This window comes from Shinella pollutisoli (assembly GCF_024609765.1).
Taxonomy (GTDB): domain Bacteria; phylum Pseudomonadota; class Alphaproteobacteria; order Rhizobiales; family Rhizobiaceae; genus Shinella; species Shinella pollutisoli.
Genome location: NZ_JANFDG010000035.1, coordinates 1 through 51,386, shown reverse-complemented (window position 1 = coordinate 51,386; position 51,386 = coordinate 1). Strand labels below are relative to the sequence as shown.

The 51,386-nt window shown below is 61.2% G+C and carries 74 protein-coding genes, 1 tRNA gene and 1 pseudogene (1 of these 76 running past the window's edge); 22 read left to right on the top strand and 54 right to left on the bottom strand.

The window, feature by feature from the left end:
- Together NNZ72_RS22525 and NNZ72_RS22520 are read right to left on the bottom strand one after the other, a co-directional pair.
- Positions 1-79 carry part of the coding region annotated (locus NNZ72_RS22525; protein WP_257317927.1) for a phage tail fiber protein on the bottom strand (this coding region is incomplete at its 3' end). Its footprint begins 238 nt before the window's first position, so 79 of the 317 annotated nt are shown.
- Positions 80-91: 12 nt separating this feature from the next.
- A complete protein-coding gene (locus NNZ72_RS22520) occupies positions 92-4,663 on the bottom strand; it encodes a tape measure protein (protein ID WP_257317926.1) in 4,572 nt (1,523 codons plus the stop codon).
- Between the two features lie 57 nt (positions 4,664-4,720).
- Here NNZ72_RS22520 and NNZ72_RS22515 point away from each other — a divergent pair, with 57 nt between their 5' ends.
- Positions 4,721-5,116, top strand: coding sequence for a hypothetical protein (locus NNZ72_RS22515; RefSeq protein WP_257317925.1), 396 nt, complete (start codon positions 4,721-4,723; stop codon positions 5,114-5,116).
- A 130-nt stretch (positions 5,117-5,246) separates the two neighbouring features.
- Here NNZ72_RS22515 and NNZ72_RS22510 read toward each other — a convergent pair whose 3' ends face one another.
- From NNZ72_RS22510 to NNZ72_RS22420, 19 genes are all read right to left on the bottom strand, one after another.
- Positions 5,247-5,687 carry a DUF2513 domain-containing protein gene (locus NNZ72_RS22510; protein ID WP_257317924.1) on the bottom strand — a complete coding sequence of 147 codons (441 nt, stop codon included), beginning with the start codon at positions 5,685-5,687 and terminating at the stop codon, positions 5,247-5,249.
- Positions 5,684-6,064, bottom strand: a complete 381-nt coding sequence (locus NNZ72_RS22505) for a phage tail assembly chaperone (RefSeq protein WP_442800903.1) — start codon at positions 6,062-6,064, stop codon at positions 5,684-5,686. The genes NNZ72_RS22510 and NNZ72_RS22505 overlap by 4 nt, the downstream gene beginning before the upstream one ends.
- A gap of 8 nt (positions 6,065-6,072) precedes the next feature.
- Positions 6,073-6,477: a hypothetical protein gene (locus NNZ72_RS22500; protein ID WP_257317922.1), complete on the bottom strand. Its 405-nt coding sequence runs from the start codon at positions 6,475-6,477 to the stop codon at positions 6,073-6,075.
- A gap of 88 nt (positions 6,478-6,565) precedes the next feature.
- Positions 6,566-7,078 carry an iron ABC transporter substrate-binding protein gene (locus NNZ72_RS22495; protein WP_257317921.1) on the bottom strand — a complete coding sequence of 171 codons (513 nt, stop codon included), beginning with the start codon at positions 7,076-7,078 and terminating at the stop codon, positions 6,566-6,568.
- A gap of 87 nt (positions 7,079-7,165) precedes the next feature.
- Positions 7,166-7,555, bottom strand: a complete 390-nt coding sequence (locus NNZ72_RS22490) for a phage tail terminator-like protein (protein ID WP_257317920.1) — start codon at positions 7,553-7,555, stop codon at positions 7,166-7,168.
- Between the two features lie 34 nt (positions 7,556-7,589).
- Entirely contained in the window at positions 7,590-8,045 is a 456-nt protein-coding gene (locus NNZ72_RS22485; protein WP_257317919.1) for an HK97 gp10 family phage protein, read from the bottom strand.
- Positions 8,045-9,151: a head morphogenesis protein gene (locus NNZ72_RS22480; RefSeq protein WP_257317918.1), complete on the bottom strand. Its 1,107-nt coding sequence runs from the start codon at positions 9,149-9,151 to the stop codon at positions 8,045-8,047. The genes NNZ72_RS22485 and NNZ72_RS22480 overlap by 1 nt, the downstream gene beginning before the upstream one ends.
- Positions 9,152-9,299: 148 nt before the next feature.
- A complete protein-coding gene (locus NNZ72_RS22475) occupies positions 9,300-9,704 on the bottom strand; it encodes a hypothetical protein (protein WP_257317917.1) in 405 nt (134 codons plus the stop codon).
- Positions 9,704-10,126, bottom strand: a complete 423-nt coding sequence (locus NNZ72_RS22470; RefSeq protein WP_257317916.1) for a DnaT-like ssDNA-binding protein — start codon at positions 10,124-10,126, stop codon at positions 9,704-9,706. The genes NNZ72_RS22475 and NNZ72_RS22470 overlap by 1 nt, the downstream gene beginning before the upstream one ends.
- A 3-nt stretch (positions 10,127-10,129) precedes the next feature.
- Positions 10,130-10,558: an Ntn hydrolase family protein gene (locus NNZ72_RS22465; protein ID WP_257317915.1), complete on the bottom strand. Its 429-nt coding sequence runs from the start codon at positions 10,556-10,558 to the stop codon at positions 10,130-10,132.
- Positions 10,555-11,214: a hypothetical protein gene (locus NNZ72_RS22460; protein ID WP_257317914.1), complete on the bottom strand. Its 660-nt coding sequence runs from the start codon at positions 11,212-11,214 to the stop codon at positions 10,555-10,557. Before NNZ72_RS22460 ends, NNZ72_RS22465 begins: the two co-directional genes overlap by 4 nt.
- Positions 11,215-11,284: 70 nt before the next feature.
- Positions 11,285-12,253, bottom strand: a complete 969-nt coding sequence (locus NNZ72_RS22455) for a major capsid protein (protein WP_257317913.1) — start codon at positions 12,251-12,253, stop codon at positions 11,285-11,287.
- Between the two features lie 10 nt (positions 12,254-12,263).
- Entirely contained in the window at positions 12,264-13,049 is a 786-nt protein-coding gene (locus NNZ72_RS22450) for a hypothetical protein (protein ID WP_257317912.1), read from the bottom strand.
- Positions 13,050-13,133: 84 nt separating this feature from the next.
- Positions 13,134-13,706, bottom strand: a complete 573-nt coding sequence (locus tag NNZ72_RS22445; protein ID WP_257317911.1) for a hypothetical protein — start codon at positions 13,704-13,706, stop codon at positions 13,134-13,136.
- A complete protein-coding gene (locus tag NNZ72_RS22440) occupies positions 13,688-14,260 on the bottom strand; it encodes a class I SAM-dependent methyltransferase (RefSeq protein WP_257317910.1) in 573 nt (190 codons plus the stop codon). Before NNZ72_RS22440 ends, NNZ72_RS22445 begins: the two co-directional genes overlap by 19 nt.
- The gene (locus NNZ72_RS22435) at positions 14,251-14,919 is read right to left on the bottom strand and encodes a hypothetical protein (RefSeq protein ID WP_257317909.1); all 669 of its coding nucleotides are present in this window, start codon (positions 14,917-14,919) and stop codon (positions 14,251-14,253) included. The genes NNZ72_RS22440 and NNZ72_RS22435 overlap by 10 nt, the downstream gene beginning before the upstream one ends.
- Positions 14,916-16,448, bottom strand: coding sequence for a DUF4055 domain-containing protein (locus tag NNZ72_RS22430; RefSeq protein ID WP_257317908.1), 1,533 nt, complete (start codon positions 16,446-16,448; stop codon positions 14,916-14,918). The genes NNZ72_RS22435 and NNZ72_RS22430 overlap by 4 nt, the downstream gene beginning before the upstream one ends.
- Positions 16,448-17,875, bottom strand: coding sequence for a phage terminase large subunit (terL, locus tag NNZ72_RS22425; RefSeq protein ID WP_133036998.1), 1,428 nt, complete (start codon positions 17,873-17,875; stop codon positions 16,448-16,450). The genes NNZ72_RS22430 and terL overlap by 1 nt, the downstream gene beginning before the upstream one ends.
- A complete protein-coding gene (locus NNZ72_RS22420; RefSeq protein WP_133036997.1) occupies positions 17,862-18,326 on the bottom strand; it encodes a DUF2280 domain-containing protein in 465 nt (154 codons plus the stop codon). The genes terL and NNZ72_RS22420 overlap by 14 nt, the downstream gene beginning before the upstream one ends.
- A gap of 34 nt (positions 18,327-18,360) precedes the next feature.
- On the opposite strand from NNZ72_RS22420, the gene NNZ72_RS22415 reads away from it, so the two are divergent.
- Entirely contained in the window at positions 18,361-18,606 is a 246-nt protein-coding gene (locus NNZ72_RS22415; RefSeq protein ID WP_133036996.1) for a hypothetical protein, read from the top strand.
- Here the strand turns inward: NNZ72_RS22415 and NNZ72_RS22410 are convergent.
- Positions 18,603-19,226 carry a putative metallopeptidase gene (locus NNZ72_RS22410; RefSeq protein ID WP_257317907.1) on the bottom strand — a complete coding sequence of 208 codons (624 nt, stop codon included), beginning with the start codon at positions 19,224-19,226 and terminating at the stop codon, positions 18,603-18,605. The genes NNZ72_RS22415 and NNZ72_RS22410 overlap by 4 nt on opposite strands.
- A 125-nt stretch (positions 19,227-19,351) precedes the next feature.
- Between NNZ72_RS22410 and NNZ72_RS22405 the strand changes: the two genes are divergently transcribed.
- The gene (locus NNZ72_RS22405) at positions 19,352-19,873 is read left to right on the top strand and encodes a hypothetical protein (RefSeq protein ID WP_257317906.1); all 522 of its coding nucleotides are present in this window, start codon (positions 19,352-19,354) and stop codon (positions 19,871-19,873) included.
- A 425-nt stretch (positions 19,874-20,298) separates the two neighbouring features.
- On the opposite strand, the gene NNZ72_RS22400 is transcribed toward NNZ72_RS22405, so the two are convergent.
- The 25 genes from NNZ72_RS22400 to NNZ72_RS22285 all read right to left on the bottom strand — a co-directional run bounded on the left by NNZ72_RS22400 (position 20,299) and on the right by NNZ72_RS22285 (position 32,728).
- The gene (locus NNZ72_RS22400; RefSeq protein WP_257317905.1) at positions 20,299-20,589 is read right to left on the bottom strand and encodes a hypothetical protein; all 291 of its coding nucleotides are present in this window, start codon (positions 20,587-20,589) and stop codon (positions 20,299-20,301) included.
- Positions 20,590-20,831: 242 nt separating this feature from the next.
- Positions 20,832-20,906: transfer RNA gene (locus NNZ72_RS22395), tRNA-Met, on the bottom strand.
- 268 nt (positions 20,907-21,174) lie between these two features.
- Entirely contained in the window at positions 21,175-21,780 is a 606-nt protein-coding gene (locus NNZ72_RS22390; RefSeq protein ID WP_257317904.1) for a hypothetical protein, read from the bottom strand.
- A 29-nt stretch (positions 21,781-21,809) separates the two neighbouring features.
- Entirely contained in the window at positions 21,810-22,103 is a 294-nt protein-coding gene (locus tag NNZ72_RS22385; RefSeq protein WP_257317903.1) for a hypothetical protein, read from the bottom strand.
- A complete protein-coding gene (locus NNZ72_RS22380) occupies positions 22,100-22,462 on the bottom strand; it encodes a hypothetical protein (protein ID WP_257317902.1) in 363 nt (120 codons plus the stop codon). The genes NNZ72_RS22385 and NNZ72_RS22380 overlap by 4 nt, the downstream gene beginning before the upstream one ends.
- Positions 22,463-22,464: 2 nt before the next feature.
- Positions 22,465-22,986, bottom strand: a complete 522-nt coding sequence (locus NNZ72_RS22375; protein WP_257317901.1) for a hypothetical protein — start codon at positions 22,984-22,986, stop codon at positions 22,465-22,467.
- Complete coding sequence (locus NNZ72_RS22370) at positions 22,983-23,531, bottom strand: hypothetical protein (protein ID WP_257317900.1); 549 nt, start codon at positions 23,529-23,531, stop codon at positions 22,983-22,985. Before NNZ72_RS22370 ends, NNZ72_RS22375 begins: the two co-directional genes overlap by 4 nt.
- A 28-nt stretch (positions 23,532-23,559) precedes the next feature.
- Complete coding sequence (locus NNZ72_RS22365; RefSeq protein WP_257317899.1) at positions 23,560-24,402, bottom strand: YdaU family protein; 843 nt, start codon at positions 24,400-24,402, stop codon at positions 23,560-23,562.
- On the bottom strand, positions 24,399-25,121 hold the full coding sequence (locus NNZ72_RS22360; RefSeq protein ID WP_257317898.1) for a Rha family transcriptional regulator: 723 nt from the start codon (positions 25,119-25,121) through the stop codon (positions 24,399-24,401). Before NNZ72_RS22360 ends, NNZ72_RS22365 begins: the two co-directional genes overlap by 4 nt.
- Positions 25,118-25,516: a RusA family crossover junction endodeoxyribonuclease gene (locus NNZ72_RS22355; protein ID WP_257317897.1), complete on the bottom strand. Its 399-nt coding sequence runs from the start codon at positions 25,514-25,516 to the stop codon at positions 25,118-25,120. Before NNZ72_RS22355 ends, NNZ72_RS22360 begins: the two co-directional genes overlap by 4 nt.
- Positions 25,513-25,743: a hypothetical protein gene (locus tag NNZ72_RS22350; protein ID WP_257317896.1), complete on the bottom strand. Its 231-nt coding sequence runs from the start codon at positions 25,741-25,743 to the stop codon at positions 25,513-25,515. The genes NNZ72_RS22355 and NNZ72_RS22350 overlap by 4 nt, the downstream gene beginning before the upstream one ends.
- The gene (locus tag NNZ72_RS22345) at positions 25,740-26,714 is read right to left on the bottom strand and encodes a DNA-methyltransferase (protein ID WP_257317895.1); all 975 of its coding nucleotides are present in this window, start codon (positions 26,712-26,714) and stop codon (positions 25,740-25,742) included. Before NNZ72_RS22345 ends, NNZ72_RS22350 begins: the two co-directional genes overlap by 4 nt.
- Positions 26,711-28,096 (bottom strand): helicase-related protein, encoded by a 1,386-nt coding sequence (locus tag NNZ72_RS22340; protein WP_257317894.1) that lies wholly within the window; start codon positions 28,094-28,096, stop codon positions 26,711-26,713. The genes NNZ72_RS22345 and NNZ72_RS22340 overlap by 4 nt, the downstream gene beginning before the upstream one ends.
- Positions 28,093-28,356, bottom strand: coding sequence for a hypothetical protein (locus tag NNZ72_RS22335; protein ID WP_257317892.1), 264 nt, complete (start codon positions 28,354-28,356; stop codon positions 28,093-28,095). Before NNZ72_RS22335 ends, NNZ72_RS22340 begins: the two co-directional genes overlap by 4 nt.
- Positions 28,353-28,520, bottom strand: a complete 168-nt coding sequence (locus NNZ72_RS22330; RefSeq protein ID WP_257317930.1) for a hypothetical protein — start codon at positions 28,518-28,520, stop codon at positions 28,353-28,355. The genes NNZ72_RS22335 and NNZ72_RS22330 overlap by 4 nt, the downstream gene beginning before the upstream one ends.
- Before the next feature lie 18 nt (positions 28,521-28,538).
- Positions 28,539-28,976 (bottom strand): hypothetical protein, encoded by a 438-nt coding sequence (locus tag NNZ72_RS22325; protein WP_306766419.1) that lies wholly within the window; start codon positions 28,974-28,976, stop codon positions 28,539-28,541.
- A 350-nt stretch (positions 28,977-29,326) separates the two neighbouring features.
- Positions 29,327-29,509: a hypothetical protein gene (locus NNZ72_RS22320; protein WP_257317891.1), complete on the bottom strand. Its 183-nt coding sequence runs from the start codon at positions 29,507-29,509 to the stop codon at positions 29,327-29,329.
- Positions 29,506-29,688, bottom strand: a complete 183-nt coding sequence (locus tag NNZ72_RS22315; protein ID WP_257317890.1) for a hypothetical protein — start codon at positions 29,686-29,688, stop codon at positions 29,506-29,508. Before NNZ72_RS22315 ends, NNZ72_RS22320 begins: the two co-directional genes overlap by 4 nt.
- On the bottom strand, positions 29,685-30,017 hold the full coding sequence (locus tag NNZ72_RS22310; protein ID WP_257317889.1) for a hypothetical protein: 333 nt from the start codon (positions 30,015-30,017) through the stop codon (positions 29,685-29,687). Before NNZ72_RS22310 ends, NNZ72_RS22315 begins: the two co-directional genes overlap by 4 nt.
- Positions 30,014-31,042 (bottom strand): GapR family DNA-binding domain-containing protein, encoded by a 1,029-nt coding sequence (locus tag NNZ72_RS22305; protein WP_257317888.1) that lies wholly within the window; start codon positions 31,040-31,042, stop codon positions 30,014-30,016. Before NNZ72_RS22305 ends, NNZ72_RS22310 begins: the two co-directional genes overlap by 4 nt.
- A 3-nt stretch (positions 31,043-31,045) precedes the next feature.
- The gene (locus NNZ72_RS22300) at positions 31,046-31,339 is read right to left on the bottom strand and encodes a hypothetical protein (protein ID WP_257317887.1); all 294 of its coding nucleotides are present in this window, start codon (positions 31,337-31,339) and stop codon (positions 31,046-31,048) included.
- Positions 31,336-31,602 carry a hypothetical protein gene (locus NNZ72_RS22295; protein ID WP_257317886.1) on the bottom strand — a complete coding sequence of 89 codons (267 nt, stop codon included), beginning with the start codon at positions 31,600-31,602 and terminating at the stop codon, positions 31,336-31,338. The genes NNZ72_RS22300 and NNZ72_RS22295 overlap by 4 nt, the downstream gene beginning before the upstream one ends.
- Positions 31,599-31,814, bottom strand: coding sequence for a helix-turn-helix domain-containing protein (locus NNZ72_RS25560; RefSeq protein ID WP_371747809.1), 216 nt, complete (start codon positions 31,812-31,814; stop codon positions 31,599-31,601). Before NNZ72_RS25560 ends, NNZ72_RS22295 begins: the two co-directional genes overlap by 4 nt.
- Before the next feature lie 406 nt (positions 31,815-32,220).
- Positions 32,221-32,466 carry a hypothetical protein gene (locus tag NNZ72_RS22290; RefSeq protein WP_257317885.1) on the bottom strand — a complete coding sequence of 82 codons (246 nt, stop codon included), beginning with the start codon at positions 32,464-32,466 and terminating at the stop codon, positions 32,221-32,223.
- Between the two features lie 13 nt (positions 32,467-32,479).
- Positions 32,480-32,728: a hypothetical protein gene (locus NNZ72_RS22285; protein WP_257317884.1), complete on the bottom strand. Its 249-nt coding sequence runs from the start codon at positions 32,726-32,728 to the stop codon at positions 32,480-32,482.
- 475 nt (positions 32,729-33,203) lie between these two features.
- Here NNZ72_RS22285 and NNZ72_RS22280 point away from each other — a divergent pair, with 475 nt between their 5' ends.
- The 19 genes from NNZ72_RS22280 to NNZ72_RS22190 all read left to right on the top strand — a co-directional run bounded on the left by NNZ72_RS22280 (position 33,204) and on the right by NNZ72_RS22190 (position 42,872).
- Positions 33,204-33,824: a hypothetical protein gene (locus NNZ72_RS22280; RefSeq protein WP_257317883.1), complete on the top strand. Its 621-nt coding sequence runs from the start codon at positions 33,204-33,206 to the stop codon at positions 33,822-33,824.
- A gap of 622 nt (positions 33,825-34,446) precedes the next feature.
- A complete protein-coding gene (locus NNZ72_RS22275) occupies positions 34,447-34,836 on the top strand; it encodes a hypothetical protein (RefSeq protein ID WP_257317882.1) in 390 nt (129 codons plus the stop codon).
- 32 nt (positions 34,837-34,868) lie between these two features.
- A complete protein-coding gene (locus NNZ72_RS22270; protein WP_257317881.1) occupies positions 34,869-35,027 on the top strand; it encodes a hypothetical protein in 159 nt (52 codons plus the stop codon).
- Positions 35,027-35,548 (top strand): siphovirus Gp157 family protein, encoded by a 522-nt coding sequence (locus tag NNZ72_RS22265; protein ID WP_257317880.1) that lies wholly within the window; start codon positions 35,027-35,029, stop codon positions 35,546-35,548. The genes NNZ72_RS22270 and NNZ72_RS22265 overlap by 1 nt, the downstream gene beginning before the upstream one ends.
- Before the next feature lies 1 nt (position 35,549).
- Positions 35,550-36,476, top strand: a complete 927-nt coding sequence (gene bet / locus NNZ72_RS22260; protein WP_257317879.1) for a phage recombination protein Bet — start codon at positions 35,550-35,552, stop codon at positions 36,474-36,476.
- 2 nt (positions 36,477-36,478) lie between these two features.
- On the top strand, positions 36,479-36,994 hold the full coding sequence (locus NNZ72_RS22255; RefSeq protein ID WP_257317878.1) for a hypothetical protein: 516 nt from the start codon (positions 36,479-36,481) through the stop codon (positions 36,992-36,994).
- Positions 36,991-37,185, top strand: coding sequence for a hypothetical protein (locus tag NNZ72_RS22250; RefSeq protein WP_257317877.1), 195 nt, complete (start codon positions 36,991-36,993; stop codon positions 37,183-37,185). The genes NNZ72_RS22255 and NNZ72_RS22250 overlap by 4 nt, the downstream gene beginning before the upstream one ends.
- The gene (locus NNZ72_RS22245; RefSeq protein ID WP_257317876.1) at positions 37,185-37,610 is read left to right on the top strand and encodes a DUF968 domain-containing protein; all 426 of its coding nucleotides are present in this window, start codon (positions 37,185-37,187) and stop codon (positions 37,608-37,610) included. The genes NNZ72_RS22250 and NNZ72_RS22245 overlap by 1 nt, the downstream gene beginning before the upstream one ends.
- Positions 37,607-38,008 carry a DUF7352 domain-containing protein gene (locus NNZ72_RS22240; protein ID WP_257317875.1) on the top strand — a complete coding sequence of 134 codons (402 nt, stop codon included), beginning with the start codon at positions 37,607-37,609 and terminating at the stop codon, positions 38,006-38,008. The genes NNZ72_RS22245 and NNZ72_RS22240 overlap by 4 nt, the downstream gene beginning before the upstream one ends.
- On the top strand, positions 37,995-38,651 hold the full coding sequence (locus NNZ72_RS22235; RefSeq protein ID WP_257317874.1) for a hypothetical protein: 657 nt from the start codon (positions 37,995-37,997) through the stop codon (positions 38,649-38,651). Before NNZ72_RS22240 ends, NNZ72_RS22235 begins: the two co-directional genes overlap by 14 nt.
- Entirely contained in the window at positions 38,648-38,998 is a 351-nt protein-coding gene (locus tag NNZ72_RS22230; protein WP_257317873.1) for a hypothetical protein, read from the top strand. The genes NNZ72_RS22235 and NNZ72_RS22230 overlap by 4 nt, the downstream gene beginning before the upstream one ends.
- Positions 38,991-39,338 carry a hypothetical protein gene (locus NNZ72_RS22225; RefSeq protein WP_257317872.1) on the top strand — a complete coding sequence of 116 codons (348 nt, stop codon included), beginning with the start codon at positions 38,991-38,993 and terminating at the stop codon, positions 39,336-39,338. Before NNZ72_RS22230 ends, NNZ72_RS22225 begins: the two co-directional genes overlap by 8 nt.
- Before the next feature lie 38 nt (positions 39,339-39,376).
- Entirely contained in the window at positions 39,377-39,883 is a 507-nt protein-coding gene (locus NNZ72_RS22220) for a hypothetical protein (RefSeq protein ID WP_257317871.1), read from the top strand.
- The gene (locus tag NNZ72_RS22215; RefSeq protein ID WP_257317870.1) at positions 39,870-40,463 is read left to right on the top strand and encodes a hypothetical protein; all 594 of its coding nucleotides are present in this window, start codon (positions 39,870-39,872) and stop codon (positions 40,461-40,463) included. Before NNZ72_RS22220 ends, NNZ72_RS22215 begins: the two co-directional genes overlap by 14 nt.
- Positions 40,460-40,810, top strand: coding sequence for a hypothetical protein (locus NNZ72_RS22210; protein WP_257317869.1), 351 nt, complete (start codon positions 40,460-40,462; stop codon positions 40,808-40,810). The genes NNZ72_RS22215 and NNZ72_RS22210 overlap by 4 nt, the downstream gene beginning before the upstream one ends.
- On the top strand, positions 40,807-41,163 hold the full coding sequence (locus tag NNZ72_RS22205; protein WP_257317868.1) for a hypothetical protein: 357 nt from the start codon (positions 40,807-40,809) through the stop codon (positions 41,161-41,163). The genes NNZ72_RS22210 and NNZ72_RS22205 overlap by 4 nt, the downstream gene beginning before the upstream one ends.
- Positions 41,160-41,375, top strand: coding sequence for a hypothetical protein (locus NNZ72_RS22200; protein ID WP_257317867.1), 216 nt, complete (start codon positions 41,160-41,162; stop codon positions 41,373-41,375). Before NNZ72_RS22205 ends, NNZ72_RS22200 begins: the two co-directional genes overlap by 4 nt.
- Complete coding sequence (locus tag NNZ72_RS22195) at positions 41,372-41,689, top strand: hypothetical protein (protein ID WP_257317866.1); 318 nt, start codon at positions 41,372-41,374, stop codon at positions 41,687-41,689. Before NNZ72_RS22200 ends, NNZ72_RS22195 begins: the two co-directional genes overlap by 4 nt.
- A 166-nt stretch (positions 41,690-41,855) precedes the next feature.
- Positions 41,856-42,872: a tyrosine-type recombinase/integrase gene (locus NNZ72_RS22190; protein ID WP_257317865.1), complete on the top strand. Its 1,017-nt coding sequence runs from the start codon at positions 41,856-41,858 to the stop codon at positions 42,870-42,872.
- A 163-nt stretch (positions 42,873-43,035) separates the two neighbouring features.
- Here NNZ72_RS22190 and NNZ72_RS22185 read toward each other — a convergent pair whose 3' ends face one another.
- The 7 genes and pseudogenes from NNZ72_RS22185 to NNZ72_RS25620 all read right to left on the bottom strand — a co-directional run.
- Positions 43,036-43,875: an outer membrane protein gene (locus NNZ72_RS22185; protein WP_257317864.1), complete on the bottom strand. Its 840-nt coding sequence runs from the start codon at positions 43,873-43,875 to the stop codon at positions 43,036-43,038.
- Between the two features lie 180 nt (positions 43,876-44,055).
- Positions 44,056-44,892, bottom strand: a complete 837-nt coding sequence (locus NNZ72_RS22180) for an outer membrane protein (RefSeq protein WP_257317863.1) — start codon at positions 44,890-44,892, stop codon at positions 44,056-44,058.
- A gap of 218 nt (positions 44,893-45,110) precedes the next feature.
- Positions 45,111-46,463 carry a phosphoglucosamine mutase gene (gene glmM, locus NNZ72_RS22175; RefSeq protein WP_257317862.1) on the bottom strand — a complete coding sequence of 451 codons (1,353 nt, stop codon included), beginning with the start codon at positions 46,461-46,463 and terminating at the stop codon, positions 45,111-45,113.
- Positions 46,464-46,747: 284 nt separating this feature from the next.
- A complete protein-coding gene (gene ftsH, locus NNZ72_RS22170; RefSeq protein ID WP_257317861.1) occupies positions 46,748-48,670 on the bottom strand; it encodes an ATP-dependent zinc metalloprotease FtsH in 1,923 nt (640 codons plus the stop codon).
- A gap of 180 nt (positions 48,671-48,850) precedes the next feature.
- Entirely contained in the window at positions 48,851-50,134 is a 1,284-nt protein-coding gene (gene tilS / locus NNZ72_RS22165; RefSeq protein ID WP_257317928.1) for a tRNA lysidine(34) synthetase TilS, read from the bottom strand.
- Positions 50,131-51,120 (bottom strand): tol-pal system protein YbgF, encoded by a 990-nt coding sequence (gene ybgF / locus NNZ72_RS22160; protein WP_257317860.1) that lies wholly within the window; start codon positions 51,118-51,120, stop codon positions 50,131-50,133. The genes tilS and ybgF overlap by 4 nt, the downstream gene beginning before the upstream one ends.
- Positions 51,121-51,295: 175 nt before the next feature.
- Positions 51,296-51,386, bottom strand: a pseudogene (locus tag NNZ72_RS25620) (IS200/IS605 family transposase); the annotation flags it as partial.

Sequence of the window (51,386 nt, the reverse complement as noted above, 5' to 3'; positions counted from 1 at the left end):
GTTCGTCCGGCGGCACCCATGTCGTACGGTCGAGCATGTGGTCGGCGATGAGCTTCGCCGTGTGCAAGGTCAAGGGCATGGGAGGCTCCTGCTATCGGCCCGCGGCCGTGATGCGGCTCTTCTTGTCGCCGGAGATGCGCGTCTCGTTGGTGAGGCGGCGCAACTCACCGCGCACCTCGGCAAGCTCCTCCTTCAGCGCCTCGATCATCTTCGACTGTCCGGCCGCGAAGACCGTCGCCAGCTCGCGGAAGCCGGCGCGGTTGTCGTTGGTGACGATCTGCTGCGGGCGATAGGTTCCCGCCTGCATTGCCTCAAGCTGCGGGCGGTAGCGGGCCGTGGTCGAGGCATTGGCCACGAACTCGCGACCATGGACGACACCGGCGATCTGGTGGACGCCGAGGTCGCCGGTGTACCCGCCCGACGAGAAAGGCTTGCCGCCGGCAGCGAGATACTTCGTCACCGAGGTGGTCAGTTCCTTCGTGAGCTGCGAGACGGTGAGCAAGGTCTTGTCGACCGATGCGAGCGTGCTCACCTGCTTCGACAGGAGGGTGATCTGTTTCTCGGCCGCGGACACCTGGCTGGTGGCGCTCGTCTCGGCCTGCGCAAGCGCCGTGTTCACGCTGTTGAAGATCGCCGCATAGTCCTCGGTCGAGGCGAAGTAGCTCTTCGCCTCCTCCAGATAGGACTGGCTGATCGAGGTCAGGCGGTTCATCGCGTCGCGGTCGCCGACCATGGCGAGCCGCAGCGTCTCCTCGTACTGCCGCCGCGCCTCCGTCAGGCGGTCCTGCGGCGAGAGGACGGAGAGGTTGCTGTCGAGCCGCAGGCCGTCGCGGAACTCGCGCACGCCCTTCGCGAAGTTGCGCCAGGCGTCGAGCGCCTCGTCGAGCGCCGACTTCGCCTCGTCGATCTTCTGCCGGTTGAAATCGTCGATGAGCGCCTGGCGCTCGGCGCCGAGCGCGCGCTCGAGCGCGATCAGCGTCTGCGTCGTCGCGCCGCTCTCCTTCAGCCGCTGGCGCTCCATCTTCGCCTGCGCGTCGAAGAGCTGGAGTTGCCCCTTCAGCCCCGACGCATCGACCGTCGCCTGGAGATACCTCACCCCGAAATCCTGCTGCAGCGCGACCTGCTGCTTGTTGAATTCCTTGATCAGCCGGATACGCTCCGCGCCCGTCGCCCTGTCCAGCGCCACGAGTGCCGCGCCCGTCGCCCCGGCCTCCTTCAGCCGCTGGCGTTCGAGCTTCGCCTGCATGTCGAAGAGCTGGAGTTGCCCCTTCAGCCCCGACGTATCCGTGGTCGCCTGCGCGCGACGCAGCCGCAGATCGGAGACCGTCGAGGACCACTTCTCCGCGTTCTGGACACTCAGGTCCTTGAGAATCCCCTTGAGCAGCTTCGACGGGATATCGAGCTGGTCGGCATACCTGCGCAGCTGCTTGCCGGTCAGGCCGGACTGCATGGCGATGCTGGCGATCGACAGCGAGAACTCCCTGTTGGCGAGCGAGGCCGAGAGCCCGAGCGCTTTCGCGTCCTTCAGGCGCTCATTGTAGAGCTTCTGCGCGTCGGCCATCTCGTTGAGATAGCCCTTGCCGGAAAGCTCGTTGATCGAGCCGCGGACATCCGTGCGGTACTGGTCGCGCAGGCCGGCGACCGCCTTCACCAGCCCGTCCCTGATCGCCTTGTCCGCCTGGCTGGAGCTCATGCCGAGCTCCTTCAGCGTGTTGCGCAGGCCTGCCGCCGTGCCGCGGATGCGCTGCATCTCGGTCTCCATCGGCGACAGCTCCTTCGACCCGGCCAGCTGCGACAGCGCGTAGTCCCGCGCCGCCCGGGTCGCGACCCGCGTGCTTTCCCCGGCCCATTTGGCGTCGGCGATGAAGTTCTTCAGCTCGTCGCGCAGCCCGATGACGCTCTGCTGCGCCTGCACGAAGGGCGAGTTGGAGCCGAGGCCGGAGCGCATCGCCTCGACCGTCCCGTCGAAGGCGGAGCGGAAGTCGCTCTTCAGCGTGGCGCGGAAGCGGCTGATCGCCTCGCGGGCCTCCCGCTCCATGGCCCAGTTGCCGGCCTTCATCGCCGTGCGGCGGATCTTCATCGCCTCCGCCTCGTATGCGGCAAACTCACTGCGATAGTTGCCGGCGCCGACACCAAGACCACGGTCGAGGGTCGAGCGGACAGAGGCGGCGTTGTCCCAGAGGCTCTGCCGCGCCTCTTTCCGCTCCTTGTCCCGCCGGGACGATCCGCCGAACAGCCCGCCCAGAAGACCGCCGATCCCGCCGACGACGGCGCCGATCGGTCCGCCGGCCATGAAGCCGGACAGCGCGCCGCCGATGCCGCCCATCGCCGGGTCCTGCGCCTGGTAGCCCATGCCGAAGCCGCCGAGACCGGCCGAGAGGTTCTTCATCGCCCCTTCGGAGAGCTTGCCGCCGAAGAGCGCCCCGATCCCGTTCTGTGCTCCGGCCTCCGTGCCGGCGAACGCGCCCTTCTCGACAGCCTTCCCGACCTCACGAAGGCCTGCCCAGCGGTCGTTGTCGTTCGCCGCCGGGCCGAAGCCCTGTCCCGAGAACAGTCGGTCAAGGCCGGTTTGCAGGTTGTTCGCGCCGAGTTGGGCGAAGCCTCTCGTCAGCGTGTCGAAAAAGGCATCGGCATCCTTCATCGGCTCCGTGAACAGGTCGGACAAGGCGGAGGACAGCGTCTTGGCAAACTCCTCGCCCGCCTTTTTCTGCGCATCGAACGCTTCCTTGAGGCGCTTCGTTTCGGCCTCTGCGGCGGACATCTGCGCGGCGAGGTCCTTCAGTTCCGCGGATTGCTTCGGACTAAGATCGATCCCCGCGCTTCGGGCCTGGTTCAGAAGGTCCATCTCGTAGCGGAGACGGTTCGCGGCCTCCTCCGACATGCCGAGCACGCTGCGCTCAAGCTCCTGCTGCGCGATGAAATCGCGGGCGCCCTCGACGATGTTTTCGTAGGCCTTCGCCAGCTTCGCGGCCTTCTTGTCTACTTCGCCGATAGACGCGCCTGTTCCTTTGATTTTCGCATCGAGATCAGCGGTTGCTTCCTCGGCAGTTCGGAAGGACGACGCGATGGCTTCCCCCATGTTGCCAAGGGTGTCTTCCGACATGATTTTCTTGATGTTCTCGCCGTGCTCTTTCCATTTTTCGACGACCTTCTTGGAAGGAGCCATCTTTTCGATGACGTCGCCAACCTTGTCGAACATCGGGATACTTGTCCCAAGTACCTCATTGATTTTGCTGTGGAACCAGTTCATTCCGTCAACCATCTTCTGGATGAGTTTATTGACGGCATCGATCGCTACATTCGCAGCGGCAACGAACACGCCCTCAACGAATGCGCTAAGGTTTCCAAAGACAAACTTCACATCCTCGTAGGCAGCGCGGAACGAATTGATAATCAGGTTCACGGTGTCTTTGATGATGCCCCATGCATCGATACCGATGGCCTGCTCAATCTCATCGCGGAAGTGATAGATGGCTGTGACGGCCGCAGTGATGCCGACAACGATCAACCCCAGCGGATTTGCCATCATGGCTGCCGTGATCGCCCGGATTGCGTTGACGCCAGCGATCCCCACGGCCACAAAGGCCGAGGCAATGCTGCCAAGAATTGCCGGGCCGAAAGACGCCAGCATAGCCGCGCCTGCCGTCGTGGCGGCGACGGCGAACGTATCAATGTTGTCCGCGACAGCTTCGAAGGCTGCGCCGATTGTGTCGATAATCGAACCGAGAGGCGACAATGCCGTGGACGCCAGTGCCGCCGCCTTGATAGCGTAATCTCCGAATACCTTGATCCCGTCGGCGATCTTTACAAGAGCAGATGCAAGTGCAGCAGATGCGCCAGTTGCTTCATCAAACCGACCGACAACGCTGAGGATGGAGTTGCCGATCAGCAGCATCCCATCGCCCACGGTAGCGCTCATGCCGTCAGCCTCCTCGCGGAGCGTATCCAATTGCCCGATCAGCGATTTCGCCAGCACATCCCCGGTTATCTTGCCCTGTGTGCCCAGCGTTCGAAGCTGGTTCGTCGTGACGCCCATACCGGCCGCCAGTGCTTCGGCGACGCGTCCACCGGTCGAAATGACGGTGTTCAACTCGTCTCCCGAAAGCTTGCCCATGGCCATTGCCTTGGACAGCGCATTCATCACGGACGCGGCCCGATCCCCCTTGGCTCCGCTGATCACGAGGGCATTGTTGATCGCCTCGACAAAGTTCAGGGTCTCGTTGGTCGAGTAGCCAAGCTCCCGCATTGCCGTCGCGTTGAGCAGATAGCTGTCGGCCGTCTGCCCAAGCGATGAATACGTTCGTCGCGCCATATCATCGAGGCGCTTCATCACGGCCGCGCCATTCGCCATCGAGCCTGCGGCGATGTTCACTCGCCCCGTGATGTCGGTCCAGGTGTCGGCGTACCGGATGAAAGCAGAACCAGCGAATACCGCACCAAGAGCCGCCGCCATACGCGCCAATACTGCCATGGCCTGCCGGGCCGCCGCCATTTCGCGGTTCATGCGTTGGGTTGCAGTCTCAACCTTCCGAGACCCTTTAGCGAGGCCATCAGTAGCGCGCTCCGCGTCCTCAGCAGACTTGACGAGCCGGCCAAGCTCATCGCGCGCGCGCTCAACTTGGCTGGATTCGACTGCGAGACCAAGAGTTGCGAGATCTGTCAAGGCTTTACCTCTGAGATAGGGTCGCGTTATCGTCCTCACTTTTCAAGGGAGGATACGATGCGGTCGATTTTGGTGGCAGTATTGATGTTGGCGGGAACATTCCATGCGAATGCTGCCTGCAACGAATCGCTGTTGGAAATCACGGCTTGGAACATCCAAGCAATCGACGCCGACACGAACGAATTGTCATATTCAATTCGTTCCAACGCTGCGAAAGACATTCGGATGATTGATGGCCAACTCGGGTTTCGAGATGCTTTGGGTGGCCGGATTGGTCCGCTTCAAATTGAACGCGACACGGTTATTCCGGCCGGCGGGACGTTTACAGATAAGGGTTTGTGGGGTCGCTACACCTTCGAGAGGCTTCTCAGGCTCAAGAAAGAAGAAGTTGAGCCCTATACCTGCATTCGGGCCGTTCTCTACGAAGACGGCACCAAAGAGACTTTCGACTGACTCGACAACCTCACATTGGCTTGGTTCAATCCTTCCGAACGGGAGGGAGGAAGTCCAATGCTGGCCGAAGATGAGCTTAAACGATCTGCCGATAGAAAAGGCGCTCTTAGGAGCGCCTACCTGTATTGCCTTACCCACCGAGCCCCAGCTTCGCCTTGCCCCATGCGATCAAGGCTTCCATTGCAACGGCCTCGATGTACTTCAGCGGGACCGTCGCGAGCTTTTCAGGGCCAAGCGCATCCTTTATCTTCACCCAGACGGTTTCCTCGGTAAGGAGCGCCCCTGCAAACTCGTGGCCTTGCCACGAAAGATCGACCGCTAGAATGCGCTCGTCACCCATGAAGGGCGTGCCGTCTATGTACCCCGCCCGATAAAGCATTGACACATGGCGGTTTACGATCTTCGCGTCATAGCCGGGGATTGAAATCTCCTTCCCCTCAAGGCCTTCCTTCGCGATCACGACGCGAAAGATTTCCCGCACGAGTTCCATATCTCTCCGCATGTCCGTTCCCCTCCCCTGGACATGGTCAAGCTTCTTCATCGTGGCGAGGATTGCAACGTTCATGTTCATTTCGATCTCCTGACGACCGTCCGCTTCTTCCCGAGCCCAGCAGTAAGGTCTTTGACACCCGCGACATCGTCAGCGTCCGTAATCTCTCGGACACCCTTTTCGCCCTTACCTTTAGGTTTGGACGTTTTTAGAGCCCAGAACAGCGAGACGATCGCCTTGACTTCCCAGGGGCGCATCAACGTGTCGGTCAGGCGGCAATAGGCCTCGATCTCCTGATAGCTGATTGGGCACTCATCCATACCGACCTGTCGTGTCGCCATCAGGTCTTGGAACCAGTCCCATACGTGCCGACCGTCCCAAGGCGGGAGCGCGGCAAAGTCGTTTGACCTACCGCGCTTCGCGTACTCGACGGCATAGTCGCAGAGTTCTTCAACGATCTCCGAGGCTATGCCTTCGTAAAATTGGCCCGGTCACCGACGAACGAATCCGCCTGATCCTTCAGCCACGGAAGTCGACGGTACAGCCGCTTCGCATTCTCGAAATTGCATTCCAGCGCCTCGCCGTCGACCTTGATGCCGGACCAAGCGACGGTTGCCAGAGCAAGCGTGACGATCTTGTCTTCCTCGGACTTCTCGGCCGTGACGGATTTCGGCCGGAAGCCCTTCTTCATCACGTCATTGATGAGATCGTTCTGCCGCTTGCGCAGCTTGGCGCTATCGGCGCCCAAGAGGGTGATCGTCGTCTCCTTGCCGGCTTCATCGAGGACCGGCGCGCCAGTGCCGGGGTGCTCCACGGTCATGACGGCGCCGGTCTCGGCCAGTTCCTTCGTGTCGATCGATGCAAGATCCATTGTTCAATCCTTTCGGGGAATACGTCGGGTTGTCGGGGTGGACCGCCTTGCCCCGACGACAAGGCGGCCCTATTCACGCGCGAATGGCTTACGAAGAGATCGGCTCGGAGAGGACTTCGATAATGTCCGACGAGATGCCGATGCTGAACGTCCTGCGGACGACGTTGTCGTTCGTGCCGACGTTCTTGGCGCGAGACATGACGAGACCCAGGAAGTATTCGACCGAGTCGGTGTGGTTCTCGTCGCGGGCGTCGGCGTATTCGATGCGGAAAGCGTACAGGAAGTTGGTCTTTTCCGCGGCGATGAGAGCGATCTGGCCCTCGTCAAGCGGATCGTCGCCGACGACCAGCGCCAGCGTGCCGGCGTCTCGGGCGCCCTTCAGGTGGCGAACACGAGCGTCACCGACCGAGGTGAACGTGACGTCGGAAGCGGAGTCGCCGTGCTCGCCGAAGTCCTCGACCTCGCCGACAACCTTCCAACTGCCTTCGGCAATGGCTTCGAAATTGGCAAGTGCCGTTTCGTCAGTGGTCCAGTCGATGCTGGAGAGCGCGGTCGCCGGCCCGACGAAAATCTTGGTGCCGGATGCGGTATTGACTGCCATTTGGGGTCTCCTTTGATGGCATGAAGGGAACCCCGGCGGGTCAGCCAGGGCAGTTACCCGGTCAGCGCCGGGAATGGAATGTGGTGACTAGGCCAAGGTCTCCACGAAGACCGAGACGGGAGTGATCCAGTATGCGTCCGACCGATATGCCTGCGAGATGCTCGGTGCCCTCTGGACACGGACGGAGACACCACCGAAGGTCATCCGGTGATCGGTCGGGAAATGTTCAGCAATCTGACCGGCGAGTTCCGTGTCGACTTCCGGTGCCTGGTTGAGGCTGAGTGGCGAGAATATCGTCAACTGCAATATGCCCGGCCGGCGATGGGCTCCATTGCTCGACACGGCGCGGCGCTGGGTGACGTTCGGCATCCAGTGGACCGTGAGGTATTTTCCAGACGTTGGAGCCGAACCTTTCGGCCAGACCACCGGCAGCGCGGGCGACAGGGTAAGGGACTGGATGCGGGCCTTGATCGCCATCCAGATATTTGTCTCTATCGAGGGCATGGTCACCTCAAAGCCCGAACCGGGCTTTCACATCAGCGGCCTTCGCCGCGACAATGGATTGCCAGCGTTGGGCCACGAGTTGGACCCACGGACGAGGAGGCATGTGCTCAGTTCCATATGCAACGTATGCTCCATAGCGAGCCGTATAGCCGAGGTAGATCGTTTCCCCAATCTCGGCATTGTTGATGACGAGCTCGATCTGCCCGAAATCTGGCGTGACCGGCACGCCGGGGTTGTCGATGCTAAGCCGCGGCATTTCGCCGTTCGACGCCATGAGGGAAGCCTGAAGGAACTTGGTCCGCTTGTAGTTCGGGCTCTCCGGCGTCTCGTAGATCATCGTTTCCAGTTGGTCGCTCAACTGGATGGCAAGCTCCTGCACCGATTCCTTGAAAACCGCCTCCTGCGCTTCCTTGACGCGGAGTATCCAGTCCCCGACCTGAGCGGAGAAAGAGAGCTTTGCCATTACTGCCCCGTCCTCTGGCGATAGCGGCGGAGGGCGATATCCGTATAGTTTAGACGGTACTCAGCCCGGCAGAAACAATTGAGCGTGTGTTTCGCCGGAGCCTCAGGGTCTCGCGGATAACGCAGCTTCGTTCCATCCGGCGCGACGAACGGCTCTTCGAAGCCGACTTCCTGCCCTGCCATCTGCCGGTGCTGCCAACGTTCTGTCTGGCGCGGCGTGTGTCTCCATGTCTTTGTGATGTCCGCCGCGATGATTTTGCCTTCGTTGATCTGCTGGCGAAACGCATCGTCCCGGCTCTTATCGAGGGCGACCATGGTTTCGTGCCGCGAGAGGACACGTCCGCGAAAGTCGAGCGACCGTGCTTGGTACTGCCCCACGGCGCGGGCAACGGTATCCGCCGGCAAGCCGGCCTCTTCCCTGATTGCCTTTGCTATGGAGCGATCGAACCGCTTGTCTCGTAGCTTCCACCCCTTTTCGGGATCGATGGTGCCGTCTGCGCGCATGCCGATAATCTCGCGCATCTTGGCGATATCGCCCGCTGTCAGCGCTTCGCGGAGGGTTTCGCCGTGCTCCATTTGCTGGCGAGTTAGCCCGAGAACACCGCCTTGGCGCATCCCGGTTGTAGGATCGACCTTTCCCCGGCCGACGACGGCGCGAACCGCCGCGTTCGGACTACGGCCTTCGGCGAGGTTTTTCGTCAGCACCTCGCGGATGCCATCCTTCATATCCTGCGATATCCCGCGGACCAGATCAGCGGCATGACGACGAATTTCCTGCTCGCCGGCAAGGTTGCGGACGCCCCAGGTGAAGACGACGCGGTTGCCCTGCGGATCCATCAGGTGTGGCATGGCGTCCACCGTGGCCAGCCCGCCCGCATTGTAAGCCTGAACGATAGCAACCTCGACGCGGGAGAACATCTCAGGTTCGAGGTTCAGCGCATCGATCGCGCCGGCTACGTCGCCCTTCTCCAGAAGCTCAATGAGCCGGGCAAGGATAATGCTGGATGAGATTTTGGCCAGCGCCTCCCGCCATGCCGCGCGGATAGCCGGCTCCCAATCGGCGGCAAGCTGCTCAAGGATTTCACGCTCAGAGAGACGCTTCAGCATTTCGACGCCTCTGACTGAGCCAGCTTGCGGCTCTGTATCCTCCGGAGCCGTTTGGCCTTGCGCTTCGCGTCGGCACGCTTATCCCAAGCTCCGCCGCCGTTCTTTGCGCCGGCATGCTCCGTCTTGAGGAACCGTCTGCCGAGCGCCATTACGAGGACACCTCATCTAGCGGGCCGGCACTGCCCTGTTTCGCCTCGATCTCCCAAACCGCCCGGGCCGGGTCAGTCTTCGATGGGCCGACAATCGTATAGGTCAGGCCACGGACGATGATTTCATCGCCGAGCTGCGGCTCAACAGCCAACGTCGGCACGAGAATGCAGACTTTCTTGCTGCCGGACTGCACAAGGTCGTTGGCGAGATAGAATGCCGACCATTCCTCTTCCCATCCCATGCAGTCGAACGTTTCCACCACATCAGGAGGCACCGGCACCCACGGCGCATCTTCATCGACCTCGCCCGGCGTAATGCGGGTCAACGTCAGCTCGTAGGCCACGTCCGCGGCTTGAAGGCCGTCGGCGACCATCTCGGCGATTTCGTCGATCAGCAGGCTCATCACGCCCTCGCTGCAAATCCGACAAGCGTTCCGCTCTTCGGTGCCACCAGCCCGGCCAGCAACCCGTCTATGATCGAGAATGTCGTTTCGGCCGGCGCTCCATCGGCGAACTCGACCCGAGCCGACCCAGCGCCAACCGCCTTGATCTTCCCACCCCGCTTCAGGTCGGGCGACATGCTGCCGGGCTTGACCAATTCGCGCCGCGCCGCCTCAATGATGCTGAATTTGACCTCCTCCGGCGCATGGTCATTGTCCCATTCATCAATCCAGCGGGAATTGTAGGCCGAAGCAATGAAATCCTGGCCTCTACGAAGCGCGGCAGTCTTTGCGTCATCCGTGCCGATCCAGTTCGCCCAGGCGCGCGCAGTAGCGTAGGCGTCGGCTTCTTCCAAGGTGACCGCGAGCGTCGTGAAGGAAAGCATCGGTCATTCCTCGCACTTCATGTGGCAGACGTTCCCGCCGGTCGCATCGTCCAACAGCGCGGCAATCTCCACGGCCTTGATGGCATCCGCCCCCATGTACATGGCAGCCTGCGCCGCCGGTGAGCCGGAGCCGAACGCGGTGAACTCGCAGCTCACCTCAAATGAGCCGGACATCTCGTAGATGGTCAGAGTACCGTCTTTGGCCATGTGGATGACCCTGCCCATATCGCCGAGTTGCGGAGCAGGTTGAGCGCGATCCCCATCAAGCCAACGGACGAACTCGACAGAAATTGCGTAATCTCCTGTGACAGCGCAGACCGCACCGTCCTTCATTCTGAATAGCTTCTTCGCCGGGTGCGGCTGTTTCCAGCCATTGACCATGAAGCGACTGTCAGCGGCGAGCACGCCGTCGCGATACGCAACGGTCGTCATGCGCCGCGCTCTTCACGAGCCAGATCGCGGAGAGCCGCGAGGTCTTCCAGCGGGTCGCGCGGGTCGAAATCTACATGCATGGCCGTCAGGTCGGCCTCGATCTCGCGACGGGTGAGGCCATTCGATGCCTCTTCGTCCTGATCGGCCGGCTTGTTGAGCACGTTGAATGCCTCAATCAGCTTCTCGCGCCCGAGCTTGTGATGCGGAGCTTTGCCGGTGGCTTCCTTGATCGCGACGCGGAGTTGATCGTCGGAAAGCTGGTCGCCGCTGTCCGTGCCGATTTCGGCCTTCAGGGCGCCGCCGCGTTTCACGATCTCGCCCTCAATCACCTCATGCGCCTGCAAACTGTTGATGACGGGCGCAGAAGAGAAGGCTAACGCGAGAAGCCGCTTTTCGGGCCACGGCAGATCGCGCCAACCGTCGGGGATGGCGGTATCTGCATCCTGTGCGCCGTGAGGCGAAGTCGGACCTTGGCCATATCTTTCGACGGCAATCCCGATCGCCTCATATGCCTTGACCACTTTCGGCCAGTCCCCCACCACGATCACCTTCGACACACCGGAGGCAAGCGCCTTCTGAAAGAAGCGAGGATTGCGATAGGTCATGCCGGGCTCGAACCCCGAGCGCTGGGTGGAATAGATCACGGTTCCGGACATGAAATTCTCCTTGTCGGGAGTGCGGTAGTGGTCGATGGGCGGGGCGACCTTGGGCCGCCCCGCGACGTCATCAGGTCGACGCCGGGGTGACGTCGATCAACACACCTGCCGTGGCCTTGTCGCTGTCTGCGTACTTGCGCCAGTTCGCGGCGGTGCCAAGCTGCGTCAGGTTCGGGTTCGACGGCGCCGGCGGGGAGGCATCGTAGGCCCACGAGTAGCCCAGAAGATTGACGTTGAACGTACCTTCCGAGCGGTAGCCGATCGCGAGGTTCTCCTGGTCATCGATGTTGTAGAGGCGGAAGCCGGGCGGCTGGCTCTCCACGATTTCGACGGCGCCGGACTGGAGACCGAAGATCGTATCGGCCGGGATGCGGTCGGAGACGAGGACCGGCTTGCCCATGGTGCCGGGCGTTCCACCGTAGATCACAAGGCCGGCTTCCTCGTAGATCTTCTGATCGATCGCGTCGTCCACGAGGTCGAAGTAGACCGAAGAGTCCATGCCGAAGATCGCGATACGGTTGAACCGGTCGCCGAACTTCCGCATGCCCTTGGTCAGCACCTTCTTGTGATCCGTGGCGAAGCTGCCAGTCGCCACCATGTCGGTGTTGCCGCCGATAGCGGCTTCGAGCGAGGCAAACGCCGCCTGGACCATGTAGGCCATCGTCGCATCAGCGGCGTCCTGCCCGACCAGCATGGCGAATTCCGACACGGAACGTGCGCGGCGCTTGAAGGCTTCTTCCGTGGTCTTGTACGGACCGTACTTCCACGGGGCCTTGACGCCGACGATCTCATCGGAGCCAATGGCTTTGCCTTCGACGGAGGCAGAGGAGTTCACATTGCGGTGCTCGACTTCGCCGCCGATCTTGTAGAAGGCCTGCTTGTCGAGATCGCCTTCGATCGCCTCGGAGCGCATGACAACCGCGCCCTGAGAGTTCTGATTGAAGACGGCGAGCACGTCCTGGATGCGCTCCAGGTAAGCGGTCTGTGCCTGGCGATTATAGATCACCATGTCCGAGTTGAGGGTGGTTTCGTCTGCCATGGGGGTTCTCCTACTTCGGCAGTTTCAGGAATGCCTCCTGACCGTGCTCGGCGATGTAATTCGCCTTGTCGGCATTGGTCATTTGGCTGCGCTTCAACTGGCCGCGATCCCCGCCGCCATTGCCCGGAAGCTTCCCGCTTCCACTCTGGCCGGAAGCCTCGAAGGCTCGGCCGAAAACTTCAGAGGCCTTCATCTCGGCGATGAGGCCTTTGATATCCATGTTGTTGCCCTTGCCGTCGATCCGGACGTTGCCGTTCCTGTCGACGACCTCGACCTCAAACTTGCCGTCCTTTTCGACGGTGCGGGTGGCATTGAGGACGTGCGGCAGCAGCAGATCAACCGAGCCCTTGGCCTCGGCAATTGCCGTGGTAGCGCGCTGTTCGCGCAGCAGGCCGTCGATGGTGCCGGTCAGGCCCTTGATCCGCTCGTCTCGGCTCGACAGTTCGCCGCTATGCTTCTCCAGAAGCTGCGACTTGGCGGCCTCGAATTTCGTGTTGGCGATCTTGTCGGCTTCCTTGGCCGGATCTATTGCGGTCAGCTCCTCCAGCTTCGCCAGCGCTTCGCGGGCCTTGTCGGGATCGAGGTCTTTGAACCTCACCACTTGGCGCTCCAGCCCCTCGCGCGTCGTACGCTCCTTACCGAGCGCTGTCTTGAGGCCCGACACGTCCTCAAGGGCGAACCCGTCGACGCTTTCCACATCGAGGCGAAATTTTCCCGACGTTTCGTCCTTCACATAGAATTCACGCGCCGACTCCGGCAGGGAGTCGACCGCATCAACGATCGCTTTCAGTGCCATTTCTAATCCATCCCGGATTGATGATTGCGCGTCCCGCGCGGGGTTCGGCCCGTATGGGCCAGTGAGTGCCGGCTTCGACCGCTGCTATCCTAGCAGCCAGTCCGGCGTCGGCTTGCCGAGAAGTTCACGCGTCCACCCAGACATCGACCGGACGCTGTCTTTGATCACCGGATAGGCTTCCTGCCATCCGGCTTGCATCGTCGCGGCGCCGCCCCAGCGTCGTTGCCGCACGATATGCATGGCATCTGGTGACATAGGCACTCCGCAACACAGGGCTCTTTCGTGGCCTCGGTTGACAAGCGCTACCTTGGTGCAGAAGAGCCCAGAAGAGCCGCTGTGTGTTTGCCCCGGAAACCGATAATCGGTTTCGATGATGTCGAGCGCCTCAATTTCGCGAACAACGTTCGGCGGTTGCTTCTCCCGCCACTCCGATTTGACGTAGAGCGCAGCCGGCTTGGGGAAGCCCCGCCGGTCTCTTGCCTCCAGCCACGCTATGAGCTTCTCCGGGTGGAATGTGACGACGACGCACTCGCCGGGCCAGTTCGGGATCGTGTCGTTGCACGTTACGACCTCTGCGAACTCTCCCATAGCAAGCGCGTCCTCGACGTCCTTCCAGACGCTGAGCGCGCTCCCGACGATTAAAGCTGGACGAACCATGTGAAATTCTCGCCTGTCTCGACAGCCCTACCGCCGGCCCATTCACCCACGGCTCGGTCAACTCCAGACATATCAGCCGTCTGCAGCGGGTTGCGGTAATCGTGCCCGCACAGCCAACCGCCCTTTCGGACCTTGCTCTCCCACGCATGAATGTCGGCCTTGCAGCCCTCATAGCTGTGGTCAGCGTCGATGAAGACGAAATCCAGCGACCCGTCGTCGAATTGTGCCGCCGCGTCCACAGACGGCATATGGATGACAGTTCCACGCCTTCCGAACGAGGATACCGCCATGATGGCTGCAGCCTTATTGGCCGAACATGTCTCCGCGTCCTGCATGGCGAGGAAGTCGCGCGTCTCGCGGTAATGGTCCGGCTGCTCGTGCTCTGGCAGCCAGCTATCCACCATGATCAGTTGGAGATCATTCCGGTTTCGCAGAAGGAACGCGGATAACTGCCCCTGATAAACCCCGACTTCAACGCCGATGACGTTGCCAGTCGGAAGGCGGGAAAGGATTGCCATGCCGCGTTGATGCACGGCGCCGTGTTTTACCGCCATATTTCGGGCACCCATCCTGTTTTGATCTCGTGCGGCTTCGGCTTGCCGTGGAAGGCCACAACGGCCGCGCCGATGCACGGTGCCCCCTGGCACCGGTCAACCTTGTAGGAGGCGATCGAACGCTCGCCAGCGACCTGGTCGAAAAGCAAGATCTCCTCCCCATGGGAGAGGAGCTGGTCCTCGATAAAGGCCTGGTCACCGATCCGCTTTTCGCTCGCCAGCATGCGGTCGTATCGGCGAGCAATCCCTTTCGGGTCTGCCCTGAATGCCTCGGTGATGAAGGAGAAATCCCCGTTCCATGCCATGGCAGTCGAGCACGCATGCCCGACGCTGAAATCGTGCGCCATCGTAAACCGATGTGGAAATGATGCGATCCGGTCGAGCGACCCAACGACAATGCTGTCCAGGTCGAAATAAAGGACCCGGCCGGTTAGCCCGACAGACGGATGCCACAGGCAAATTTTGGACCACCACCCCGGCCACAACTCTGGCAGGGAAATTGCCTCAACTCCGGCCGCATCGACTTCTTGCTCCATGTCTGTCAGGCAGGCGAAACGATGAGCGGTGCTAAGATGTCGCGCCACGCCGGCGCGCAGCTTCCGCACCCAGTCCGCAGTGTAGACCCCGCCGGACTTCAAGACGCAAGCAACAGTGATCATTCCGCCGCAATCCGGGCCGGGGGTGTCATCGCCGCGGCGAGCTCGTCGTCGCCGGGGTCACCGGGCAACTCCTCTTCGAGGCGCTTGATCTCTCTGTCGGCTTCAAACTCCTGGCTGAGAACGCCGCGTTCCCGCATCTCCTCCCAGTAAGTCTGCTGGCTGAGGTCGCCATCCTGTCGCATCCCGCGCAGGATCTCAGGTGCCTTGTCGGTCCCGATGTCGATGGCGATGTTCGTATTAACGAAGACGGTGGGCTCCACGTTGATATTCAACCACATCGCCGTGAATTTGAACGCCTTTTCCAGAGCGTCCTTAAGCAGCCAAGCCCATGCCTGCACAGCGCTGGAAACCTTCTGCGACTGAAGCATGGCCGTGATCTGCGTCATGCCGGCCGTGCCAGCGGTGAGCGGTATGCGGCCTATCTCGCGCATCTGGCGCTCCAGCTTATCCACCTCATCGGAGAGGAACTTGAGGGACGCCGCGGTCGGCTCGATGTACTGCCATTGGCCGTGCTGCCCCTGGTCGTTCATCGGGGCGTAGAGGACCGACGCTGGCCCGATCGGAACGGTAACAGGCCGCTGGCCTCGTGTCCCATCGTCCTTCTCGTAGACCTCCATGGGAGGCGTGATGCCGTTGCCGGCGAGCATCGGGAACGCCGTCTGCTCCTTCGCCATCTTCAGGTTCGTTTCCGCCTGATAGTGCTCGATCTGGAGTTCCGCCACATCGTTGAGCGGCGGCAAGACACGCCACGACGAACCATCGCGCCGGCCGGTGATGAACGGAACGAGGGCAATGACGCCGATGGTGATCGGCCCTTCCTCAATCAATTGCCATGCATCGCCAGCATCGCTGCCCTTCTCCCACACCTCGTAGCGGGCTGGGGCGTAGTCGGTAACGTGGCCCGCCTCATCGGCAATGGGATCACGAACGAGAACGCGAACGCGGCTGACGGTCTCCTCGTCAATGCCGTTTTCGGCCCGGCGCACATAGGTCTCGTTCATTCGGGCGTAGACGAACTGCTCCTTGCCCGCGACCACAGCGGAATAGACCGCCAGCATATCCGTGGCGGCGATCCTGACCCAGAACGGACGCGCACCCATCTTGCGCTCATCGGCCAGCGTAGCGCCCTCTGGCAACCGCGTATGATCGACCAGCAGCCAATCAATCGCGCTGTTCACGCCGTTGAAGAAATATTGCGTCGCAAAGGCGTGAAGATGATTGCCTTGCCCGTCCACGTCCTCGACAACGGCCTTGATCGGCTCAGGCACGCTCTCATTGACCAGCCGCACCTCTTTCGTGAACGGCTTCGACGCCAGGTTCTCCACGATGTCGCGATAGATGTTCGTGAACTTCGCGTTCTCTCGACGGTACTTGTAGTTCGCGTTGCTCTCGTTCGGGAACTGCGGCAGGAACTTCGGAACCTTCCGCATCGCAGCAGCGCCATGCATGATGGTGCCTACCATCGTCCAGTACGGCACCATTGCTTGATAGTCTCCGCTGGTGGACAGCAGATCGGTATTGTCAGCCATCAGCGTGATTGCCTTCCGTATGTGCCGAAAAGGGGAGCGGCTGGCTCAAAGCTCGTGATGAGAGCGTTGAATGCGCGGCTCGTGCTGTCAGCATCATCATCGTGCTTGGCTTCCGGAAACCCTTCCAGGCTCGTGAACCAAGATTCATTCCATGGTCCTCGCAGAACGAGCACGTTTCCGGCCTCAGCCTGCGCGGAAAACGGGGAGAACCGCGTGACCTTATCCCCGGATTCAGGCGTCGCCCGCGCTGTGTAGCCCGAGAGCATCTTGACGAGGCTCGCCACCTGCGACTTGCCGGCCTGCCCCGGATCCTGCGGGAGCGAGATGTGGACTTCCTTGCCGTCTGCAGCAGCCGTATTCTTGATCAGCGTTTCCACGCCATTCGGGGAAAGCCAATCGCTTGTGCTGTGCGCTACGATGTACCTGCCATCGGCAAGCTTCCCGATCTTTGTCCCGGACGTCGCATCAGGGTCCGTTCCCTCAACCTTCGGCGTCGACGCCAAGTCCCAGCCCCGCATCCAGCGAACGACGTTTGCGGGAACGGCGTCCACAACCTGGCACCAACCACGCCGGAACAGGAGCCCCGCGGCGGGCCGGATTTTCCAGTTGCCGCCGAGAAGACGTTCCCGCTCGACCGTAGGCAGCGCCATGAGGTTCGCTAGGTAGCCGGGATCGGCCGCCATCAGCGCCTTGTTGTCGGTCAGCTTGGCCGGGACGAATGTCACCGACTTCGGCTCGATCGGCTTTTGCTCGCCGTTTTCGTCTGGCGCGGTGTAGTCGGCGAGGTCCGCCGGCGTATCGCCCCAGATGATCTTGTCGCCGATCCGCACGAACCAGCGGAGTTTGCCGGCACGCTCCGGGATAGGAAGCCCCGTTTCCTGATTGATCCACCAGGATATGAACTCCGCCACCCAGCTATCCGCATCGGGGTTGCACGTTGCCCTGACGTAGGGCCGAACACCGCACATAGAGCGGTTGCGCGACAACAGATACCAGAATTGCTTCTGGGTGAAGTGCGTCAACTCATCGAAGCAGATGAGCGGGATTTGCGAGCCCTGCCAGTTTGATACCGTCTTGTCGTGCTCGAGGTGCGCAAAGCTGACCGACGAGCCGGACGGAAATGTCCACGACAGATCTGGCGCCACCCGCGGCTTGGCGTTGAGGCAGGGGTAGAGCTTTTCGCTCTCGTCCCAAAGGCCGCCCTCATTTCTGACCTGCACCAGCGTGCGGCGGAAGAACACTGCGCCGAACTGCGGGTTGGCAATATGGCGCAGCGGCTCCATCAGGAGTGCCCACGTCTTGCCGCCACCTGCCGAGCCGCCGTAGATCGCGATATCGGCCGAAGACCCGAGGAACTGCGTCTGCGGCCCTTCCTGCGGCCTGATTACCGTCTGGGCTGCTGCCGCGCCCTTCTCATCCCCTGCCATTATCGGGCAACTGGAAGATCGTCACCGGTGATACGGGCACCGGCAAATCCTTTCCATCCTTCCCTGTCAGCTCGCGCCGGTTCGTATAACTGCCGCCTACTTCCTCCGCCGCCTGCTTGAGCAGTGACGACGCCAACACCATGTTGCCCTGCGTCTCAGCCTTGTCGACCATGCGCTGCAGAGCGCGAAGGCGAACCGCGCGGTGGCTGATACCAATGGATGCCGTATCCTCAAGAAACGTCTTGCGCGTCTCCTCGAACAGCGCACGCCATTTGGGCGCGAGGCCCGACGCCGCCTTCTTGTTCGGGTCGTGGCTCTCGACAAGCTGCCGGCTGATTTCGACGCCGAATTCCTTCTTGACTGAAGCAGCAACGATCGACGGGCTATCGAAACATGCCAGGGCTTGGACGATGTAGGTTTTCACCTCATCGGAGAGTTTCGCTTTTGCCATCTTCGTGTCAAAGTCCAGTCAAGGGAGATAAGCGATGACTATCCGGCCCGTGAAATACAGAGTGAAGCAGCCTGTCGTGGTCGATGGGCACAGGGTCAGCGATGGGGTCTACGTCGGTCAGAAAATCTCGGACACCGAGATCGAGAGACAACGGAACCGGCTGTTTTCCTACTTCCTGCACTTGGCAACCCAGAAGGCGGGCAAAGGGGCAACCGGAGTGCAACGCTTCGACCTCGATGTCACCGACCTCGTGATAAGTGGTCAGATCGACCTGGGTTAAGCCACACGCAGATTGCATGTGCCGCATGCATGCTCGATGTGGGCTCGGGCAACCTCAGGCGGCCTGCTGGCAGCATCTACGAGCTCGCGCACTCCGGCGGCATCTGCCCCGTAGCGCCGAACCACGCCGATGAACTGCTCTACGTCATGTCCACGAATGGTGAAGACCGGGCGGCCGGTCTGACTGTTGAACTTCGGGGCGCCGAAACTGTCGACGTCCTGGGCGGCGTGGTAAAGCTCGTGCTCCACCAGAGCCATGAACTCCGCATCACCGCAGGCGGCGCAATAGTTGGCATCGAGCGTGATGATGAAATCCGGCACTGAGCCGAACCATTCCCTGATCTGCTGCTCAACGCGGGCCTTTGCCCACTTGCCCATCGCGCCCTGCGGCGTTCCGGTCTCACATTGGCCTATGACGCGCTTGCCCTTGCGGGTGTTTTCGACGGCGGCCCAGAGGTAGCCGATGCGAGCCTCTGCGAGATGACCATGCTCGGGGTTGGCCACCGGCGAGGCCTCATCCAGGAACGTAACCTGCACCCATTCCGGCATGTCGAGCGCGGGGGTGAAAGGCGATCCATCCACTGCGAACACGCTCTCCGGTGGTTGTGGGCGTTCAATCATGACTTGCCTTTGGCAACGGCCTGCGCGAACTTTTCATGCCGGGCATTTTTCAAAACTGGCATTGACTAATCCTTACCTCCGCACCAAACGCTTAGGCAGTGTCCGATCACATACAGGGGGTAAGGATGGGCAAGTGGTTGTTAAGCGGAGCGGTAGGGTTGCTCGGAGCGGTTTCTAGCGCGATCAGCATATACACTTTCGTCATGCCGGCAGAGCGCGCTCAGGCCGCGCTCGATGCAAGCCGGGAAACAGAGATGCGCATCGCTGCCGGCGTCGTTGAACAGATGAAAGCTCTTGGCTTTGATCTGACAAAGGCACAAGAACACCTTTCTGGCGGAAATGCCTCAGAGGCCATAACCTCCGCGCTGGAACTCGTTGCCCTGCCCGAACAGGATGAAACTCTGAAACTCAAAACAGACGTCGCGTATCAAATCACACCGTACAAGTTGCCGTTAGGGCTTTACTTCGTGAGGGAAGACACAGCCATCGGGACCCTTGCAGGAGAAAAGACTGAGTTTCCTTTAGCAAAACCTGTGACGCTGCCCGCACCTGCGGAACGTTGCTCGCTCACCCTCATGAAGGGTGTCAATGAGGGGGCCAACAGGGGTTACGCGGAAGTCCTAATCCACTGCCGACCAGCGTCGTGATATCTCTGTCTCTACCCTCCACCGAGGATACAGAGAGAAGCATCGGGTCGACTCTCGCGGCCTAACCAGTCATTCTGCTTCCGCTTGAACCAGAGGAGTGTTGCGTCATGGCTCGGCGGATTGCGTGGCTGATTGTGATAGGTGTCTTGGCCTACGCTTGCTTCTGGATGGCGTGGAATTGGTTTTGAGAAGCCGGACCTAAGCCCGGCTCTCGTTTTGGGGATGCGGGGGTTAGGCGGTACTTCGCGCTCGACGAATGGCGCACTGGTATTGCTCGTAACACTCCCAAAGTTCTACGTGGCCGTCGTCGCCAGAGCCAAGGCGGGCGTTGAAAAGGAACTCATAGCTGTCGGCGAGTTGCTTCACGACGGCCGTCTGCCATCCTGCGCTCATGGGGCTGGTTCCTTTCTGCTGGGGTGGAGGGTTTAGGCGGCGCAAGTCACCTGGACCGCATGAGGGCAGGCGGCATTCATGCAGACAGAACCAACCTTGCAGCCGCACTTGTCCATGAACATCGGCGTCGGCGGGCTCGGGCTGTCGAAGGGCCACGCAGGCATGACGGGGTACGGCAACATGATGTCCGCGATCCGTGGCGAGACCGCCGGCCGAGCCTTCGGCTCCACCCGACCGATCCTGCAATGGCGCAGGATCTCGTTGATGTGGTTCACGAGGCGGCGGTCGCGCTCGGCGTCGTCGAGGATGACGGTCTTGCTCATGTCGCCCTCTACGCCGCTACCGGCTGCTGACCGGCGATCTTCCCAACGAGCTTGCGGAGCCATTCGCGGAAGCGTTCTGCGCTCATTGCTGCCTCCTGGAATGAGAAAGCGGCCGGTCCATGAGTAGATATGGGCCGAGCCGCACCGTAGTGCGGGCGGGATAGATGTCACCCTCTCGGCTCGGGAAGGAACGGTCGGGCACAAACCCCGACCTTCACGAATGACTATCCGCCTTCCCAAACTGGTTGCGGGAGCTGGAATTGAACCAGCCTGTTTCGGTTTATGAGACCGATCAGCTCCCAGTGCTGTTTCCCGCGAAACTGATTGCCGGGCTACCCTCCCGGCTTGGCCGCTGGCGACGGTTGCGTACCCGTCACTTCGATGGGCGGGGCGCAGCGGCTTCCCCTGGTATTCGTGCCGATATGTCCTTTGCGCACCGTCGGCTCGATGCCTCATAACGCTTGTGACACTAAGCTTCCCGGCCTTTCGGCTCTGGATACGGGGCGGAATCAAAAAAAAGCGGCCGAAGCAGTTTCCAGCCGCAAATCGCCTTTTCCCATTTCATGCGCAAAGCCGAAGGCTTTGTCAAGCCGCATCTGCCATCATTTTCCACAAAACAGCCAATCTGTTGAGGGCGAGGCGGAGATCACCGCGCAAACTCTCTACCGGCTGGTTTTCGATGACAATGGCCTCAACCGCCATCATGCCGAATGGGCCAGATTCCAAAATTGCGGTCCTGGCAGCCTTGAAGTCCGCTTCGATGTTGGCATCACGTTCCGCTCGGCTTTGTTCGAAAGGGTCACTTCCGTCGTAGCCACCTACACCGCCGAAATCTGTTGCGGAGCGCTGCCCTCTTGCTCCAATAACAGCAAGCCAGCGGCGATGAAGTTCCTGAAAGCGCTCCGCCGCATCTTTATGCATCTGCGAGAACATGTTGTCGTGCGCCTTGTCAGGATTCTTCTTCATCATCCGTAGCCATTCCTGATGCCAGCGCTCGATCACCGACCCATATTCCGGAAGTCTGGCTTCGGAGATGGTCAGTTCCGGGTTATCCCGACGACGCTTCCACGTTGCAGCCTCTAATGTGAGACGGGCTTCTAGGCCAAGGCTTTCCTTCGATCTGGACTTCTGACCGCTCGGCGTCCGCATCGCCGAGTGATCACGTTTTCTTCCTGCTTTCGCTCTTGCCATTCCTGTTCCTCGTGTTCCGCCGTTCGATTTCAGTCTGCTTGCCGCTTTTCCGTGATGGTGACGGTGATCTGCGTGTCCATCCCGTTCGTTAGCGCGGTGATGAGGCGATCCGCCGTGTCGAACGATCCTTGAGCTTTCGACCGCGCCTCGGCCATGTCGATTGCCCATGCGTAACAGCAACAACCGAAAGCAATGCAGATGAGCCGAACAGCCAGAGATGTTTCAAAGGCCAACGCCGTGAAGAAGAACCCTCCAACAAGGCACGCCAAGAACGGGTAGAGCCCACGCGCGTAATCTCGTAGATAGTGGAGCGGCTTGCTCATCCCGCCACCTCTTCGTTAAGGGCGGCGCCGATCGATGCTCGGTATCCATCAGCCAGGACTTGCACACCTGCACTGTAGGAACTGCCCATGAGCCCGCCGACCCAATCGACCTCGTAGCCAATCTTCTCTATCGCAGCGCTCATCATCGCCTCTGTCGGCTCCCGCATCGCCTCTATGGCCGCGCGGGCCTTTTCCAATGCCTGCCTGATTTCATGACCATGCGCCCACTCAGCGGTGCGGTGCGATTCTGCCTCGTCATCACCGTTTTTCAGGCAGTAGTCCCGCAGGCTTTCAAACTGAGAAAAAGCGCGTGGTTCTATTGCCCTCGCCACCTGCTCTACCTTGCTCATCTCTGCCATGGTTATGCCTCCGTGCCATTGATCATCGAAACCCTCGGCAGAGTGACGACCGATCCTGCCAGTGTCGTGTAGGGCACCCGATCAACCCATCTTCCGTTGCCGATGTATGATCTCGGCTCGGGAGACTCGGCCTGCTTCTCGACTACGAGTGCTGCGCACCGCTGCGCCGGAAACAGTTCTGGATGCTGCTTCTTGATCCGATGATACGCAGCCCCGCTGCTGATGCCGGTCGCAACCGCGATGGCATGAGCCGTCTTGCCTTCCATCCAGAGAGCGGAGGCTTTCTTCAGCCATTCCACCCGCTCCTCGTCTCGGTCCTCCGCGCCAGATCCGACCCGCGAAGGAAACCGATCACGATACATGCAGGCCATCGCCGTGACGCTTCCTCGGGAGACGCCAAACCTCTCTCCGATGCTGGCGCCGCTGTATCCCTCTGCCCACATCTGTTCGGCGATGGCGATGTGCTCCTCGGTCCATACCTTCGTACGCCTGGAAGTCTTTTTCTCGGGAATGTGGATGTTCATGCCGCGCTCCTATCGTTCAATTCCGCTGTCGCCTCGGTATCTGACACGCGCTTTTCAATCCGGCGGCGGAATTGCATCTGCTCTTCCGTCACGTTGTCCGCGTCCTTCAATGCCATGATGGATCGCCAATATTCCGCCCGGTCATCGTCCATGGGCTCGGCAAGCTCGCGGTTCTGCACCTTCTCCGCCTCGCGGGAGGAGCGGAAATTCTTGAGGAGCTGGCGGATACGGGCCTTCGTCGCCTCGTCGTGGTCCGGGGCCTTCTCAGCGGTCAGAGCCTCCCGACGAGCCTTGAGCCTCGAAAGATCATCCACGATTTCCCGCGTCTCGTGCCGGGCGAGATCGGCAAATTCCGGCGGCGTCGGGATGAACGCCTTGTTGCGGAGGTCGTATTCGCCGCGCACAAGCTTGGCGACGGCCTTGCGGACACCCGTGGCCGAAACCTTGGACAAGGCATAGGCGTAAATCTCCGGGGACTTGGAAGCGTCCATGTTGCCCGGCAGCGAGAGCCCTGCGGAGAGCAACGAGCGGATGGCTTCCGTCACATGCGTTTCCTGTGCTGGAGCCAACCGGTCAGTGAGCGCGGTAATCTCCGCGTTCAAGGTCGAGAGTGTTGCCGGTAAGTTCGTCATCGCGTTTCTCTCCGAGGATTCGGTCGCAGGCATCGAGGGCGGCCTGGTGCCGCTGCTGGTGCAGGGTCAGCGGAGGGGCTTGGGAATGGTGTCCGTTGTGCTGGCGAGCGCCGCCCCGGTCCTGATCTCGGGCAAGCCATGACACGACGAATTTCCGCATGCCGCGAACGGTCTTGCGGTTCCGCTCGTTGGCGAGGAGCCATTGCCGCATGGCCCGAAGCTGCTGCGGAACGTCGACGGCGGGGAAAGCATCTCGCCACTCGGCAACGTCGGCTTCCGTGATGCTGACGACCATGCCTTGAGTGGCAGGGAGATCGATCACCGAAGGTGACTGCGGGGCAGGAGCGGATTTTTCCGTCTCCGGGCAAACATCCGAACGAAGTGAGGATGTAGATAGGTTATCGGTTAAAGGTGGCACGCGCGTATCACTGCACATGCTCTGCACATGCTCTGCATTTGCTTCGGTCTTGCCCTTCCCATGCCTCACGGATGCGGCGGCGCGGCGCTTTTCAATGATCTCGTCTGCTTTCGACAATTCAGCGTCGATGCGCTTATGCGACCAACCGGGGCCGAAGAGCATGGCAAGAATGTCCCTGCTCTCCTCCCACTGCTCGGCGCTCAGTTTGGCAATACGGGCTATAAGGCGCTCGTTCTCAGGCAAATTACCGTTCTGCCAATAATGCATAATCATAAGCAGATAGGCGCCATGCTCGGCTGCCGTCAGATGTCCGGTGTCAGCGAGATAATCGGCAATGTGGAGCGGCATCCAGGCCCGGTTACTCATGACCTCGCCCTCATCATCTGCTTCTGTCGGCGGATGATCGATGGACGAATGAACGGAGGCTTCTTGTGACGAACAGCCGGCGCTGATGCTTCGAGCATCAGCGTTACAGCGGCGTCGACTTCCTCACGGATCGCCTTGATTTCATCGCTGTGGTCAACGACGGATAAACGCCGAAGCTCATCCTCCATCGCGTTGAAAGCGTCGATGTATTTGATTTTCCACGTCGTCGCCTCAGACCCGGTGAAGCCCATTACGACGAGAGAAAATCCATCACGCGTGAGGCGGTATGCCCGCTGCTTTCGACCTTTCGCATCGAGATAGTCAATCGGCTCAAAATTGAGCCGATCAAATTCCGCCCCGCATTCCGATCTGATTTTGTCGATGTCGCGAAGCACGTTTTTATGCGCTTTTCTGAACCGGTCAGCCAGATCATAACTGAAGCAGCATGGCTTTCCGTCCGTCAACGAGATCAGCGCGCCTTCCGGCGCACCGGAGTCATCGTTTGCGGCGACGAAACCATGCTTCGCCATATCGCGGCGAATCTGCGCCCGATCGTTGAGCGGCGCGCGCCAGTCGCTAGGCGTGGCGGCAACAACATGAAGGTGCTGATAATCCTCTCCATAAAGGACGCGGATATGCTTTCCGCCGTGCTCTATACGATACGGCACGGATGCGTTGTCGAGCTCGTTGGTAACAGCTTCGAGGCATGGGTTTGTCATGATACCCCCAGTCCGGCTACATAGATCGAGGCGATGACAGCAGGGCCTCCCAGATCGTCAGCCCACTTCGCATTCACTTCTTCGGCCAAGTGATCATCCGAGAGCACGCCGGCGGCCACCAGGGCATCGGATACGGGCTTGATAATGTTGTCGATGTCGCGGGCGCGCTTGCTGCGCCAGTCGCGCTGGACAGCGATGTAGAGCCGATACGGGCCACAGATCCGGCCGGGGCGAGCAGCAGCAATCTCCCACGCCGCAGCCTTCTTCCAGGCGGCATAGGGCTTGCTCTTGACGCTGCGCACCTTCTCGCCGTCGTAGAAATGCGACCGCATGGCGTTGGCCGACGGCGGCATGTCTGTGATGGGGATGCGGATGCAAGACGGTTTGGTGCTCATGCCAGCCCCTCCCTCTGCATCTCAGCGAGGCGAGCCTTGTTCTTCAGGTACCAGGCGCGCTTGCTTTTCTTCTCTCTCGCTTTTCGCTCCGCATACGGCATGACGCCGCGGTCGCGATCAGCACGCGCTGCCATGAGGTTGTAGGCCTTGGCCTCGGTAATTCCGCAGGCTTTGGCAATTGCCATGCTGTCACGGCCGTAGAGGGCGTAGGCTTCGCAGAAGGTCATGCCGCGCCGTCCATGGCAAAGAGGTTGACCGTCTTTTCCTCGTCCAGCTCTGCGATGTTCCGAACTGCCTGTCGGAAATAGGAAGGCTTGAGCTCGAACCCAACCCCCTTACGACCGGCAGCAACGGCCCCATAAACCTCGCTGCCGATGCCGAGAAATGGGGTTAGAACCACGTCGCCGGGATTGCTCCACAACTCGATGCAACGCTCGATCACGTCGAGTTGCAGCGGGGAAATGTGCTGCTCGTCTTTCTCATCACGACCCGCGCGATACTGTAGGGTCCTGGATTGGTTGATATCCATCCAAACCGGTGAGGCGTATCGCTGCCAAACTTCGATCGAGAACCATTTCTGCGCATCATCCGATGACTTGCCAGACGCAATGCGGCTGTCGATGCTAGTTGGCTCGTTGCCATAACCGACGTATCGATCAAACATCCCGTCGACTGGCTCAGGGTTTTCGCCGGGCTTACGGAACATCAGCATGTAGTCAGCGAGGCCCTGCCCGCTGATTGTACTGTCCTTTGTGATTTGCTTATGAAGCAGGCGGATCGATTTCGTGCGCTGCTGAGCGACGACGGGGTCCTTCCAGATGCAGACCTCAGAGTGGAAAATCCAGCCGGCATCCTCGTATGCCCGTACGATCTCACCGCGGAAGTCACGCATTCCTATATGCCCGTGCCTGATCTTCGATGTTGGAAGCTGCATGCAGTGAACTGCGTGGATGCGGCCCGGCATGGTGACGCGGAGAAGCTCCTGGATAAGAAACTGGTAGTGGGTCCAGAAACTCTGGGTGTCGTTGTTGGATATGTCGCGGTCGAAGTTGCTGAACTTATACAGCCCCTCGAACGGCGGGGAGTGAATCCCGAAGTGGATCGTGTCGCTTGGGATGCCGCGGATCAGCTCACAGCTATCGCCCTGGTAAATGGCATAGCGATCTGTCACGACCTGATCGACTGCTTTGATATTCATGCTGCTTCTCCCGTAAGCCATGCCGGAACTGTCATTGGAAGTTGAGGGTCGTAGTCAGGTCGGTCGCGGACCATGCCGCGCACTTCCTGGCTGGAAAGGTCAGCCATATGCATCACCATCGCCGCGGCCATGCGTTCGGCGTCATGATCCTTGCGGCGGATATTCGCCACGGTGGCGCCTTCCATTTCCGATGCGATGATGTGGGCATTGACGGGCTTCGTTTGCCCGAAGCGCCAAAACCTGCGGACCGCCTGATAAAGCTGCTCGTAACTGTCATTCAGGCCGACAAATCCCGTGTCTGCGCAGTGCTGCCAGTTCATGCCGAACCCTGCGAGCGATGCCTTCGTGATCAGCTTTTCGATCTTGCCTTCGCTGAAATCGATTAGGATGCGCTCTTTCTCAGCATCCTTGAGACCGCCATGCAGATTGACGGCGCCCGGTATGGCTTTCGTGAGGGCTTCGGCTTCGCTGTTGAGATTGCACCACCATACAAAAGGCCTGTCAGCCGGCGTCATCGATGCTGCGAGCTCAACGCGTTCTTCGACGCTGTCGCGACGAGCAGCGATACGCTCTTGCATCGTTCTGGCTTCCATCGGGAATAGGAGGCCGGTTTCCATGCTCGGTGCATAATCGACGCTTACCGTGTGCTGATGGTAGCGGAGCGGCGGCAGATCGTATCCGGTATTGTCGTACCCTAGATCTGAGGGCATGCGCAGCATGACGGCCCATGATGCCATCCACTTCCAGAACTCGGACTCTGCATGCCCTTTCAACCGCCATTTCTGCGTATCGCCGCCATCATGGGTGAAGAATGTTGAGAGCATGTCGGTGTAGGACATTACGCCGAGGAACTCCGCATGGTTGCCGAGCTCCATGAAATCGTTCGGGGCCGGTGTGGCAGTTGCTGCCAAGCGGAATGGTACGGAGGCGCACTCAGCAATCAGCTGGTTGCGGTACTTGCCGTCGGTGTTTTTGAGGATCGAGCTCTCATCGAGAGCGATACCGCCAAAGGCTGAAAGATCGAAGCGATCGACCTTCTGATAGTTCGTGATATCGATGGTCTCGCTAGATGGCGCTGCAACCACGGTCGCTGATATGCCGAACTTATTGCCTTCGCGGACGTGCTGATGACTGACGGCAAGCGGAGCGAGGATAAGGACCGGGCGCCGCGTCTCCTGCGCCACTTCCTTAGCCCATACGAGCTCCATCAACGTCTTCCCCAGGCCAGTGCCGGCGAAGATGGCGGATCGGCCGCGGCGAAGCGCCCATGCGGTAATATCGTGCTGGTGCGGCTTAAGATATTCGGGAAGCTCAATGCGCCGGGTGATGCCAGTGGGCGGATCGGATATGCTCTTCTGCAAAAGGAATTCGTTATAGTTCATGCCCCTGCCCTCCGCATCATGCGCTCAAGCGGAGATAGATGGCCGACCGGAATAGCAGCATCCGATTTCGCTACAGGCTCGAAGCGCTTGAGATGTTCCTTGCAGGCCTTCGGCCAGACCTTCCGGCCCCAGCTCGTCGAGCGGAAGTGCGCAGGGCAAAGCTGGCGGAGGTGCCGCTTGCGGTCGGTAAGCGAGGTCGTGCCGGGCGTCTCGGCGTCATAGCGCTTGATGATCGCGCGGGCTTCGTCCAACCAGGTCATGCGCTCGCCCTCCTGTCATCGAGGGAGGCGACAAGCGCGCGGATGTCCTTGAGCATGACGAGCTTCGCCTCTTGAGCGGCGTTGCCGTAGGACGACATACGGGCCTGAAGGCCGGCGATTTCGCCGTCGAGAAAGCGGAGCATCTTTCCGATGTTCTGCATCACTCGCCCTCCCCGATCTCTTCACGGAGTTCCGGAGCGATCCATTCCGCCAGCGCCGCGTACCCGTTCGCCTTCCCCTGCCAACGGCGGGCAAGCGAGAGCCGCATCGACTGAGGCAAGCATCTCATCCAGCGCAGCCAAACGGGCACGAAGTTCCTTCTGTTCACGGCGGGTCTCCTCGATCTTCGCCTGCCTGAGGGCGTCCATTTCTTCACTGTCGATCCGGCGGGCGGTCCCTTCCCAGATCGCGCGGGCGCGGCGAAGAGTGAAATGCTTATCGACACGAGGAGCGATGAACCTGACAGCGTGATAATAGACGTTCTCCAGCTTCCCGTACCGCGCAGGGGGAAAAGCCAACCTCATATCCATCTGTGCTTCTGCTACCGGACTCATTGCTCTTGCCTTGGTGCGTTTCGCCTTGGGAGATTTCCCCAAGCTCTTGTCGTCACTTCCCAACATCTTGTCGTCCTTCTGTGCGAACTTCGGTCTTGCTTAGAGACGAAGGAGATACACATGAAACGACCTTCAAATTCAGACGGAGACGGCGAGGCCCAAGGCTTCATGCGGGAGCCCACTTCCCCGCCGTCTCTCAGGTCCGCCGCTGGCGGGACCGTAATTCAGTTCCCCGGTGTTTCCGCCGCCGCATCAGCCGGGGATCAGGAGGGCGCCGGGGTTTCCTCGGCTTCGGCGTCCTCGTTCGTTCATCTCGGCGTCCCTGCGCGCGCAGTCGTGTTGCGCATCAAGCAGGGACTTCCGAAATTGAGGGTGGGAGGCGCAGCCGGGAGGAGGGTAGCCGCGCCTCCCGTCGATCAACCGGGGGAGGAGGAGCCGGACTGATCGAGTGGATAGGCGCCTTCGACAGCGCCGGAATTGTCTTCCTCGGGAATCTTCGGAGCGAGGATCTGCCAGGCAAGAGCGAAGGCCCCGAGGCCCGCAGAGAAACCCACGATGAAGGCCGCGCAGGCAATGGAAAGGGCAACGAGAGGCGTCATGCTGCTTTCCTCGGGCGAGCCTGGTTGGAGCGGACGCCGCCGCGCTCGACGTGGAGCATAACGGCGCGATCGAACTGATCGGTCGGGAGCGGGATGCCGTTCGCGACCTCAACCGCATAGACATCCGCCCTGCTCTCTTGGAGGCCATGATGATGTTCGATGGAGGATTGGGAGTTCATGCGGCACCATCCCTTCCGCCTGGGAAGACGACCAGCGACGGTTTCGGACGGGGCGGAGATGGCGATTTGTAGAGGTCCGGAAGCGGACCACCGTTTTCCCATGCCCGGACCTCTGCACGGGCTACTCTGGCGGCGCGAGAATCCGAGTAGCTGTCAGCAATCAGGGCGGCGCGGCGCTTCCCGTCGCCTCGAACATAGAGGTTCCAGTAACTGGATCGGTCCCCGCCCTTTACCATCTTGCCGGAATCATCGACGAGGATCGACTTCCCTTCGACCGTGCCAACCCATGACCAGCGATAGCGCGCCTTCAGATTGTCGAGCCACCTCATTGAGCAGCCTCCAGAGCTTCCGCCAGCCTGAAGGCGGCGAAGATATCGTCGGCGCGGTGCGGGATTTCCTTCGCCAAATCGGCGGCAATCTTCTTTTCCTGTGCCGGGGTGAAATGGCGAGACGCGCGCTGCCACTCGATCACGTCGAGGAGCACGTCGGTCCCGGTGTATTCTCGGACGGGGTAATCCATGCCGTACTTGCGGGCGATGGTGTACCGGTTCCAGCCGTCAAGGATGACGTCACCCTTGCGGATGATCGGAGCCTTGACACGATTGGCGGCAATATCCCGCTCCAGCTTGTCGTAATCGGCTTTGGACAGATCCGGGAAGCACTGCGCGAACGGCGGGCGCTTCATGCCGCACGGCGGCACGTATTCCATGGTGACGCCGGAGATATCGGGGAGAGCGCAGGCGGCACCCTCCCCTGTGTTCGAGGTCGGGTCCATATCCCGTTCGCGCGACGCGATGCCGGTTACTTCATGATCGCCTCCTACGAGAGGTTGATCGGTTGCCGGGCTTTCACCGGCTCCAGCATGGTTCAGGTCAGCGCCTTCCGGTCCAGCCGGGATTGCCTTGCGCCCCTTTTCCGCTGCCTCACTTCCGGTCTCGAAAGAGCCTTCCGTGGCGCGGTCCATCTCGGAATAGGATGCAGCGCTTTCTTCGTCTCGCGCGCTGCCAGCGAGTTGGCGAACGGCGGGGGAAGCGCCGTCCGAAGCTGTGATTTCAGTGTGCTTGGTGAGGATATTCAGGCCGGCGTCGGAGCGGTCCTCACGCGTATGCGCGTGCGAGGGGCGCTCGTAGGCTTCCAGATACAGGTCGAACTTGGCCGACTGTTCGGCAACCTTATCGCTGTCCTTTTCGCGCTTGCGCAGGAACGTGACGACCTGTCCGACGATGGCCTTCTCGTAGCCATCGCCCGCGAGCTCGGCATAGACGGCCTTCGTATCCTCCTTGGCCGCGTCCTCGGCCTCGCGGCAACGAAGGATGCGATCGATGTAGGCTTTCAGCTTGGCGTCAGCACTCATGTCTCAGCCCTCCGCCTTCGGTGCGGCGCGGATGGCGGCGACTGCGCATTCGTCGCAGTCCTCCCATTCGAATTTGCTGTGCGCGCATCTATCGCGCTTAGTCGCTATGCCGCGCTCATATCCTTCCTCGATCAAACGGGCGCACCGCTCCCTCTCCGCCATAACGGCGTCGTGGATGGCTTTGGCGACATCGGCCACACAGTCGCCTTGCCATATGTGCGTCCTCGAAATCCGATCAACGACTTGTTCGGCCGTCTTTACGAATTCGGCTGGGGAGGCTTTGGTGTTGGTGCTCATGCGGCACCTACGAGCGCGCGAAGATGTGGCGAATACAGCCTCATGGCGTTGAGGAGGAAAACGTAGTGGACGGCATGCCGAAGCAGAGAGACTTTCTCGAAATCATCAAGGAGCCCACCAACGCGGCGAGCCTGAGCCGTAACGAGCATATCGCTCATGGCGTCGAGCATCTTGCGGCGCACGTTCTGTGCGGCGAGAAGGCAAAGGCAGAACCAGAGGTTTGCGCAATTTATCACGATGAGGAGGACAGTCTCGGAGCTCATCGCTCACCCTCCGGGCGGTGGCCGAAGATGTCGGGGCGTTGTGCGGGAGACGCGCTGATGAGGCGGAGAAGCTTTGCCACAGGGCCGCTCGGCTCTGCACCTCGCTCAAGCCTAGAAACCGTCGCCTGGTCAACGCCGAGATGCTCGGCCAGCTCCTGCTGGCTCCAGCCTCGGCATTCCCTCAAGGATTTTATGTCGATTGCGCTTGTCATGACGCCATTATGCGTTACGCATAGATAAACGTCAATGCCTAACGCATAGATATTTATGCGAAACGCATGCGTATGGATGACATTGATGACATCGCTGTAGGCGAGCGCCTGAAAATAGCGCGGAAGAACGCCGGTTTTGATACGGCGGCACAAGCTGCGGCAGCGCTCGGTATGAAGTATCCAACCTATGCAGCTCACGAGAATGGGAGCAGAGGTGTCGTACGGGCAGCTGAGAAGTATGCCCGGCGTTATAAGGTGTCCCTGGATTGGCTTCTTCGCGGCGCGGGAGAGGGGCCGACAGAGCGAGGCCGGAGCGTCAGCAATTCCGACACCCCGGCCTCCATCCTGAAATCAGCCCTCCTCGGCTTCGGAGTGCATGAATCTCAACTTGAGATAGCCTTTGGCCTCATAGAGACTTTCGTCCAGAAGGCAGGCACGGCGCGATCAGAACAAAGCGCTTATCGTGATCAATCTCTACCCTCCAATCGCCACCGTGCAAAATCGACATAATATCTGCCACTTCTGCCGCCTTCTTCTTGATGATTCCCATCGGATCGGTTGAGGAAACCGCACCTGCAAAGTTGATCAGCTCCCCAACGGTCTCCTCGGTCTTATTCGCGTACTTCCGTCTGACCTGATGGATGATAGCCACGTCGACGGCCTCCCTACACCCGCTCCATCTCGTTGACTTCCTCCGGCAGATTGTTGCCGTGTGCGAAGATCAACTTTGGTTCTCCATAGTCCCCCGTTTTGGGATTCCCGTCTCGCGTGAACGCAAGGACCATCGGCTTGCGCTCCGCCAGGCGCTCCGCCACTCGACGGGCATGCAGGATGCTTTGCGCCTGGATCGGCGCGTCGGCCGTCATGCCGTTCTTGCCGGACGTGTAGGACTGAACCACAAAATACGCTGCCATGTTCGTTCTCCCTGTACGCTTGAAGCTGGGCTAAGCATGACTCCAAATCGAGAACGAAACAAGAACATAATTAGGAAAATAGTCACACTCGTTAACGGCTACAAGATGTAGCGAATGCACGTTATGAGAGTCGCTTTCTCTTGTGCGTGAGCAGAATCGCGATATTGTGATCACAGGGATCCCTCGCGCAGAGGGCGAGCTATCGAGGGGAATTCGTGAATTTTTTTTCGAAAGACGGAATACTATATAGGTATTTCGCCCATATCGGTGTGTACGCTGGCGGGGTAGTGTCGATATCGTGGTTTCTCGGCAGGTACGGCCAACTGCAGACGTACTTTGAGAATAATAGGGCTGCGGCAGCCGTCGCAGTTGCGGTTCACGCGATATCGTTTTTAATAGGTGAAGTGGCACGTATCGAGACCAGTGAAATCGAGGCCGCTCGACGTAGGGTTTTGGAAGGCTCTGGAGAAACGTGATGGAAGCAGGGCAAATCGCTCTATATGGCCTAATCTTCATAGGCATGAATTACGCCTCATTTCTCTGTGTGCGACGATACCATTTCTCCAGAATGGTGAAGCTTGCTGAGACGATTGTCGCGCATCCCCAATCTAGTGCTGGAGATAGAGCGTGGGTTGACTTCGCATTCACCCAGGCCGCCTATGGGAAGCTTCTGAAGTTGAACCATATTCCCGCCTTGTTTACGGCTTCGTTGACTATTGTCCCTCGCATGATCTCGGCTTTTCGCGCCGGACGATTAAACAGGGTTAGCGATGACTATGAAAAAAACCTAGCGGCCCGCATTGCGAAGCTATCTGGGGCAGACCCGGCAACGGGGGCATGGTGGGGATCAGAGACTTCCTCGCGGCTCATGCATCATTCCATATCCGTGGGATTGTTCAATGCTTTCCCGATGTTCATGCTCGTATTCGCTTGCACTTTCCCGGCCTTTATAATTGGGCTCGCGAGTTTGCCGTTCGCCCTCGGGGTATCTGTTTTCAAGCCATCTGTTGTAGGCTCTCTCGTTTCATCGATGCGCCGGACTTTCGACATTAAGATTGTCGAACTAACGGAGCACTTTCAGTATAAACAAGGCTAGGCTCGCCTTAACCAAGACAATCTGTCCCGGCCCGCCCTCACCGGCGGGCTTTTTGCGTGCGATGGACTCCCTGCCCTATCGATGATTGTATTCCGATGCGGCCCCGGCGTGGTCCCGATTTGGCAATCGGAGAATCCACGCCGGTAGTCCGCTGCCTGTGCCCGATCCTGCTATGGAACCCTACCGGGACAACCGGATCAGGAATCGGGAGCCGACACGGGGCCGCCAAAAGGTGTGCGCACACCCAGAGGCGGGCCGGTAATCGTGCGAACGGCGGCTTTTCCGTTCATCACGCATGTCACACGAAACCTTCTGGTTCCGTGCGCACGGGATCGAGGGCTTAACCCATGTGGAAGAGAACCACGATCCGTGTCACCATCACGATCAATCTGGCTCCTTGCCTCTTCGGCATCGCCGCCATCCTGAAAGTGCTGCTCTGACCTCGAAGCCCTCGCTCACGCGGGGGCTTCTTGCGTTGGTGATTCTAGCAGGTTTGGCGGGCGGGGCAAGAAAGGTTATGCTTTTCGCATAATTCATGTTGACTTTGATTTATGCATAACGCATAGTCTCCCCATACCCACCGACAAGCCCTCTGGCTTCGGGAAGATGAGGAGAATGGGGAATGCACCGCACTCAGTTCTGCACCTCGCGCGAGACGATCATGATCAAGCTCGCGACCTCGACCGGTTTCTATTTCGAGGAAGGCGAGCGCCACGGCAAGGTCTACGAGAACATCCGCCATGCCGTCACCCGTCTGACGATGGACAACGCGGTCTCCTACCTCCGCTTCGATCTCGACACGCTGACGGCTGAAGATGTCACGGAAGAGTTTGCCGCCGAATGGCTCCGCACCTTCCGTGGCTCTCCCGAAGACGAGGATCAGCTTCCGGCCTATGTCCGAACCTCGCAAGCCTGGGACGACTGGTGTTCCGATTTCACCGTCGAGAACGGTCTCGCCTTCACGGCCCGCGGCCACGGCACTCTCAATCATCGCCAGCAGTTCGGCCGCTGACCACCAACTATCCACCAAAAGGAGTAGCGGCGATGGACACCTACACCATCCTCTCCCGCCTCAACCACTCCGCCAACCGAGGAGCACTTGGACTTGCTGTCCTCGCCTCGATTGTCGCCGGGATCATCATCATAGCGGATCACAGCCTTGCTCGGGTGGAGCGGGCTTATGAAATTGCAGGGAGGGTTTGATGTCACCCGCCGAACACATGATCGCGCGCAACACCGAAGCCGCCAAAAAACTTCTGGCAAACATTCGCGCCGGCGGAGACGGCGATGACGTTGATCTGATCGCTGACACCATCGAGGGCGAGACAGACCTTCTCGAAGCCATTGGCGAGGCGCTGAACGAAATCGATGAGAACGACGTTCTCATTGCAGGTGGCGAAGCCAAGATCGAACAAATTCAGGGCCGCGTTTCGGCAACGAAGAAGCGGAACGACCGTATCCGCGCCGCCATCGAACAGGCGATGATTGCGACAGAGCAAACGACGCTTCGGCTGCCGACCGCCACCATCACACTATCGAAGCGCGCGCCGGGCCTCATCATCACGAATGAAGCGGACATTCCCGCCGACTATTGGATCGAGCAGGAGCGACCCGCGCCGAAGCTCGACAAGAAAACCCTACTTTCCGACCTCAAGGAAAACAAGACCGTCGCCGGCGCCACGCTCGACAACGGCAGTTACAGCCTGACGCTGCGGAGGAAGTGACATGAGCGCCCTCACGAAATTTGACTTGTCTCCGAAACAAATCGCGCTCGTCAAGGACACCGTCGCGAAGGACTGCAACGCCGACGAATTCAATCTTTTTATGGAGGTGGCGCGCGCCAAGGGACTGGATCCATTCCTCGGCCAGATCATCCCGATGGTGTTCGCTAAGGACAAGCCCGACAAGCGAAAGCTGACGATCATCATCACTCGCGACGGTCAGCGTGTCATTGCGCAGCGCTGCGGTGATTATCGTGCTGCGTCCAAGCCGACGACATACGAAACGGACAAGGCGATGATTTCGCCGCTCAACCCTCAGGGCATCGTTTCGGCAACGGTCTATCTCTGGAAGCAGGACCCGAAGACCAGCGACTGGTACGAGGTTGTCGGCCAAGCATTCTGGGAAGAGTTTGCGCCCGTATCTGACGAATGGGTCTACGACCAGGAGGCTGGGAAGCGGAAGCCGAGCGGAAAGAAGGTTCTCGATAGCTCGGGCAACTGGTGCCGCATGCCCAGGCTCATGATTTCGAAGTGCGCCGAGATGCAGGCTCTTCGCGCCGGGTGGCCGGAACAGTTCACCGGCCTTTACGGTGAGGAAGAAATGGACCGCGCGAAGGTGCTTGACCTTTCCGCGACGGAAATCGTCGAGCACGAGCGCGAAGAGCACCGGCTCAAAGTAGCCGGGGCCAAGGACGCCATCACCATCACTTGGGGCGATAACTGGACGCTGGAGAATGTTCCGGTCGGACAGCTTGCCGACCGCGCGATGGAATTCATCAAGAACGAGACGCCGGAGAAGGTTGCGAAGTGGCGCGATGCGAACCGGGAACCTCTGCGCGAATTCTGGGCGCGCGCGCCCGGCGATGCTGCCTACCTCAAAAAGGCGGTTGAGGCCAAAATTGCCGGTAACAACGTGCTGATGGCGGGCTAGTCATGAGTAGCGCCCCTGTCACGCTTCGATATGAAGGAGACGGCGAATTTCGCGCCGTCTCCGGCTTCTGGGCCGCTCGTGCGGACAGGAGCTTTGTGGTCGGTGAAACCTACCGCATGGTCGAACATCACGACCGCTCGACAGCAAGCCACAACCACTACTTCGCCAGCCTCGCTAATGCTTGGGCGTCCCTCCCGGATGAGCTTCTGGAAGTGTATCCGACCGTAGAGCATCTGCGAAAGAAGGCCTTGATCAATAAGGGATATCGCGATGAGCGCTCTATCGTATGCGCGTCCAAGGCCGAAGCTGAGCGGATGGCAGCTTTCATCAAGCCCATGGACGATTACGCCATCGTCACCTTCCGCGAGGCGGTTGTTCGCGTATGGACGGCGAAGAGCCAGTCCATGAAGGCGATGGGCAACCGGGATTTTCAGCAGAGCAAGAGCGATGTTCTCGATTTCGTTGATGACCTGCTGGGCGTCGAGCGCGGTTCTACCGCCAGATCGGAGGCAGCATGACCCTCTCCCACATCATCAGCGATATCATGTGGTGGTGGCGCAAGAGCCATCCGACGCTCCGCAAGCTCCCGAACTGGCGTCGTGCGGCAGATGCCTATGCCATCGCCAAGCGGCGCGGCTGCACCCAGGACATCGGCCGTGCCCGCAAGGACATGCGCAAGGCCGTCCTCGATGACCTGAGGAGGGTGTGATGGCCCGCATCAACCTCGCATATTTCCAGCGCGATCCCGAACCGCCGAAGAAGCGTCCGGCAAAGCGTGCCGACTATCTAGCGTGGCTCCACGAACTGCCGTGCTGTGTTACCGGCAGGACCGGAGTGCAAGCGGCTCATCTATCCTATGCCTCTCCATGGCACGGACACTACGGAAGGGCGAAGGGCACGAAAGCCCCGGATCGTTTCGCGCTGCCCCTTTGCCCGGAAGAGCATGCCAGACAGCACAGCATGAACGAGGAAGCGTACTGGAGGGGCATCGGCATAGAGCCGCACCTTCTCGCGCTGACGCTCTTCGGCATCTTCAACGATTACGACCGATACGAAGCAACCGAGCGCGCAACGGCACGGATTCTTTCCGGTCTCGCTGCCGCTGGACGCTATCCTACGAGGGATTCCGCATGACCAAGAAGATAGAAGACGGCGGGACGGTCCCCGTTGATGATTCATGGACCGCTGGCCTCCAGTCCGACCAGTGGGACGAGAAGACGCGCGGCAAGAAGATGTCCAACGCGTCAGGCAGGGTCATCTACAAATACCAGATGCCGGTGCTGGAGCGCTTCACTATGCGCCTGCCGATCGGCGCGAAGATCATCCGCATGGCGGATCAGGGTGGCATGTTCTGGCTGTGGGCAGAGGTTCGCACTGATGTTCCAGACGAGGAACGCCATTTCTGGGCCTTCAAGTGCGGCGGCAAAATCCCGGATGACATCAACATCAAGTATATCGGCTTCTGCGCGGTCTTCGTCCAGCAGGAACTTGGCCTCTACATCTACGAGGAGGTCAGCCATGCAGCGGACTGACGCGATCTATGGCGCTCCCCCTATCGATCTCGGGCTTGTCGATCTTTCCCCGGTCGAGATGATGTTCTGGCTGTATTGCCCCATCAAACTGGCAGGACACGTAGCGCCGGTTCTCCCAGCCAATCTTGAGCAATTCTACCCACTGGTCAGCGCCGCAATGTCGGACTGCTCTGACCGCGCGTTCGAAAGCTATATCTATCTCACGGCTAAAACGCTGTGGGCGACGGCCGAGAACCCCGGCAATCGCCCCGGCTGGCATAGTGACGGCTTCCTGACCGATGATCTGAATTACATCTGGTGTGATGCCAACCCGACGATCTTTTTTGACGACGGACAGCGGCACGCATTCAGTGCCGATCACAGTTCCTCGCTTTCCGAAATGGACGAGCTTTGCGTGCGGCGTTCCGCTCATTATCGGACGTACCCGGTGAAGCACCTGCTTCGCCTCGACCAAACCGTACTTCACAAGGTCGATACGAGCATCAAGCCCGGCGTGCGGACTTTCGTCAAAGTTAGCGTCTCGCGCCACCGCTATGCGCTTCGCGGGAATTCGATCAATCACTCCCTTGCTCCCGACTGGATCTATCAGGAACGCCAAGCCGAGCGAAATTGCCCTATCGGCAAGTCAGGCGGTGAAGCATGAGCGACCTGTCCTCACTCATCGCACGACTGGAAGCGGCGGAAGGGCCGAGCCGGAAAATGGATACCGAGATTGCCATGGCACTCGGCATCATTCCTGATCGTGAATGGTGGTCAATCGACTACTTGAAATCGGACGTAATCGGTCGCTACACCATCTCCATCGACGCCGCCGTATCTCTGGCAGAGCGAGTGCTGCCGGGCCGCTGCATGTCGATTCTCTCGGCGGCTAAGGAGCTTATGTACGAGCGCGGCGGCTGGGAAGGGCACCAAGTCCCGCAAATGCTACCGCGTTTCATCTGCCTCGCCACCCTCCGCGCTCTTCAGCAGAAAGGCTCCTCCAATGGGTGAGAACGTCAAGCATACGCCGACGCCGTGGAACACCAACTCGCCGGATGAAACCCTTATCCTCGGGCCTGACCGGCAGATTGTGGCGACCACGCTTCAAGACGAGGAGGACTATCAAGCAAATTGCGATACGCGCGCGGCTGACGCCGAACTGATCGTGAAGGCCGTCAATGCCCACGACGAAACGTTGGCCACGTTGCGCGAGGCGTACACTGCCTTGGCCTTCGCCTTCAATCGCATCCACGGCAGCGCTAGAACGCGTGACGGCGAACTCTGCCAGACCTTTGGCAAGGTGCGCGGTCGGATCGAGAACGTGTTCCGCAAAGTCGGGGTGCCGCTATGACCTCCCCAGTATCCGCCATAGAGGCAATAGAGAAGGCGATGGAAGGCGTGACGCCGGGAGAGTGGATACTTGGTCCTTTCGACATGGTCTGGCACGCCGACGACATTGAGCACCATGATGGAAAATGGCGTGAAAAAGTCCCTGAGCCCCGGATTATCGCATCTGCATCGAAGGGAAACCTGCTGCCATATGAGGATCGAGCCAACGCCGCCTACATCGCCGCCTGCAACCCTGTCGCCATGCGTGAAGTCCTCGCCATCGCCCGCCAGGCAGAGGCGTTGCAGCGGGAGAATGCGGAGCTGCGCGAGCAACTTGAGAACATGACGGCGTTTAAGGACATCCACGCCATGAAACGCGGAGAATACTCCGACCGCATCATCATACTTGAGGACAAGATTTCGGAGTTGCGAACGGCTCTCGAAATGATCTCCGCCGAAACGAAGGAGAGCAACGAACCTATTGGTCGTTCAGTCTACAAGGCGCTCGCCACCTGCGGAGAAATTGCCGACCTCGCACTCCTCGGAGGTGAAAATGCAGGTAACTGAAGAGATGATCGAGCGCGCGCAGCTGGCGGCTGACGCGCTGAACGTGATGATCCCCGCCAAGGCCATGCGCGCCGCTCTCACCGCCGCCTTTGTCGATGTGCCGGCGGGAGAGCCCCGCAAGTTCAAGATGGGCGAACGTGTCCGCAAGCACAGCGGATCATGGTGGGAAGGCAGCGTAGTCGGATTCTACAGCACATCGCAAACCCCGGCCGGTTACTGCGTCCAGTTGGATACGGTGGAAAACGGCCCTGTCCAGATCTACCCGGAGTCCGCGCTCGAACTTTCTGGCCCGAAATCCCCACCCATCTCCCGAGAAGGAGAGGACAGCGCGGAGGCTTTCGCTCGGATCGTCGCGGCCCGTAAGGCATATGTCGATGCCACCGAGACCTACAACACCCGCCTTGCGCTCGTGAATAGCGAGAGGGCTAAGGGCAATTGGTCCATGCGCGTTGATGACGAAGCTCGCGCAATGTGGGACGCGCAAAGCGCATTCATCAAGGCGGCGCAGGACGAGACCGACGCCGCCCTCGCCGCCACGCGCAGCGGTTCCGTCACTACTCAGAAGGGGTGCGCCGAATGACCGAACATCAGGAAATCTGGTGCCAGCCCGGCAATGCGCCGAAGCGACAATTCATCATTTTTTTTGACGATCCATCGCAGGACATCGCCACGTTCGATGACGAGGACAAGGCCCGCGCCTTCTGGGAAAAAGCAAGCGTCAAATGGAACTGCTACCTGCTCGGCACTTTGCCGCGTGTCCGCGAAAAACCTGTCGAGGTGCCCTGCCCCGATTGTGGCCGCCCGAAAGCCAAGAGCGCAGGTGATGCCGCCACGGGGCTTTGCCCGAAGTGGTGGGCAATCCGTGACGAAATGGCGGCGCAGGACTGCAAGAGGTACGCCGCGGCTAAATCGGGAGCTGCGGAATGAAAAAGCATCTTCCTCGCGTGCCGCAAAAATCTCCGAGCCCCGCCAGATTGCCATCGGCCATAGGAGGCAATCACCCCGACGCCATAGCCGTTGATCGCTTTGCTATCGCGATGAAGGCGAAGCTGGCGAAGAAGCGTGCCGAGGGTCGCGGCGGATGGGAGGACAAGGAGGCCTGCTCCGCTCTGTTCCTTTCCCAGATGCTTCGCGAGCACGTCGAAAAGGGTGACCCTATCGACGTCGCCAATTTCGCGATGATGCTTCACCAGCGCGGCGAGCGCATCCTTGCCGCCCCATCATCTTCTGGAACCGTCCCCTCCTCCCGCAACGCACTTTCTGGAGGAGAAAGCGAATGAAGCTGACTAGCCTCGAAGAGGAATTCATAGCGGAAATGGCCCATGAGCCCGGCTCGGATAATGAGTGGGCGAATTTCGACCCACCCTTTGTGCGCAAGGCATATGACCGTTTCGTGCGCAAAGGCTGGCTGGAATACAGAGGTGACGGTCAGAATAGGGACTTCAGGTGGACAGCCGCCGGCCGCAACGCACTGGATAAGGAGCGGGGATGAGCACAGCAGCTTACACCGGATACATCATCGCCGCCAGCGACTGGCCCGATGACGTGAAGCTCGCGATGGGAAAGAGCAGTCTTGCCGCCACCACGGCAGATACTTGGCGGCGTCATGTCGGACCCGAGAAAGCCGCAAGCCGTGATTTCCCTATCTTCGTCCAGCGCTGGAGCGATATGGGATACAAGCCATTCCGCGTCACCCTCACGCTCGACAACTCATCGGATCAGACGGAGGCCATGGCCGAAATCCTTCACAAGCAGGCATCCCGTCCAATCCTTCGCCCTACGCCGAGGAAGGAGCCGCGAGAATGACGGCACTCCCCGATGTGTTCACCCCCGAGCAAGTGGCTTCTCACGTCGGCTGGTCTCCGCGAAAGCTGAGGGAGTTTGCCAGAGGAATTGGAGCGTGTAGGATTTTGGGAAACCGAATGGTCCTCACGCAATCCGATATTGACGCAATTCTGGAGGCCAGTAGGCCATGCCCCTCACCCTCTACAAGCGCGGCAAAATCTGGCACTACCGGGGCACGGTTGCCGGTCGGCGACTTCGCGGCTCTACAAGAACTACGAAGAAAGCAGCAGCCGAGCGCTTCGTCTCGGATCTCGAAGACAAGCAATGGAAAGGTCATTTCGATGGACCGGCAGCGGTCCTGACGTTCGCCCAAGCCGCCATCCTCTACCGCCAGGCGCAGAAACCCACGCGCTTCCTTGAGAAGATCGAGAACTACTGGCAGGACACGCTTGTCTCGGACATAAAGGCCGGTCACGTCCACAAGGCTGCGATTGCGCTCTATCCGAAAGCCTCCGCTGCAACGCGCAATCGACAGGTCATAGCCCCGACGCAGGCGATCATCAACTTCGCGGCTGAGATGGAGCTTTGCCCTCATCTGAAGGTGAAGCGATTCCCCGTCGTATCGAAGAAGAAGACACCGGCGACATGGGGATGGGTTCAGGATTTCATGGCGCATGCAAATGCGCACCTCGGCGCACTGTGCTGCTTCATGTTCCTGACCGGCGCGCGCGTCGGCGAAGCGGTAGAGGTTCTGTGGAGAGATGTAGACCTGTCGTCGGCAACGGTCTTGATCAGGGAGACCAAGATAGGATCAGAGCGTGTTGCTCACATGCCGCCTGCTCTCGTTGCTGCAATAGCCAATATCGAGAGCAACAGGAACCCGGAGGAGAAGGTATTCAAATACTCATCGCGCGACACGGTGAAGCCGCAATGGAACAAGGTCCTCCGGCGCGGGGCCATGAAGAAGCACAAGCCCCTATCGTTCCATTCGTGCCGACACGGCTTCGCTACGACCCTTCTACACAAGGGCGTCGATCCGATCACGGTTGCCAAGCTGGGCGGCTGGAAATCGCCGCAACACGTCTTCCAGACCTACGGGCACGCGAAGGAGGACAAAAGGCTTGCAAATCTCCTGACTGACACGTCAGAGACACGCGACAATGATGAACGTGAATTAAAGGAGATAAATCAAAACGTTAGGTAGGCACAACGCCGCCTTCGTTGGGGAAGGGTGTCCCGCCGCCGCTGATATGGAAGCAGCGCCCCGGAGTCAAGCCGAATATGTCGCGAACGAAAAATAATCCGGCGCAATGGAAACGGCGCGCCGGGTGAGCGGGCGCGCCGTGCTGGACCGATGAATGGGAGGATCACCAGGTCGTGATGCGGATGCCCGCGCGGATCTCGTGCTTCTGGAAGCCCTCGTCATGGCCCTTGGCGCCCGAGGCGCCCCAGCCGCGTTCGGCCGCGCCGTAGCCGAAGGTCTTGCCGCCGTCGATGTCGGTGAAACGGTAGCCGAGGTCTAGCTTGACGCGCTCGGTGATGTCGTAGGAGGCGCCGGCCATCAGGGCATAGGTGAAGCGCCAGCTGTCGTAGCCGGGCAGCGTGCCGCTGGCATAGGTCGTGCCGGAGCAGGCCGCGCTGCCGTCGATGCAGTAGGGCGTGCTCTTCAGGTCGTCCCAGCGCAGGTTCGTGACGCCGGCGCCGGCGCCGACATAGGGCGTGAAGCCCGCGAAGGTGCCAAGGTCGACATAGCCGTTCGCCATGACGTTGATGGCGCTGTAGCCCGCCTTGTGGTTGAAGCCGCATTCCGTGCCGGCCGGCTCGGCGGCGCTGCACGGCAGCGCAACGTCGGAGCGGCCGCTGAGCTTGCCGCTGAAGAAATCGGTGGTCAGGTCGGCGCGCAGAAAATTGTTGAACTGGTAGCCCATGCCGGCGCCGTAGGAGAAGGGCTCGGAAAAGCGCGCGGTGTCGAAGGTCTCCGTGGAGAAGACCGTGCCGCCCGGCTGGTAGACGGTATAGGACGGCTTGCCGCCCTTCACCCAGCCCGCATAGCCGAGATCGCCGCGGATGTACCAGCCCTGCGCGACCGAAGCGCCGCCGAGCCTGATCTCCGGTGCGTCGATGATCTCGAAGTCCGCCGCCGCGGCGGCCGTGGCGACGCAGCCCGCAAGAAGGGCGACGCCGAGAATTCCCCACTGGCGAAGCATGGTCCTGTTCCCCTGAAGCCGGACTTGGCCCGGACGGTTGCACGACGGGCGGCCGGATAGAGGACACCCTTCGTTAACCATAAATCTTAAGGAATGAAGAAACCGTTAAGCGGCGGCGCCCCCGAACGCGGAAAGGCCGCCCTTGCGGGCGGCCCCTCGAAAACCGGTGGTGCTGTCGGCTTACTTGTAGACCGGCTCGCTGATCGGGATATCGGCCGGCGGGATATAGGCCTGCTGGTCGCAGCCGTTGAAGGCATAGCGCAGGCCGGCCCGTGCCTCGTGGCTGTAGTAGCCCCTGTCGTAGCCGGGACCGCCGTTCATCCGGTAGCCGAACATGTCGCCCTTGGTGACGTGGCGGAAACGGTAGCCGACGTCGGCCTTGAGGTTGCAGGTGACGTCGATCGAGGCGCCGGCCATCAGCGCATAGGTGAAGCGCCAGCTCTTCTTGCCGCCATGCGTGACCGTCGGGTCGCAGTTGGTCGGGTCCGTATCGTCGCAGGACGTGTTGCGGAGATCGTCCCAGCGCACGTAGGTGCCGCCGATACCGCCGCCGACATAGGGCGTGACGATGCCGTAGGTGCCGATGTCGACATAGGCGTTGGCGAGCAGGCTGAGGGCCGTCAGCGAGGAAACGTCCGTCGAGGTGCAGGCGACGGCAACGCCGCAGCCGCCCGAGGTCGAGCCGCGGAAGTCGCTCTTGAACATGTAGTCGAGCGTGGCGTCCGTGCGCAGGTGGTCGTTGATCTGGTAGCCGACGCCGCCGCCGATCGTGAAGCCGTTCTTGAGCTTCGCCGTGTCGAACTGTTCCATGGTGCCGTTGCTGCCCTGGAAGAAGCGGGCGCCGCGCAGCTTGTTGACGGAATAGCCCATGTCGCCGCGCAGGTACCAGCCGCCCGTCTCGATCGCGACCTGCTGCACCGGCGGCGCCTCGATGACTTCCGGCTGGTATAGATCTGCCGCGTGGGCCGACGTGCCCGCGAGCAGGACGGCTGCGACGCCACTCAAAACTTTCCTCATGGCCTGACTCCGATAGCTTTTCGCTTGGCACGCCCGGCACGCCGGATTCCAAGTCCCTCGATCAGGCATGGATAATGCAGTGGAAAGGTTAAGGTGCGATTAACTACGAAAATTTACCGTATTTGTTAAAATCCGTTTACGACCGCGGTTAAGTTTTACTTGAACGACAAAGGCCGGGGCGTTCGCTCCGGCCCTCGCGAACTTGCCGATCCTGCCGCTCAGGCCGCGTTGCGGACCGCGCCGATGACGCCGACCAGCTCGTCGACGATGCGCTCCACCTGGTCCCGGTCGTCGCCCTCCGCCATGACGCGGATCAGCGGCTCGGTGCCGGACGGGCGGATGAGCAGGCGGCCGGAACCGGCGAGCGCCGCCTCCGCCTCCGTGATCGCCTGGCGCACGATCGCGTCCTCCAGCGGCTTGCCGGCCTGGATGCGAACGTTCTTGAGCACCTGCGGCACCGGCTCGAAGCGGTTGCAGACCTCGCTCACCGGCCGGCCGCTGCGCTTGACGCAGGCGAGCACCTGGAGCGCGGCGACGAGGCCGTCGCCGGTCGTGCCGAAATCGGAAAGGACGATGTGGCCGGACTGCTCGCCGCCGACATTGTAGTCGCCCTGGCGCATGCGCTCGACCACGTAGCGGTCGCCGACCTTGGTGCGCTCGAGGCCGAGGCCCCTCTCCTTCAGGGCGCGCTCGAGGCCGAGGTTCGACATGACGGTCGCGACGATGCCGTCGCCCTTGAGCAGGCCGTCGGCCGCCCAGGTCTCGGCGATCACGGCCATCAGCTGGTCGCCGTCGATGATCTTGCCGTTCTCGTCGACGATCTGCACGCGGTCGGCGTCGCCGTCGAGCGCGATGCCGATGTCGGCGCGCACCTCGTGCACCTTGCGCTGCAGCGCGGCCGGATGGGTCGAGCCGCATTCGAGGTTGATGTTGAGGCCGTCCGGCTCGTCGCCGATCGTCACCACGTCCGCGCCGAGCTCCCACAGCACGGCGGGCGCCACGCGATAGGCGGCCCCGTTGGCGCAGTCGATCGCCACGCGCAGGCCGGTGAGCGAGGCGTCGCGCGGCAGCGTGCGCTTGGCGTGCTCGATATAGCGGTCGTGCACGCCGTCGACGCGCTTGGCCCGGCCGATCTCCGACGATTTCGCGAGCTGGCCGGCGATGTCCTTGTCGAGCAGGTCCTCGATCTCGGCCTCCAGGTCGTCCGAAAGCTTGTAGCCGTCCGGGCCGAACAGCTTGATGCCGTTGTCCTCGAAGGGATTGTGCGAAGCGGAGATCATCACGCCGATATCCGCGCGCAGCGAGCGCGTCAGCATGGCGACGGCGGGCGTCGGGATGGGACCGAGCACGAATGCGTCGATGCCCGCGGCCGTGAAGCCGGCCACCATGGCGTTCTCCAGCATGTAGCCGGAAAGCCGCGTGTCCTTGCCGATGACGACGCGATGGCGGTGCGCCCCGCGGCGGAAGATCGTGCCCACGGCGATCCCCACCCGCATGGCGAGGTCCGGCGTCATGGGAAAGAGATTGGATTGCCCCCGGATCCCGTCCGTACCGAAATAACGACGCTTCATGTTCACTCCTGAAAACCGCCGGCGCTGCGCCCGATCCCCGCCTGCCTGCTGACCCGCGTCATACACGATGCGTGAAGGGGGCCGCAACACAGGGCGTCGCCGTATGGTCTTAACGTTAAACCGCCCCTCCCCGGGGGCGCTCGGAGACATACGGACGCTTTTCTCTGCCACAAAACGCGGCCGAGAGCATCCATTGAAGCATCAGAAATCATTACAGCCCGTTACCGAAAGAAAACGGCCGGGAATATTTCCCGGCCGCTTCCGCATTCCGTGAGCAGGATCGGCTATTGCGGCTGCGGCTCCAGCCCACCCTCGGGCTCGCCGCCCTTCTTGTGGCCGGCCTTCGGCACGGCCGAGCCGCGGTGCGGCGGCGTGTCGTCGCCGAGGTCGCGCGCCGGCTTCTCGCCGCGGATCAGCGCCTTGATCTCGTCGCCGGTCAGCGTCTCGTATTCGAGCAGGCCCTCGGCGAGCGCCACGAATTCGTGGTGCTGCTCGGTGATGATGCGCTTGGCCTCGGCATAGGCCTCGTCGATCAGCCGGCGGATCTCGTTGTCGATCTTCTGCGCGGTCGCCTCGGAGACGTTCTTCTGCTGCGCCACCGAATGGCCGAGGAACACCTCCTGCTGGTTCTCGCCATAGGCGACCTGGCCGAGCTGGTCGGAAAAGCCCCACTGCGTCACCATGGCGCGGGCGAGCTTGGTCGCCTGCTCGATGTCGGAGGAGGCGCCGGACGTGATGTTCTCCTTGCCGAAGGTGATCTCCTCGGCGACGCGCCCGCCCATCATGATGGCGAGCCGCGAGACCATCCACTTGTAGCTCATCGAGTAGCGGTCGCCCTCGGGAAGCTGCATGACCATGCCGAGCGCGCGTCCGCGCGGGATGATCGTCGCCTTGTGCAGCGGGTCGGCCGCCGGCACGTTGAGCGCGACGATGGCGTGGCCCGCCTCGTGATAGGCGGTGAGCTTCTTCTCCGCCTCGGTCATCGCCGAGGAGCGGCGCTCCGCGCCCATCATGATCTTGTCCTTGGCGTCCTCGAATTCCTGCATGGTGACGAGGCGCTTGTTGCGCCGCGCCGCCATCAGCGCCGCCTCGTTGACGAGGTTCATGAGGTCCGCGCCGGAGAAGCCCGGCGTGCCGCGGGCGAGCACCTTGAGGTCGACGTTCGGGGCGAGCGGCACGTTGCGCACGTGCACCTTGAGGATGCGCTCGCGGCCGACGATGTCCGGGTTCGGCACGACGACCTGCCGGTCGAAGCGGCCGGGGCGAAGCAGCGCCGGGTCGAGCACGTCGGGCCGGTTGGTGGCGGCGATGAGGATGATGCCCTCGTTCGCCTCGAAGCCGTCCATTTCCACCAGAAGCTGGTTCAGCGTCTGCTCGCGCTCGTCGTTGCCGCCGCCGAGCCCTGCGCCGCGATGGCGGCCGACGGCGTCGATCTCGTCGATGAAGATGATGCAGGGCGCGTTCTTCTTCGCCTGCTCGAACATGTCGCGGACACGGGAGGCACCCACGCCGACGAACATCTCCACGAAGTCGGAGCCCGAGATGGTGAAGAAGGGCACGTTCGCCTCGCCGGCGACGGAGCGGGCGAGCAGCGTCTTGCCGGTGCCGGGCGGGCCGACGAGCAGCACGCCGCGCGGGATGCGCCCGCCGAGCCGCTGGAACTTTTGGGGATCGCGCAGGAATTCCACGATTTCTTCGAGGTCCTGCTTGGCCTCGTCGACGCCGGCGACGTCGGCGAAGGTGACGCGGCCGTGCGCCTCGGTGAGCAGCTTCGCCTTCGACTTGCCGAAGCCCATGGCGCCGCGCGAGCCGCCCTGCATCTGCCGCATGAAGAACAGCCAGACGCCGAGGATCAGGAGCATCGGCAGGAGCGTGCCGATATAGCTCAGGAACCCGGACGAGCCGTCCGTCTCCGGCCGGGCGTTGATGACGACGTTCTTCGCCTCGAGGCGCGGCATCAGCGCGGTGTCGCCGTCCGGCTTGTAGGTCTGGAAGGTGGCGCCCGTCTCGACATAGCTGCCGACGACCTTGTTGCCGGTGATCACCACTTCCTTGACCCTGTTCGAATCGACCTCCTTGAGGAACTGCGAATAGGGGATTTCGCGCGAGCCGGTCTGGGCCGGGCTCGTCTGGAACATGCTGAACAGCGCGATCAGCAGGAGGGCGATGATCGCCCACAGGGCGAAATTGCGGAAGTTGGGGTTCATCGGGCTTTCCGGGCACTTTCCGGGCCGGGTTCTCCCGACCGCTTCATTCTCGGCTAACATAGGGTCGCGGCATGGCCTTGCCAAGGCAAAGCACGCGGCGCACCGGCATTTCTCGTCAACATCGTCAACGGCCGGCGGCGCAGTTTCATTCATCCTACCACAAAGCGCCGCCCGCCGCCCTCATCCGTTCGGCGGAGAGGGAAAGGGCGCGCGGCCGAGGAGGCGGGCGAGCGCCTGGGCGACCGGCAGGTCGAATCCCGGCAGGAAGCGCGCATAGGGCGCAATCAGCGGTTCCACGGTGAAGCGGTCCGCCGGCGCCGGGCCGCCGTCCGCAAAGCCGAACCGCGGCGCGGCCTCGGCCGCCCGGCGGGCCGCACCGCGGAGTGCCGGATCGATCGTGGCTCCCGCCGCCGAGACGACGAGCGGGCGGGAGCCGCGATTGGCGACGCCCAGCCGTCCGTCCCAGGTCGCCGTCCCGCCGGCCGGAAGCACGAGCGGCTCGATCCCCCGGCGCTCGCGGTAGAGGAAGAGCCCCGCCCGCCGCCGGTCGAACACGACCCGGCCGGCCGTCAGCCGCGACAATGTGCCGTCGGCGAGAAAGGTGCGGATGCGGTCGGCCGAGGCCGTCTCCGGCGCATGGACGCGGCCGCCGGTCGTCGCCGCGAGCAGCATCAGCCCGCGCCATGCGGCGGGATCGGCAAGCGCTGTCGCGATGCCCTCGGGCGGCAGCAGGAAGAGCAGCGGCGAAAGCGCCCGCACATGGGCGTCGAGGAACTCCGCCGCCCGCCGCGACAGGGCGAGCCGGTCGACGGCCTCCGCCATCGCCTCCGGCCGGCCTTCGCGGACGCGCACGCGCTCGAAACGGGGATTGGCATTGCTCGGATCGTCGATCCATTCCTCCCCCGCGCTTTCCAGAAAGCGCCGGATCTCCGCCCGGTCCACCGACAGGAGCGGCCGGAACAGCCAGACCCGGCCGCCGAGCAGCACGGCATCCGCCATGCCGGACAAGCCGACGCCCCCGGCGGCGCGGCCGGCGCGCATGGCGATCGTCTCGCGCTGGTCGTCGCCGGTGTGGGCCGTCAGGATCGCATCCGCGCCATGCCCGGCGGCGGCATCGAGAAGAAGGTCGTAGCGCTTCGTCCGCGCCGCGGCCTGGAGGCCGGTAACGGGCTTCGGGCCGTCCCAGCGGCGAACGGAATGGGGAATGCCGTAGCGTGCGCAGAGAGCCGCGACGGCGCGGGCCTCGTCCGCCGATCGCGGGCGCAGCGCATGGTCGACGGTGCAGGCGGCAAGGGAGATGCCCGGGTAGCGCCCGGTCGCGACGAGCGTGGCGAGCGCCACGAGAAGCCCGGTCGAATCGCTGCCGCCGGAAACGGCGAGGAGAAACTTGACGGGGCGCCGGAAACGGGAAAGGAAACGGTCGGCCGCCGCGGCGACGCTGCCGTCGGTTGCGGAGGACGTCAGCAGGACAGCCGGCTCTGTTCGGACGAGACCTTGCTCTTCACGGCCTTGGACGCGTTGGGATAGCGCTTGTTGACCTCGCGCAGCGTGGCGCAGGCGGTCTCGCGGTTGTCGAGCGCGGCGAGCGACATGCCGAGCTTCAGAAGCATTTCCGGCGCCTTCTTCGACTTGCCGTAGGCCTGGTGGGCGTTGAGGAAGGTCTTCGCCGCCTCGTTGAAATTGCCCTGGGAATATTGCGCCTCGCCGAGCCAGAAGGTCGCGTCGGCCGCCTTGTCGCCGTTCGGGAAGATGTCGAGATAGTCGCGGAACTCGCGCTCGGCGAGCTGGTAGTCGCCGGACAGCACGTGGCCGTAGGCGGCCTGGTAGATGTCGTCGGGATTGTCGAGCGAGGCCGTCGCCTGCTGCGAGGCCTGCGGCAGGCCGGTGTCGACGCCGGGCAGCTCGTTGCCGAGCGAGGCGCTCTCGTTGTCGAGGCCGGGATTGACGTCGGCGCCGACCGGGTTGCCGTTCTCGTCGAAGCGGATCGAGCCCAGCTCCTGCGGCAGCGCGCCGGCGCCGGTGCCGGCGTCCGGCGTGACGCCCCCGGCGGACGAATCCGCCGGAAGCCTGTTCGAGGCGATCTGTTCGTCGGCCGTGCCGCCGTTGACGGGCTTTTCGAGCGCGCCGCTCTGGCCCTTCGCCTTGCCGCTTTCGAGTTCCTGGAAGCGGTACTCGTTGTCTTCCTGCGCCTTGCGGATCTGTTCCTGCATCTGCAGGAGCTGGAAGCTCATTTCCTCGATCCGGCCGTTGAGCGAGCGGATCTCCTCCTCGAGCTGGCCGACGCGCGGATCCATGGCCTGCGCGAGGACCACGTCACCCCTGGCCGACCGGCCGCCATCGGGCGGCAGGAAGCCGTTCACCAGGCCCGACAGCGGCGATGCACTGATCGGCCCGACCATGCCTGCCACCGCTGCGAGACTGAGAACGCCTGCCGCGACAAGTTTCTTCATATGTCTTCGTCCTGTTGGTCTTGAAAACGCGCCGGAGCGCAGGCGCAAGAGTTTTCCAAATGCTCTCAAAAAGCAACGGAGTTCGGCCAAAGTATGTTGAAAAAGCCATGACCTCCACCAGAGGTGGAGGTTTGAAACGCTGCGCTTGAACCGCTAGAAGCGGTTTTGTTATAAGTTAGTAGCTACGATTAAAGAGGTCGGCAAAGTCGGAAGCTTTGTCGGCCTTTTCCTGATTACGGATATAACGTCTGACGACCTGCTGATCA

Bases quoted from the DNA above. Each gene is read 5' to 3' on its own strand.
- NNZ72_RS22390 (WP_257317904.1), bottom strand. From the start codon at position 21,780: ATGGCAAGAGCGAAAGCAGGAAGAAAACGTGATCACTCGGCGATGCGG.
- NNZ72_RS22305 (WP_257317888.1), bottom strand. From the start codon at position 31,042: ATGAGTGCTGACGCCAAGCTGAAAGCCTACATCGATCGCATCCTTCGT.
- NNZ72_RS22295 (WP_257317886.1), bottom strand. From the start codon at position 31,602: ATGAGCTCCGAGACTGTCCTCCTCATCGTGATAAATTGCGCAAACCTC.
- bet (WP_257317879.1), top strand. From the start codon at position 35,550: ATGAGCGCCCTCACGAAATTTGACTTGTCTCCGAAACAAATCGCGCTC.
- NNZ72_RS22455 (WP_257317913.1), bottom strand. From the start codon at position 12,253: ATGGCAGACGAAACCACCCTCAACTCGGACATGGTGATCTATAATCGC.
- NNZ72_RS22270 (WP_257317881.1), top strand. From the start codon at position 34,869: ATGGACACCTACACCATCCTCTCCCGCCTCAACCACTCCGCCAACCGA.
- NNZ72_RS22195 (WP_257317866.1), top strand. From the start codon at position 41,372: ATGAGCACAGCAGCTTACACCGGATACATCATCGCCGCCAGCGACTGG.
- NNZ72_RS22225 (WP_257317872.1), top strand. From the start codon at position 38,991: ATGGGTGAGAACGTCAAGCATACGCCGACGCCGTGGAACACCAACTCG.
- NNZ72_RS22220 (WP_257317871.1), top strand. From the start codon at position 39,377: ATGGAAGGCGTGACGCCGGGAGAGTGGATACTTGGTCCTTTCGACATG.
- NNZ72_RS22235 (WP_257317874.1), top strand. From the start codon at position 37,995: ATGCAGCGGACTGACGCGATCTATGGCGCTCCCCCTATCGATCTCGGG.
- NNZ72_RS22495 (WP_257317921.1), bottom strand. From the start codon at position 7,078: ATGGCAGTCAATACCGCATCCGGCACCAAGATTTTCGTCGGGCCGGCG.
- NNZ72_RS22250 (WP_257317877.1), top strand. From the start codon at position 36,991: ATGACCCTCTCCCACATCATCAGCGATATCATGTGGTGGTGGCGCAAG.
- terL (WP_133036998.1), bottom strand. From the start codon at position 17,875: ATGGCAGGGGATGAGAAGGGCGCGGCAGCAGCCCAGACGGTAATCAGG.
- NNZ72_RS22335 (WP_257317892.1), bottom strand. From the start codon at position 28,356: ATGACCTGGTTGGACGAAGCCCGCGCGATCATCAAGCGCTATGACGCC.
- NNZ72_RS22350 (WP_257317896.1), bottom strand. From the start codon at position 25,743: ATGACCTTCTGCGAAGCCTACGCCCTCTACGGCCGTGACAGCATGGCA.
- NNZ72_RS22420 (WP_133036997.1), bottom strand. From the start codon at position 18,326: ATGGCAAAAGCGAAACTCTCCGATGAGGTGAAAACCTACATCGTCCAA.
- NNZ72_RS22410 (WP_257317907.1), bottom strand. From the start codon at position 19,226: ATGATTGAACGCCCACAACCACCGGAGAGCGTGTTCGCAGTGGATGGA.
- NNZ72_RS22385 (WP_257317903.1), bottom strand. From the start codon at position 22,103: ATGAGCAAGCCGCTCCACTATCTACGAGATTACGCGCGTGGGCTCTAC.
- NNZ72_RS22190 (WP_257317865.1), top strand. From the start codon at position 41,856: ATGCCCCTCACCCTCTACAAGCGCGGCAAAATCTGGCACTACCGGGGC.
- NNZ72_RS22435 (WP_257317909.1), bottom strand. From the start codon at position 14,919: ATGATCACTGTTGCTTGCGTCTTGAAGTCCGGCGGGGTCTACACTGCG.
- NNZ72_RS22185 (WP_257317864.1), bottom strand. From the start codon at position 43,875: ATGCTTCGCCAGTGGGGAATTCTCGGCGTCGCCCTTCTTGCGGGCTGC.
- NNZ72_RS22440 (WP_257317910.1), bottom strand. From the start codon at position 14,260: ATGGCGGTAAAACACGGCGCCGTGCATCAACGCGGCATGGCAATCCTT.
- NNZ72_RS25560 (WP_371747809.1), bottom strand. From the start codon at position 31,814: ATGACAAGCGCAATCGACATAAAATCCTTGAGGGAATGCCGAGGCTGG.
- NNZ72_RS22445 (WP_257317911.1), bottom strand. From the start codon at position 13,706: ATGGTTCGTCCAGCTTTAATCGTCGGGAGCGCGCTCAGCGTCTGGAAG.
- NNZ72_RS22465 (WP_257317915.1), bottom strand. From the start codon at position 10,558: ATGACGACCGTTGCGTATCGCGACGGCGTGCTCGCCGCTGACAGTCGC.
- NNZ72_RS22375 (WP_257317901.1), bottom strand. From the start codon at position 22,986: ATGAACATCCACATTCCCGAGAAAAAGACTTCCAGGCGTACGAAGGTA.
- NNZ72_RS22485 (WP_257317919.1), bottom strand. From the start codon at position 8,045: ATGGCAAAGCTCTCTTTCTCCGCTCAGGTCGGGGACTGGATACTCCGC.
- NNZ72_RS22255 (WP_257317878.1), top strand. From the start codon at position 36,479: ATGAGTAGCGCCCCTGTCACGCTTCGATATGAAGGAGACGGCGAATTT.
- NNZ72_RS22355 (WP_257317897.1), bottom strand. From the start codon at position 25,516: ATGAGCACCAAACCGTCTTGCATCCGCATCCCCATCACAGACATGCCG.
- NNZ72_RS22460 (WP_257317914.1), bottom strand. From the start codon at position 11,214: ATGTCCGGAACCGTGATCTATTCCACCCAGCGCTCGGGGTTCGAGCCC.
- NNZ72_RS22430 (WP_257317908.1), bottom strand. From the start codon at position 16,448: ATGGCTGACAATACCGATCTGCTGTCCACCAGCGGAGACTATCAAGCA.
- NNZ72_RS22310 (WP_257317889.1), bottom strand. From the start codon at position 30,017: ATGAGGTGGCTCGACAATCTGAAGGCGCGCTATCGCTGGTCATGGGTT.
- NNZ72_RS22265 (WP_257317880.1), top strand. From the start codon at position 35,027: ATGTCACCCGCCGAACACATGATCGCGCGCAACACCGAAGCCGCCAAA.
- NNZ72_RS22240 (WP_257317875.1), top strand. From the start codon at position 37,607: ATGACCAAGAAGATAGAAGACGGCGGGACGGTCCCCGTTGATGATTCA.
- glmM (WP_257317862.1), bottom strand. From the start codon at position 46,463: ATGAAGCGTCGTTATTTCGGTACGGACGGGATCCGGGGGCAATCCAAT.
- NNZ72_RS22215 (WP_257317870.1), top strand. From the start codon at position 39,870: ATGCAGGTAACTGAAGAGATGATCGAGCGCGCGCAGCTGGCGGCTGAC.
- NNZ72_RS22320 (WP_257317891.1), bottom strand. From the start codon at position 29,509: ATGACGCCTCTCGTTGCCCTTTCCATTGCCTGCGCGGCCTTCATCGTG.
- ftsH (WP_257317861.1), bottom strand. From the start codon at position 48,670: ATGAACCCCAACTTCCGCAATTTCGCCCTGTGGGCGATCATCGCCCTC.
- NNZ72_RS22415 (WP_133036996.1), top strand. From the start codon at position 18,361: ATGACTATCCGGCCCGTGAAATACAGAGTGAAGCAGCCTGTCGTGGTC.
- NNZ72_RS22280 (WP_257317883.1), top strand. From the start codon at position 33,204: ATGGAAGCAGGGCAAATCGCTCTATATGGCCTAATCTTCATAGGCATG.
- NNZ72_RS22490 (WP_257317920.1), bottom strand. From the start codon at position 7,555: ATGGCGATCAAGGCCCGCATCCAGTCCCTTACCCTGTCGCCCGCGCTG.
- NNZ72_RS22325 (WP_306766419.1), bottom strand. From the start codon at position 28,976: ATGTTGGGAAGTGACGACAAGAGCTTGGGGAAATCTCCCAAGGCGAAA.
- NNZ72_RS22515 (WP_257317925.1), top strand. From the start codon at position 4,721: ATGCGGTCGATTTTGGTGGCAGTATTGATGTTGGCGGGAACATTCCAT.
- NNZ72_RS22340 (WP_257317894.1), bottom strand. From the start codon at position 28,096: ATGAACTATAACGAATTCCTTTTGCAGAAGAGCATATCCGATCCGCCC.
- NNZ72_RS22470 (WP_257317916.1), bottom strand. From the start codon at position 10,126: ATGCTTTCCTTCACGACGCTCGCGGTCACCTTGGAAGAAGCCGACGCC.
- NNZ72_RS22360 (WP_257317898.1), bottom strand. From the start codon at position 25,121: ATGACAAACCCATGCCTCGAAGCTGTTACCAACGAGCTCGACAACGCA.
- NNZ72_RS22230 (WP_257317873.1), top strand. From the start codon at position 38,648: ATGAGCGACCTGTCCTCACTCATCGCACGACTGGAAGCGGCGGAAGGG.
- NNZ72_RS22365 (WP_257317899.1), bottom strand. From the start codon at position 24,402: ATGAGTAACCGGGCCTGGATGCCGCTCCACATTGCCGATTATCTCGCT.
- NNZ72_RS22285 (WP_257317884.1), bottom strand. From the start codon at position 32,728: ATGGCAGCGTATTTTGTGGTTCAGTCCTACACGTCCGGCAAGAACGGC.
- NNZ72_RS22400 (WP_257317905.1), bottom strand. From the start codon at position 20,589: ATGAGCAAGACCGTCATCCTCGACGACGCCGAGCGCGACCGCCGCCTC.
- NNZ72_RS22180 (WP_257317863.1), bottom strand. From the start codon at position 44,892: ATGAGGAAAGTTTTGAGTGGCGTCGCAGCCGTCCTGCTCGCGGGCACG.
- NNZ72_RS22500 (WP_257317922.1), bottom strand. From the start codon at position 6,477: ATGGATCTTGCATCGATCGACACGAAGGAACTGGCCGAGACCGGCGCC.
- NNZ72_RS22210 (WP_257317869.1), top strand. From the start codon at position 40,460: ATGACCGAACATCAGGAAATCTGGTGCCAGCCCGGCAATGCGCCGAAG.
- NNZ72_RS22510 (WP_257317924.1), bottom strand. From the start codon at position 5,687: ATGAACATGAACGTTGCAATCCTCGCCACGATGAAGAAGCTTGACCAT.
- NNZ72_RS22315 (WP_257317890.1), bottom strand. From the start codon at position 29,688: ATGAACTCCCAATCCTCCATCGAACATCATCATGGCCTCCAAGAGAGC.
- NNZ72_RS22475 (WP_257317917.1), bottom strand. From the start codon at position 9,704: ATGAGCCTGCTGATCGACGAAATCGCCGAGATGGTCGCCGACGGCCTT.
- NNZ72_RS22405 (WP_257317906.1), top strand. From the start codon at position 19,352: ATGGGCAAGTGGTTGTTAAGCGGAGCGGTAGGGTTGCTCGGAGCGGTT.
- NNZ72_RS22205 (WP_257317868.1), top strand. From the start codon at position 40,807: ATGAAAAAGCATCTTCCTCGCGTGCCGCAAAAATCTCCGAGCCCCGCC.
- NNZ72_RS22300 (WP_257317887.1), bottom strand. From the start codon at position 31,339: ATGAGCACCAACACCAAAGCCTCCCCAGCCGAATTCGTAAAGACGGCC.
- NNZ72_RS22345 (WP_257317895.1), bottom strand. From the start codon at position 26,714: ATGAATATCAAAGCAGTCGATCAGGTCGTGACAGATCGCTATGCCATT.
- NNZ72_RS22200 (WP_257317867.1), top strand. From the start codon at position 41,160: ATGAAGCTGACTAGCCTCGAAGAGGAATTCATAGCGGAAATGGCCCAT.
- NNZ72_RS22450 (WP_257317912.1), bottom strand. From the start codon at position 13,049: ATGGCACTGAAAGCGATCGTTGATGCGGTCGACTCCCTGCCGGAGTCG.
- NNZ72_RS22380 (WP_257317902.1), bottom strand. From the start codon at position 22,462: ATGGCAGAGATGAGCAAGGTAGAGCAGGTGGCGAGGGCAATAGAACCA.
- NNZ72_RS22480 (WP_257317918.1), bottom strand. From the start codon at position 9,151: ATGCTGAAGCGTCTCTCTGAGCGTGAAATCCTTGAGCAGCTTGCCGCC.
- NNZ72_RS22275 (WP_257317882.1), top strand. From the start codon at position 34,447: ATGCACCGCACTCAGTTCTGCACCTCGCGCGAGACGATCATGATCAAG.
- NNZ72_RS22245 (WP_257317876.1), top strand. From the start codon at position 37,185: ATGGCCCGCATCAACCTCGCATATTTCCAGCGCGATCCCGAACCGCCG.
- ybgF (WP_257317860.1), bottom strand. From the start codon at position 51,120: ATGAAGAAACTTGTCGCGGCAGGCGTTCTCAGTCTCGCAGCGGTGGCA.